Origin of the sequence: Nitrospira sp. (assembly GCA_016873435.1) — a bacterium.
Classification (GTDB): Bacteria; Nitrospirota; Nitrospiria; order Nitrospirales; family Nitrospiraceae; genus VGXF01.
The window spans coordinates 1-57,073 of sequence record VGXF01000004.1; the positions used below are offsets into that span (position 1 = coordinate 1).

At 60.5% G+C, this 57,073-nt stretch carries 54 protein-coding genes and 1 tRNA gene (1 of these 55 cut by a window edge); 20 read left to right on the forward strand and 35 right to left on the reverse strand.

Features of this window, described 5'->3' with window-relative positions:
* Positions 1–321: 321 nt before the first annotated feature.
* From FJ248_03730 to FJ248_03745, 4 genes are all read left to right on the forward strand, one after another.
* Positions 322–540: a DUF2892 domain-containing protein gene (locus FJ248_03730; protein ID MBM4119997.1), complete on the forward strand. Its 219-nt coding sequence runs from the start codon at positions 322–324 to the stop codon at positions 538–540.
* A gap of 22 nt (positions 541–562) precedes the next feature.
* Positions 563–1,096: a peptide-methionine (S)-S-oxide reductase MsrA gene (gene msrA, locus FJ248_03735; protein ID MBM4119998.1), complete on the forward strand. Its 534-nt coding sequence runs from the start codon at positions 563–565 to the stop codon at positions 1,094–1,096.
* A gap of 210 nt (positions 1,097–1,306) precedes the next feature.
* Positions 1,307–2,467, forward strand: coding sequence for a hypothetical protein (locus FJ248_03740; GenBank protein MBM4119999.1), 1,161 nt, complete (start codon positions 1,307–1,309; stop codon positions 2,465–2,467).
* Complete coding sequence (locus FJ248_03745) at positions 2,457–3,185, forward strand: hypothetical protein (protein ID MBM4120000.1); 729 nt, start codon at positions 2,457–2,459, stop codon at positions 3,183–3,185. The genes FJ248_03740 and FJ248_03745 overlap by 11 nt, the downstream gene beginning before the upstream one ends.
* Here FJ248_03745 and FJ248_03750 read toward each other — a convergent pair.
* Entirely contained in the window at positions 3,182–3,721 is a 540-nt protein-coding gene (locus FJ248_03750) for a gamma carbonic anhydrase family protein (protein MBM4120001.1), read from the reverse strand. The genes FJ248_03745 and FJ248_03750 overlap by 4 nt on opposite strands.
* 72 nt (positions 3,722–3,793) lie before the next feature.
* Here FJ248_03750 and rimO point away from each other — a divergent pair, with 72 nt between their 5' ends.
* Entirely contained in the window at positions 3,794–5,239 is a 1,446-nt protein-coding gene (gene rimO, locus FJ248_03755) for a 30S ribosomal protein S12 methylthiotransferase RimO (protein MBM4120002.1), read from the forward strand.
* A gap of 112 nt (positions 5,240–5,351) precedes the next feature.
* Here rimO and FJ248_03760 read toward each other — a convergent pair whose 3' ends face one another.
* The 5 genes from FJ248_03760 to FJ248_03780 form a co-directional block, all read right to left on the reverse strand.
* Positions 5,352–6,827, reverse strand: coding sequence for a DegQ family serine endoprotease (locus FJ248_03760; protein MBM4120003.1), 1,476 nt, complete (start codon positions 6,825–6,827; stop codon positions 5,352–5,354).
* A complete protein-coding gene (locus tag FJ248_03765) occupies positions 6,824–7,009 on the reverse strand; it encodes a hypothetical protein (GenBank protein ID MBM4120004.1) in 186 nt (61 codons plus the stop codon). Before FJ248_03765 ends, FJ248_03760 begins: the two co-directional genes overlap by 4 nt.
* A gap of 72 nt (positions 7,010–7,081) precedes the next feature.
* Positions 7,082–8,575 (reverse strand): heavy metal sensor histidine kinase, encoded by a 1,494-nt coding sequence (locus FJ248_03770; GenBank protein ID MBM4120005.1) that lies wholly within the window; start codon positions 8,573–8,575, stop codon positions 7,082–7,084.
* A 6-nt stretch (positions 8,576–8,581) separates the two neighbouring features.
* A complete protein-coding gene (locus FJ248_03775; GenBank protein ID MBM4120006.1) occupies positions 8,582–9,256 on the reverse strand; it encodes a response regulator transcription factor in 675 nt (224 codons plus the stop codon).
* Positions 9,257–9,258: 2 nt separating this feature from the next.
* The gene (locus tag FJ248_03780; GenBank protein ID MBM4120007.1) at positions 9,259–10,914 is read right to left on the reverse strand and encodes an FAD-binding protein; all 1,656 of its coding nucleotides are present in this window, start codon (positions 10,912–10,914) and stop codon (positions 9,259–9,261) included.
* A gap of 133 nt (positions 10,915–11,047) precedes the next feature.
* Between FJ248_03780 and gcvP the strand changes: the two genes are divergently transcribed.
* Positions 11,048–13,957: an aminomethyl-transferring glycine dehydrogenase gene (gene gcvP / locus FJ248_03785; protein MBM4120008.1), complete on the forward strand. Its 2,910-nt coding sequence runs from the start codon at positions 11,048–11,050 to the stop codon at positions 13,955–13,957.
* 385 nt (positions 13,958–14,342) lie between these two features.
* Here gcvP and FJ248_03790 read toward each other — a convergent pair whose 3' ends face one another.
* The 9 genes from FJ248_03790 to FJ248_03830 all read right to left on the reverse strand — a co-directional run bounded on the left by FJ248_03790 (position 14,343) and on the right by FJ248_03830 (position 22,495).
* Positions 14,343–14,861 carry an NUDIX hydrolase gene (locus tag FJ248_03790; protein MBM4120009.1) on the reverse strand — a complete coding sequence of 173 codons (519 nt, stop codon included), beginning with the start codon at positions 14,859–14,861 and terminating at the stop codon, positions 14,343–14,345.
* Between the two features lie 3 nt (positions 14,862–14,864).
* Entirely contained in the window at positions 14,865–15,947 is a 1,083-nt protein-coding gene (gcvT, locus tag FJ248_03795; protein MBM4120010.1) for a glycine cleavage system aminomethyltransferase GcvT, read from the reverse strand.
* A 135-nt stretch (positions 15,948–16,082) separates the two neighbouring features.
* Entirely contained in the window at positions 16,083–17,285 is a 1,203-nt protein-coding gene (locus tag FJ248_03800) for a hypothetical protein (protein ID MBM4120011.1), read from the reverse strand.
* Positions 17,286–17,314: 29 nt separating this feature from the next.
* Positions 17,315–17,542, reverse strand: coding sequence for a hypothetical protein (locus FJ248_03805; protein ID MBM4120012.1), 228 nt, complete (start codon positions 17,540–17,542; stop codon positions 17,315–17,317).
* 81 nt (positions 17,543–17,623) lie between these two features.
* On the reverse strand, positions 17,624–18,787 hold the full coding sequence (locus tag FJ248_03810) for a P1 family peptidase (protein ID MBM4120013.1): 1,164 nt from the start codon (positions 18,785–18,787) through the stop codon (positions 17,624–17,626).
* Positions 18,777–20,174 carry an MBL fold metallo-hydrolase gene (locus tag FJ248_03815; protein MBM4120014.1) on the reverse strand — a complete coding sequence of 466 codons (1,398 nt, stop codon included), beginning with the start codon at positions 20,172–20,174 and terminating at the stop codon, positions 18,777–18,779. Before FJ248_03815 ends, FJ248_03810 begins: the two co-directional genes overlap by 11 nt.
* Complete coding sequence (locus FJ248_03820; protein MBM4120015.1) at positions 20,171–21,028, reverse strand: TIGR00730 family Rossman fold protein; 858 nt, start codon at positions 21,026–21,028, stop codon at positions 20,171–20,173. Before FJ248_03820 ends, FJ248_03815 begins: the two co-directional genes overlap by 4 nt.
* 280 nt (positions 21,029–21,308) lie before the next feature.
* Positions 21,309–21,848, reverse strand: a complete 540-nt coding sequence (locus tag FJ248_03825) for a GNAT family N-acetyltransferase (protein MBM4120016.1) — start codon at positions 21,846–21,848, stop codon at positions 21,309–21,311.
* Positions 21,845–22,495: a DUF502 domain-containing protein gene (locus FJ248_03830; protein ID MBM4120017.1), complete on the reverse strand. Its 651-nt coding sequence runs from the start codon at positions 22,493–22,495 to the stop codon at positions 21,845–21,847. The genes FJ248_03825 and FJ248_03830 overlap by 4 nt, the downstream gene beginning before the upstream one ends.
* A 118-nt stretch (positions 22,496–22,613) precedes the next feature.
* Here FJ248_03830 and FJ248_03835 point away from each other — a divergent pair, with 118 nt between their 5' ends.
* Entirely contained in the window at positions 22,614–22,883 is a 270-nt protein-coding gene (locus FJ248_03835) for a hypothetical protein (protein MBM4120018.1), read from the forward strand.
* Between the two features lie 40 nt (positions 22,884–22,923).
* Here FJ248_03835 and FJ248_03840 read toward each other — a convergent pair whose 3' ends face one another.
* From FJ248_03840 to FJ248_03870, 7 genes are all read right to left on the reverse strand, one after another.
* On the reverse strand, positions 22,924–23,124 hold the full coding sequence (locus tag FJ248_03840) for a cytoplasmic protein (GenBank protein MBM4120019.1): 201 nt from the start codon (positions 23,122–23,124) through the stop codon (positions 22,924–22,926).
* 57 nt (positions 23,125–23,181) lie between these two features.
* Positions 23,182–23,460 carry a hypothetical protein gene (locus FJ248_03845; protein ID MBM4120020.1) on the reverse strand — a complete coding sequence of 93 codons (279 nt, stop codon included), beginning with the start codon at positions 23,458–23,460 and terminating at the stop codon, positions 23,182–23,184.
* 19 nt (positions 23,461–23,479) lie between these two features.
* Positions 23,480–23,866, reverse strand: a complete 387-nt coding sequence (locus FJ248_03850) for a hypothetical protein (protein ID MBM4120021.1) — start codon at positions 23,864–23,866, stop codon at positions 23,480–23,482.
* A 78-nt stretch (positions 23,867–23,944) separates the two neighbouring features.
* Positions 23,945–24,274 (reverse strand): hypothetical protein, encoded by a 330-nt coding sequence (locus tag FJ248_03855; protein ID MBM4120022.1) that lies wholly within the window; start codon positions 24,272–24,274, stop codon positions 23,945–23,947.
* A 131-nt stretch (positions 24,275–24,405) separates the two neighbouring features.
* Complete coding sequence (locus FJ248_03860; GenBank protein MBM4120023.1) at positions 24,406–26,274, reverse strand: RiPP maturation radical SAM protein 1; 1,869 nt, start codon at positions 26,272–26,274, stop codon at positions 24,406–24,408.
* 131 nt (positions 26,275–26,405) lie between these two features.
* A complete protein-coding gene (locus FJ248_03865) occupies positions 26,406–27,695 on the reverse strand; it encodes a nitrate oxidoreductase subunit beta (GenBank protein ID MBM4120024.1) in 1,290 nt (429 codons plus the stop codon).
* A gap of 70 nt (positions 27,696–27,765) precedes the next feature.
* On the reverse strand, positions 27,766–31,203 hold the full coding sequence (locus tag FJ248_03870; protein ID MBM4120025.1) for a twin-arginine translocation signal domain-containing protein: 3,438 nt from the start codon (positions 31,201–31,203) through the stop codon (positions 27,766–27,768).
* A 519-nt stretch (positions 31,204–31,722) separates the two neighbouring features.
* On the opposite strand from FJ248_03870, the gene FJ248_03875 reads away from it, so the two are divergent.
* A tRNA-Gly gene (locus FJ248_03875) sits at positions 31,723–31,797 on the forward strand.
* Between the two features lie 60 nt (positions 31,798–31,857).
* The gene (locus FJ248_03880) at positions 31,858–32,532 is read left to right on the forward strand and encodes a hypothetical protein (protein MBM4120026.1); all 675 of its coding nucleotides are present in this window, start codon (positions 31,858–31,860) and stop codon (positions 32,530–32,532) included.
* 234 nt (positions 32,533–32,766) lie between these two features.
* Here the strand turns inward: FJ248_03880 and FJ248_03885 are convergent, their stop codons facing one another.
* A complete protein-coding gene (locus FJ248_03885) occupies positions 32,767–33,717 on the reverse strand; it encodes a hypothetical protein (GenBank protein ID MBM4120027.1) in 951 nt (316 codons plus the stop codon).
* Positions 33,718–33,830: 113 nt separating this feature from the next.
* Between FJ248_03885 and FJ248_03890 the strand changes: the two genes are divergently transcribed.
* Positions 33,831–34,070, forward strand: coding sequence for a CDGSH iron-sulfur domain-containing protein (locus FJ248_03890; protein ID MBM4120028.1), 240 nt, complete (start codon positions 33,831–33,833; stop codon positions 34,068–34,070).
* An 80-nt stretch (positions 34,071–34,150) separates the two neighbouring features.
* On the opposite strand, the gene FJ248_03895 is transcribed toward FJ248_03890, so the two are convergent.
* Positions 34,151–34,894 (reverse strand): hypothetical protein, encoded by a 744-nt coding sequence (locus FJ248_03895; GenBank protein MBM4120029.1) that lies wholly within the window; start codon positions 34,892–34,894, stop codon positions 34,151–34,153.
* Between the two features lie 131 nt (positions 34,895–35,025).
* Between FJ248_03895 and FJ248_03900 the strand changes: the two genes are divergently transcribed.
* Positions 35,026–35,211 (forward strand): hypothetical protein, encoded by a 186-nt coding sequence (locus FJ248_03900; protein ID MBM4120030.1) that lies wholly within the window; start codon positions 35,026–35,028, stop codon positions 35,209–35,211.
* An 11-nt stretch (positions 35,212–35,222) separates the two neighbouring features.
* Here the strand turns inward: FJ248_03900 and FJ248_03905 are convergent, their stop codons facing one another.
* Positions 35,223–35,855 carry a DedA family protein gene (locus FJ248_03905; GenBank protein MBM4120031.1) on the reverse strand — a complete coding sequence of 211 codons (633 nt, stop codon included), beginning with the start codon at positions 35,853–35,855 and terminating at the stop codon, positions 35,223–35,225.
* Positions 35,856–36,286: 431 nt separating this feature from the next.
* The gene (locus FJ248_03910) at positions 36,287–36,886 is read right to left on the reverse strand and encodes an arylesterase (GenBank protein ID MBM4120032.1); all 600 of its coding nucleotides are present in this window, start codon (positions 36,884–36,886) and stop codon (positions 36,287–36,289) included.
* A 189-nt stretch (positions 36,887–37,075) separates the two neighbouring features.
* Here FJ248_03910 and FJ248_03915 point away from each other — a divergent pair, with 189 nt between their 5' ends.
* The 3 genes from FJ248_03915 to FJ248_03925 are packed head-to-tail and all read left to right on the forward strand — an operon-like array spanning position 37,076 to position 40,669.
* On the forward strand, positions 37,076–37,756 hold the full coding sequence (locus FJ248_03915; GenBank protein ID MBM4120033.1) for an ABC transporter ATP-binding protein: 681 nt from the start codon (positions 37,076–37,078) through the stop codon (positions 37,754–37,756).
* A gap of 13 nt (positions 37,757–37,769) precedes the next feature.
* Complete coding sequence (locus FJ248_03920; GenBank protein ID MBM4120034.1) at positions 37,770–38,015, forward strand: hypothetical protein; 246 nt, start codon at positions 37,770–37,772, stop codon at positions 38,013–38,015.
* Positions 38,012–40,669: an FtsX-like permease family protein gene (locus tag FJ248_03925; GenBank protein MBM4120035.1), complete on the forward strand. Its 2,658-nt coding sequence runs from the start codon at positions 38,012–38,014 to the stop codon at positions 40,667–40,669. The genes FJ248_03920 and FJ248_03925 overlap by 4 nt, the downstream gene beginning before the upstream one ends.
* A 299-nt stretch (positions 40,670–40,968) precedes the next feature.
* On the opposite strand, the gene FJ248_03930 is transcribed toward FJ248_03925, so the two are convergent.
* The 9 genes from FJ248_03930 to FJ248_03970 form a co-directional block, all read right to left on the reverse strand.
* Positions 40,969–43,518 (reverse strand): M1 family metallopeptidase, encoded by a 2,550-nt coding sequence (locus FJ248_03930; GenBank protein ID MBM4120036.1) that lies wholly within the window; start codon positions 43,516–43,518, stop codon positions 40,969–40,971.
* On the reverse strand, positions 43,511–44,161 hold the full coding sequence (rpiA, locus tag FJ248_03935) for a ribose-5-phosphate isomerase RpiA (protein MBM4120037.1): 651 nt from the start codon (positions 44,159–44,161) through the stop codon (positions 43,511–43,513). The genes FJ248_03930 and rpiA overlap by 8 nt, the downstream gene beginning before the upstream one ends.
* 47 nt (positions 44,162–44,208) lie before the next feature.
* Positions 44,209–45,246, reverse strand: coding sequence for a glucokinase (glk, locus tag FJ248_03940; GenBank protein ID MBM4120038.1), 1,038 nt, complete (start codon positions 45,244–45,246; stop codon positions 44,209–44,211).
* Positions 45,247–46,020: a 6-phosphogluconolactonase gene (pgl, locus tag FJ248_03945; protein MBM4120039.1), complete on the reverse strand. Its 774-nt coding sequence runs from the start codon at positions 46,018–46,020 to the stop codon at positions 45,247–45,249.
* Positions 46,021–47,733 carry a glucose-6-phosphate isomerase gene (locus tag FJ248_03950; protein MBM4120040.1) on the reverse strand — a complete coding sequence of 571 codons (1,713 nt, stop codon included), beginning with the start codon at positions 47,731–47,733 and terminating at the stop codon, positions 46,021–46,023.
* Positions 47,734–47,851: 118 nt separating this feature from the next.
* Entirely contained in the window at positions 47,852–48,481 is a 630-nt protein-coding gene (locus tag FJ248_03955; GenBank protein MBM4120041.1) for a hypothetical protein, read from the reverse strand.
* Positions 48,482–48,513: 32 nt separating this feature from the next.
* Entirely contained in the window at positions 48,514–49,146 is a 633-nt protein-coding gene (locus tag FJ248_03960; protein ID MBM4120042.1) for a L,D-transpeptidase, read from the reverse strand.
* A gap of 13 nt (positions 49,147–49,159) precedes the next feature.
* Positions 49,160–50,371 carry a murein L,D-transpeptidase gene (locus FJ248_03965; GenBank protein MBM4120043.1) on the reverse strand — a complete coding sequence of 404 codons (1,212 nt, stop codon included), beginning with the start codon at positions 50,369–50,371 and terminating at the stop codon, positions 49,160–49,162.
* Between the two features lie 5 nt (positions 50,372–50,376).
* A complete protein-coding gene (locus tag FJ248_03970) occupies positions 50,377–51,012 on the reverse strand; it encodes a hypothetical protein (protein MBM4120044.1) in 636 nt (211 codons plus the stop codon).
* Between the two features lie 625 nt (positions 51,013–51,637).
* On the opposite strand from FJ248_03970, the gene FJ248_03975 reads away from it, so the two are divergent.
* From FJ248_03975 to mnmG, 6 genes are all read left to right on the forward strand, one after another.
* Positions 51,638–51,775, forward strand: coding sequence for a 50S ribosomal protein L34 (locus FJ248_03975; protein MBM4120045.1), 138 nt, complete (start codon positions 51,638–51,640; stop codon positions 51,773–51,775).
* Positions 51,776–51,827: 52 nt separating this feature from the next.
* Positions 51,828–52,343, forward strand: coding sequence for a ribonuclease P protein component (rnpA, locus tag FJ248_03980; protein MBM4120046.1), 516 nt, complete (start codon positions 51,828–51,830; stop codon positions 52,341–52,343).
* Positions 52,340–52,552 (forward strand): membrane protein insertion efficiency factor YidD, encoded by a 213-nt coding sequence (yidD, locus tag FJ248_03985; GenBank protein ID MBM4120047.1) that lies wholly within the window; start codon positions 52,340–52,342, stop codon positions 52,550–52,552. The genes rnpA and yidD overlap by 4 nt, the downstream gene beginning before the upstream one ends.
* 9 nt (positions 52,553–52,561) lie before the next feature.
* Entirely contained in the window at positions 52,562–54,214 is a 1,653-nt protein-coding gene (yidC, locus tag FJ248_03990; GenBank protein ID MBM4120048.1) for a membrane protein insertase YidC, read from the forward strand.
* A gap of 110 nt (positions 54,215–54,324) precedes the next feature.
* Positions 54,325–55,731, forward strand: coding sequence for a tRNA uridine-5-carboxymethylaminomethyl(34) synthesis GTPase MnmE (gene mnmE / locus FJ248_03995; protein MBM4120049.1), 1,407 nt, complete (start codon positions 54,325–54,327; stop codon positions 55,729–55,731).
* Between the two features lie 63 nt (positions 55,732–55,794).
* On the forward strand, positions 55,795–57,073 hold the 5' portion of the coding sequence (mnmG, locus tag FJ248_04000; GenBank protein MBM4120050.1) for a tRNA uridine-5-carboxymethylaminomethyl(34) synthesis enzyme MnmG. 617 nt of this gene lie beyond the right edge of the window; only the first 1,279 of its 1,896 coding nucleotides appear in the window; the start codon lies at positions 55,795–55,797; its stop codon lies beyond the right edge, outside the window.

Consider the following 57,073-nt stretch of genomic DNA (forward strand, 5'->3'; position numbering starts at 1 on the left):
ATGACTAAGCTGGTCAGCAAGCACCTGAAGTAAGATTCCTTGCTATCCCGGCGCGCCGGACACGGCGCCCCGGGATAGTCCCCCTTTCCGCTCAATCCAGTCGTCCAACAGGCAGGACCGACGGTCCGTGACAATGTCTCCCCGCAGTAAGGTGGTGGTGCTGCCATGCTCCCTCCATCAGCCGACGGAGGATTCAGCAGAAATCGGGGGGCGGCAGTTCCGTCACGGAACTCGGTCAAGCGAAACACACGCTGATCCGTCCTCTGTTGTTTGGTATAGTAAGCATTATGGGGGGAGCGTCATTTATCAGGGAGGTCGCCCATGAACACACGACGCATTCACGACGGCATCGTCGGAGCCGTACTGACACTTGGCGTGGCGCTGAGCTACTACGCCAGTCCGACCTGGCTGCTTCTGCCGGGCATTCTGGGTGTGACCCTCTTGCAAAGCGCGATAACAGGCTTCTGCCCCGTGTATTTCATCCTAGACCGCGCGTGCGGGACTGACGGCTCCTGCGCGACTTCTACGCCAACACGCTGACGCCCAGCATTGCCCCCCACGCATGATCGAGATTGCCACACTGGCTGGCGGCTGCTTCTGGTGTTTAGAAGCCGTCTACGATCAAGTGCAGGGCGTGACCTCAGTTGAGTCCGGCTACATGGGCGGCAGGAATGCCTGCCCTACCTACGAGCAGGTCTGCTCGGGGCGCACCGGCCACGCGGAAGTGGTGCGGGTGACGTTTGATCCGACGACGATCACCTTCCGAGAATTGCTGGAAATATTCTTCGTGATTCACGATCCAACGACGCTGAACCGGCAAGGTAACGATGCGGGCACGCAATACCGTTCGGCAATCTTCTACCATTCCCCGGAACAACAGAGCGTGGCGGCTGATGTCATCGCGGCCTTTTCGCGCGATCAGATCTACGCTAATCCCATCGTCACGGAAGTTGTCCCGACCACGGATTTTTACATTGCGGAGGACTACCACCAAGACTATTTCGTCCGCAATCCGATGCAGGGCTACTGCAGCTATGTGGTCGGCCCAAAGGTCACCAAATTTCGCAAACAGTTCGCTGCCAAGCTCAAGACTTGATGCGCCTGGGTGCCATCCTCCTTATCGGGCTACTCGGGTGGCCCATCGCCGCGCAGGCCTTGAAGCTGTTGCGCGGCGAGCGGAAGAGCCTCTGGGCCGACACGGATCCAATCCCGCCCTGGAAATAGGCTAAGGGTGTCCGCCCGGTCATGCCTAACTGAACGCCGATCTAGAACTCCAACAGCAGGATTGTGGTAGAGTGACGGCTCGATGCGAATCTTCATTCTGGGAACCGGCGCCACCGGCTCGTTACTCGCCCAGGTGCTAACACGCCACGGGCATCACGTCTGGTGTGGCGACAAGGACCCCGCGCGGGCCCTTCGGTTTCTGGGTAAACACGCCACGGTTCCCGTCAAACCCGTCTCCGCCCGCAATGTCCTGAGTATTGCGAAGGCGGGCCGCGGGTGCCATCTGCTGGTCAATTGCGCGCCGGCTCAATTCAATCGCACCGCGTTGCGGGCAGCCCTGCGTCTCAACGCCCATTACCTCGATATGGCCTCGCATCTCAGCGGCAACCCCTTTCAGGTTGAACAGCTTCAATTCGACCGTCGGCTCAGAAATAAACATCGCACGGCTGTGATCAACGCGGGGGTGGCACCCGGCCTCACGAATTTGCTCGTGGCCCGCAGTGCGGACGTGCTGGATCGGATCGAATCCGTACAGATCCGGCTCTACGAGCAGACGGAAAGCGACGAAGCGGTCTCCCAGTGGTCGCCGGACTCGTCGTACGACGAAGCCGTCTCGCGGCCGCGGATCTACCGCAACGGGCGCTTCAAGCTGGCCCCTCGTTTCAGCGAGCGAGAGGTATTCCGCTTTTCCCCGCCCATCGGACCGGTGGGGGTCGTGCTGGCAGCGCAGGACGAGGTTTGCACGCTGCCGCGCATCATTCCCATGCGATCGCTGGATGTGAAAATCGGCGGCAACGACTTCGAGCGGCTACGCCGCTGGTATCGGCTAGGCAAATTGCGCAAATCGCGGCGTGTGCCCTCCAAGCATTTCCCCAAGACGGCAACGCCGCGCCAGATTGCTAAACTGATGCGCCACGGAGCGCTCTCGCACGCGCGGTTTTCCATGGCCGTGGTGATTGAGGGCGTCAAAGGCGAGCACCACGCGCGTCTCCGGTGGGACGTGCAGGTCCCCACTTTGCATCAGTTACGCCGGCGCGGCCGGTTCACTTCCCCGATTGCCTGGGCGACGGCACATCTCGCTGCGCTGTTCATTAAACATTTCCCGCGTGAACTGGGCGGCGTGCACCCCCCCGAAGGCCTGCCGCGCGAAGTCCAGCAGGCCGTGATCTCCGGTGCGCGGGCCTACGGTCTGCGCTTTGCCAAACGGTTCACGCTGCTCGAGCCAATCGAGCATGAAGACTAGCATCAAGCGGGCGGCCGCCCTGCACCCAAACACCCGGTCCGCGATCGCCGCCATCTTCAAACGGCTGGATTATCCCCTGCTCGGCCGTATCTATTGCGATGAGGGCGGCGACGCTTTCTGGAAAGCGAAGCAGGGCCTCTGTCAGCGACTCGGCATAAAATTTGCTGAAGTCCTGCGCACCCGGCTTGCGAAGGGTGGTCACAGCCTCTACGTCGGGGCCGGCGTGGCGGAGTTGCCGATGCTGGCCATGGAGACGATGGAGCTTGGCCGAACTGTGACGGCCTGCAATCTGCGCGAAGACGAGGTTCAGACGCTCAATCGTACTTGCGACAGCCTCCCCTTTCGTTTTCACTATCAGGATGCCGGCGCAATTGACGCAACCTTCGACCATGTCTGGATCGTCAGCGTGCTCAACGACCCGGAGCAGTTTCCCGCACTCTCGGCGCTCTCCTACGGCAGGGCAAACCCCGTACAGTTTGACACCGCCGCGTTTTCGACGGAACGCGCTGCAGTCGTGGCGCTCGCTGACCGCTGCCTGCGCAGGCTCCAATTGCCGAGCCTGGTCACCACCTCGACAGAGGAAATCAACTGGATTACCGACTGGTGTCGGAGGCGGAATATTGCCTGCGTGGTGGAACCGAAGTGCTACCCGACCGCCGTGGTGGAGGATCCGATCTGCCTGATCCGGGTGGGTGAATCGAGGACGTCCCGCGTTTAGATCCTAAATCCGGTCGTGGACTTGGCCGAATTGCTTACGTACTGGCCGGCGTACTTGATGTAATTCTGCGCCGACTCTCTGATCCAGCCCAGCTCTTTCGCGTTCACAGGCCGGATCACTTTTGCAGGTGAGCCGAGAAGTAGACTCCTGGGTGGAACGATCTTGTTTTCCGTCACCAGTGCACCCGCTCCGACGACGCTATCCTCCCCGATCTCCGCCCCGTCCATGATGATGGCACCCATGCCGATCAGCACCCGGTCCTTGATTGTGCAGCCATGCAGCACGACGCTGTGACCGATCGTCACGTCGCTGCCGATGACAAGCGGATGCGTCTCGTGCGTGACGTGGAGCATGCAAAGGTCCTGCACATTGGTCCGGTCCCCGATGCGGATATAGTGGACGTCACCGCGTATGACTGCATTGAACCAGACGCTGCACTGCTCACCCAGGATCACATCGCCGATAACGACGGCGGTATCCTCAACGTAGGCGGACTTGGGAATCACGGGCTGACTGCCCTGAAAGGCGCGAATCATGCGGCCATGCTAAAGGCATCGTGCGACCGAATCAAGTTGACCCGTTTGGAGACCGTCCCGTAGACTCACCGCATGGCACGCAAGACACTCCCCATGGCCCCGGCTAAACTGGCACGCCACGCCACGACAAAGCCGCATCGGCGCGCGGTAATTCAACCCACCCCAAGCCAGCCGGCAGCAAAGACGACACTCGGCTTCGTCAATCTGGGCTGCACGAAGAACCAGGTGGATGCGGAGATCATGCTGGGCTCGCTTGCTGCACATGGTTTTCAGCTGTCGTCCGACCCTGATCAGGCGGAAGTCATCATCATCAACACATGCGGCTTCATTGAAGAAGCGAAGCAGGAATCCATCAACGCCATCATCGAGCACGGCGAACTCAAACAGGCGGGCTCCTGCAAGGTGCTCATCGCGGCCGGCTGCCTCGCGCAACGTTACCAGGGCGAGTTGCTTCAAGAACTGCCCGAGCTAGACGGCGTGGTCGGCACGGGCGAGATCGGCCGGATCGCTGAAATTTGCAAAAAACTCCTCACGCCAAAACGGAATCAGTCGCGCGTTTTCATCAGCCAACCGCCGTATTTGTACGACGAGCTGGCGCCACGCGTGCGGCTGGGTTGGTCCCATTCCGCCTACGTGAAAATTGCCGAGGGCTGTAACCGCAACTGCGCTTTTTGCGCGATCCCACTTATGCGGGGTAAGCAGCGCAGCCGCCCGATCGAATCCATCGTCGCCGAAGCAACGCAACTCGCCGCTGAGGGCGTCAAGGAATTGAATTTGATCTCACAGGACACGGTGAATTATGGCGTCGATCTGGGGCTTCGTGATGGTCTGCCCGCATTGTTAAAGCAACTCGTCAAAGTTACGGGCCTGCGCTGGATTCGCCCTTTTTACCTCTACCCGCAGCAGGTCACGGACGAATTGATTGCTCTCTACGCTGGCGAGGAGACGCTGGCCAAGTACATCGACATGCCCTTCCAGCACATCAACGACGCCCTGCTCAAGCGCATGCACCGGCTGGGCGGGAAGGCCGATCTCACGGCACTGGTTGAACGATTCCGCACGCGCGTCCCTGGCCTGACCTTCCGTACGGCATTCATTGTGGGATTCCCGGGAGAAACCGATGCGGCGTTTGCTGAATTGAGGGACTTTGTCCGGGAGATGGACTTTGACCGCGTGTCGGCATTTCTCTATTCTCACGAGGACGGCGTACCCTCCGAGCTACTGGACGGCAAAGTGGACCGGGCGGTCATGAACGAGCGGCGCAACGAATTATTGGCTGTCCAGGAACCCATTGCGCTGGCCAAGAGCCGCGCCATGGTAGGCCGCACGGTGGAGGCGCTGGTGGACGGCGCCTCAGAGGAAACCGAGCATCTCCTGGAAGCCCGCCACGAAGGGCTCGCGCCCGAGATTGACGGCGTAATTTATATCAATGAGGGAATGGCCGTCCCAGGCGAGTTGGTGCGGGTCCGCATCACCGACGCCACCACCTACGACCTGGTCGGGCATATCGTGAATTGAACAGAAGTCGTCAATTTCAGTGAAAAACAATCGGCCCGCTTCTCTTCTCACGAGAAGCGGGCCGATCCTCTTCAGAACTACTTACTCCTCGCGGCGCACTGATTACTTGCTCCTATACCTTCACCGACAGAAACAGCGTTGCGCCGCGGCGGTTGATCAGCACGAGGACACGCTCGCCCTTCTTCGCCCCTGAGGCCAGTTTCTCGAAATCCTTGACGGAGGCGACCGGCTTTCGGTTGATCTCCCGAATCACGTCCCCCGGCTGCAGGCCCGCCTGCTCGGCCCCGCTGTCGGGCTCCACGCCGGTGACGACGACGCCCTGCGTCTTTGCCGTCAGACCCAGTTCCTTCGCTGTCTGACGATCTAGGTCCTGAACGGCCACCCCGGCCAATGCATGGTCACCTGATTCAGGGTCCCCCCTAGCCGTCCTGACTGGCTCCGACAATTCGCCAATCGTCACGTTCAGGGTTTTCTCATGCCCTTCGCGGATAACCGTTACGACAGCCCTTGTGCCGATCGGCGTCTTCGTCACCAGCCGCTGCAGCGCCACGCCATCAGCGACAGGCTGCCCCTGATAAGCGAGCACCACATCGCCGGCCTTGAGCCCCCCCTGCTCGGCGGGGCTGTCCTCCTTCACCTCGCTAATGAGCGCGCCCGTTGCCTCCTTCAATGCGAAGGATGCGGACAGCTCCGACGTCACATCCTGGATGTTCACGCCCATATAGCCGCGCGTGACGTGCCCGGTCTTCACGAGACTCTCGAACACCGGCTTGCCCATGCTCGTCGGCACGGCAAACCCGACCCCCTGATAGCCGCCGGTCCGCGAGAAGATAGCCGTGTTGATCCCGACCAGTTCGCCTGCCGTGCTTACCAACGCCCCGCCGGAATTCCCCGGATTGATTGCTGCGTCCGTCTGGATGAAGTCCTCGTACTGCGTAATGCCCATCTTGCCACGGCCCAGCGCGCTCACGATGCCCAGCGTCACCGTGGAATTGAGCCCAAAGGGATTGCCCACGGCTAGCACATAGTCGCCCGCACGCAACTTCGAGGAATCCCCCCAGGCCACGTATGGCAGATTCTTCCCGTCAATTTTCACGACGGCCAGATCGGTCTTGGGATCGGTTCCGACAATCTTCCCCTTGAACTCCCGCTTGTCTGGCAGCGTGACGGTCAGTCCCCTTGCCCCGTCTACCACGTGATTATTTGTCAACACGTAGCCATCCGGCGTGACGAGCACGCCCGAGCCCTGCCCGCTGCCACGATGCTCCGGCATGTCCGGTTCCCCGCGCGGGCTGCGCGGGGCGCGAAAATCCCTCGGCCCGTGCGGGCTAAAGGGAAAGGGGAAATTAAAGAACTCCTCCGGTTGCGCGTGCGAGTCTTTGCCCTGAGCGCGCGTCGTGACAATATTCACCACCGCCGGTGTGACTGCCTGTGCGATGTCGGCAAACCCCTGCGCTGGAAGCGCCTGAGTCGTGACCGCAGCCGTAGCAGCTGCCGGCGGTGGCGCCGGTCCAAGGGCCATGACCGTCAACCCGGCCAGCGCCAGGACGCCGCCCCCCCATACGGCTGCTTTGAGGATGGTATTCATGAGGCCCTCCCTTCGTACAACGCCGGCCACCGATCCTGCGGCAGCCGCGCACCAGATAAAAACCTTGACGGAACGAACACGTCTACACGCCAGCGGACACGCAGCAGCATCTGCTTCGCCCGCTTCACTTTCTTCTTTCCCCGAAGACGCGCCGTCTGGACCCGCTTGGTGAGCCAGCTCATGGTGCCCTCCCTGTATGACCGGGAAGGTACCAACCGAAGATGAAAGGAGGATTAACGGAAGATTAAAAGTCGTTAATTTTCGATGGCCAACGGCAGGGTAACTGTAACCTGTGCACCTTCTCCGGGCCTGCTTTGCACGTCGATGCGGCCCTTGTGCGACTCGACGATCCATTTACAGATTGCCAAGCCGAGTCCCGTCCCCTGCTTGGCATGGGTGCGGGCGCCGGCGGACCGATAGAACCGGTCGAAGAGGTGCGGCAGTGCGTCCGGTTCGATGCCGATGCCCTGATCGGACACGGTCAGCCTGACCTGACTGCCGTCTGTAACAAGGCCGACATCCACGCGGCCACCCGGCTTGGAATATTTCACGGCATTGTCCACCAGATTGAGCAACAGTTCGCGTAGACGCAACTCGTCGCCAAGAATCGTCACCGGCATCAGCCAGCCGAGCACGATCTGAATGCCCCGCTCCTGTCCTAGCACCGCCGCCTGCTGCTGCACATCGCGCACGAGGTCGTCGAATCGAACGGGCAGCGTGGCCATTTTGACCTCGCCCAGATCAGCGCGGGAAAGAAACAGCAATTCATCCACAATGCGGGTCAGGCGGTCAATCTCCTCCAGATTGCTTTCGAGAACCAGCTTGTAATCCTCCGCCGGCCGGGCTCGCCGCAGGGCCAGCTCCGTCTCACCTTTCATGACCGTGAGCGGTGTGCGCAATTCGTGCGAGGCGTCTGCGCTGAACCGCCGGATCTCTTGGAAGGAGGCGTCCAGTCGGGCGATCATCTCGTTGAATGTGGCCGCCAGCGTGCCCAGCTCGTCGCGAACCGGGGGCACAGCCAGCCGCTGACCAAGATCCCCCTCCGCGATACGCCGGGCAGCCTGCGTAATCCCCCCCACCGGCGCGAGGGCCCAACCGGCCAGAAACCAGCCGGCGGCCAGCGAGACGACCAGCGCAACCGGCAGGAGAATGAGCAGTAGGAGCAGGAGCCGCTGGAGCATCGTTTCGACCGGCTGGAGCGTAGTGCCGACCTGGACGATATGAACGAGGTGCTCCGCCTCGTCGAAGACCGGTACGGCGAACAGCCGCATGGGCGATTCGTCTGAGAAACGGACGGACTGGTAGATGGTCTGGCCGGCCAGCGCGGCGTCGAGCGCAGCACGGCTGAGCAGCTCGTTGTGCGGCTTAAGGTGCGGCGACTGGATCGTGACTCCGCCAGTAGGGCTGAAAATCTGGAAGAATTTGTCCATCACCGCCAACTCAGGGAACTGCGCGGCCAGATCCTCGAATTGCGAGGAGGGAGTGGCGCGCGTCTGCTCGATCGAGCGGATGGCCGTCTCCGCGGCGGTCGCGAGGGACTGATCCACCTGCTCACGCAGCTCCCTGGCCATGACGGAATAGAGCACGCCGGCAAAGGTGACCAGCACGAGCGCGAGCGCCATGCCGTACCAGAGCGTGAGGCGGACGCGAATCGATAGCCCGGAGCCTATAGCTGATGGCTGTTGGCTTCTAGCCATGGAAGACTTTCGCCCTTCTGAGTGCGGTTCACGGCTCTGGCTATATGCCATTCACCATTAGCTCTCGGCTTTCAGCACGTAGCCGCTGCCGCGCACCGTGTGGATCAGCTTGCGGGGCCGGCCCTTGTCAATCTTGGTGCGCAGATAGCTCATGTAGACATCGATGACGTTCGTGTAGGTGTCGAAGTCCTGGTTCCAGACCCGCTCGGCAATCAACGGACGGGTGAGCACGCGCCCGGCGTTGCGCATGAGATAGTCCAGCAGCGCATATTCTTTCGCCGTCAGCTCGATCCTCTGCCCCCCCCGTGTCACCTCGTGCGTAGCCGGATTGAGCATGAGGTCGTCAATCTGAAGCATGCCGGATGTTTCCCCACTGCTACGGCGCAGAAGCGCGCGCACGCGGGCGAGGAGTTCTTCAATGGCGAAGGGCTTGGTCAGATAGTCGTCAGCACCCGCGTCGAGCCCGGTGACTTTCTGCTCCGTACGCGCTTGCGCCGTGAGCAGCAACACCGGCGTGGTAATTTTCTGCTGACGCAACTCCTTGACCACCTCCACGCCGGAACGTGCCGGTAACATGACGTCGAGCAGGATCAGATCATAGCTGCCGCCGCGGCTGCGTTCGAGCCCTTCGGCACCGTCGGCGCAACTATCCACGGCATAGCCCTCCTCTTCCAGCGCCCGCTTCACAAAGGAGGCGACCTTGGCTTCATCTTCGACGACAAGAATGCGCATGACTAGTACGGACTGAAGTGCGTGATGGTCACCGGGACGTAGGCCAGGCGCGGGCCGTCCGGCGCGCGCACGGCCCGAGTGTGTGTCAGCCATTTTTGATCATCACGCTTGGGAAAGTCAGCGCGGTAGTGCGCCCCGCGGCTCTCCTCGCGCGCGAGCGCGCCGGCTACGATCGTTTCGGCAATCTCGACAAGACAGCTTACTTCCAAAGCCTGAATGAGATCAGAATTGAAAATCCGCCCCTTGTCCTGCACCCACATCCGATCCACCCGTTCGCATAGGCCCCGAACAACAGCCAGCGCTTCAGTCATCGATGCTTTCGTACGGAAGATGCCGAGATTCAGACTCATGGTCTGACCCAGCACGTCCCGGACCTGCCAGGCTCGTTCGCTGCCATGATTAGCCAGCAGCCGCTGCACACGTGCTTCCTCTTCCTTCAATGTCACATTTGCAAGTGCGCGTGGTCTGACGGTTGCAACATACTCGGAGGCCCTCAAGCCCGCCCGGCGCCCAAAGACAATCGTCTCCAGGAGCGAATTGCCTCCCAGTCGGTTGGCTCCGTGCACGCTCACACAGGCGCATTCTCCCGCCGCGTAGAGGCCGGGGACGCTCGTCTCACCCCAGATCGTCGTCTTCACACCGCCCATCTGATAGTGGGCACCGGGTCTGATCGGTATCGGCGATTCGACCGGGTCCATGCCGGCAAATTCGAGCGCGAGCTGCCGAATCTGTGGCAGCCGCTCGAGAATGCGCTGTCGCCCGAGATGCCGCAGATCCAACAATACGCACCCATCTATGCCGCGACCTTCTGAAATTTCCTGCCCGATCGCGAGGGACACGGTCGAGCGCGTGGCCAGCTCCATCTGCTCCGGCGCGTACTTGTTCATGAACCGCTCGCCCAGTGTGTTCAATAAATACCCGCCCTCGCCGCGTGCGCCTTCGGTGATCAGGATGCCCGTGTCCTTAAGCGTGGTGGGATGAAACTGCACGAACTCCATATCATCAAGCGGTGCGCCGGCCCGGTAGGCCAACGCCATGCCATCGCCGGTGTTGATGGCGGAGTTGGTGCTGGTCAGAAAGGTGCGGCCGCTGCCGCCCGTGGCCAGCACGACTGCCTTGGCGCCGATGGCGTGCAGCCCGCCCTTGAGAATGTCCCACGCGACAACGCCGCGGCAGACGCCCTCCTCCACGATTAGCGATGTCACGTACCATTCCTCGTAGACGCGGCAGCCGCGCCTCATAAGTTGTTCGTACATCGCGTGGAGGATCGCGTGGCCGGTGCGATCGGCCGCGTAACAGGTGCGAGGAAAGCCGGCCCCGCCGAAGGGCCGCTGGGCGATACGACCGTCTTGGTCCCGGCTGAAGATCACGCCCATGCGTTCGAGGTCTTGAATACTTTCCGGCGCCTCCCGGCACATGGCCTCGATCGCATCCTGGTCGCCGAGGAAATGACCACCCTTGGCCGTGTCGAGCGCATGGGCCTCCCAGGAATCGTCGCGGCCAAGCGCGGCGTTGATGCCGCCCTGCGCGGCGACCGAGTGGCTACGGACGGGGTGGACCTTGGAGACGAGGGCGACGTCAAGCTGCGGGGGCGCCGCGAGGGCCGCCCGCATGCCGGCCAGCCCGGCGCCGACGATGAGCAGATCGTGCACTTTCATGAGGCAAAAACAAACCCAGCAGCCATTATGGCTTTATCATGGCGTAAGAATCAAAACTGTTCAAGAGAGGTCTTGCTTCGGTCGTGTTCTCCCATGCAAAATAGGGGAGCGAATTACCCCCTTCTGGAGGACCATGAGCCCGCAATCCTTCCTAAATCCGATCGATACATTTGTGCACCGCCACATCGGACCCACTGATGCCGACATCCAGGAAATGTTGGCGACCCTGGGCTTGAAGTCCCTTGATACGCTCGTTGAGGGGGTCGTGCCGGAGGATATCCGGATGCGCCAGCCGCTCACGTTCGGTGCGATCCGCGGCGAGTTCGACGTGCTGGCCGAGCTGCGCGCCATGCACGACCGCAATCAAGTGTTCCGTTCGTTCATCGGCATGGGCTATCACGATTGCATCACGCCCCCGGTCATCCAGCGGAACATTCTCGAAAATCCCGGCTGGTACACACAGTACACGCCCTACCAGGCCGAGATCGCGCAGGGACGGCTGGAGGCGCTGCTCAATTTCCAGACAATGATCGCGGACCTGACCGGCCTGCCCTGCGCGAACGCCTCCCTGTTGGATGACGCGACAGCGGCCGCCGAGGCTATGACCATGTGCCACCGCCTAGCCCACCGCACTGTCGCGGGCGGAGCGGAAAAAACCGGCTTCTTCGTGGCGAAGGACTGCGACCCGCAGACCATCGCCGTCATCCAAACCCGCGCGGAACCGCTAGGCATCACGTTGCATATCGGCGGCGTGGAGGACGTCGATTTTGCCAAACAGGACCTCTTTGGCTTGTTGCTGCAATATCCGACAACGGACGGGACTCTCCGGGACGACCACGAACTAATTGAGACCGCGCACACGAACGGCGCGCTGGTCGTGGTGAGCACGGATTTACTGGCGCTGACGCTCCTGAAACCGCCGGGGGAATTCGGCGCAGATATTGCCGTAGGCTCTAGCCAACGCTTCGGCGTGCCAATGGGTTTCGGCGGGCCCCATGCAGCTTTTCTTTCCTGCAAGCAGGACTACGTGCGGCAGATGCCGGGACGGATCGTCGGTGTCTCGAGGGACAAGGCGGGGCGACCGGCCTATCGCCTGACGCTCCAGACTCGCGAGCAGCACATCCGCCGCGACAAGGCCAATAGCAATATCTGCACGGCGCAGGTACTGCTCGCGGTCATGGCCAGCATGTACGCTGTCTATCACGGGCCGGAGGGCTTGAAGCGCATCGCCGAGCGCGTGCACGGTCTCACGGTTGTGTTGGCAGAAGGCTTGCGCCGCCTCGGCTACGAAGTCGGACCGACGCCCAGCTTCGGTACGCTGAAAATCCGTCCGATGGGCCGCGCGCCGCATCAGTCGGTGCCGCGGATCGTCGCGCGCGCCATTGAACGCCGCATAAACTTCCGGCGCCATGAGGAGAGCTACATTACGATTTCGCTCGACGAGGTGACGACGCCGGCGGAAGTGCAGACGCTATTCGAAATCTTTGCGGGCGGCCAACCGGTGCCATTCACTGTGCAGGAATTATCGGGCACGGTCGCCCTCGGCTACCCGAAGCATCTCGCGCGCACGAGCAAGTATCTAACGCATGAGGTCTTCAACCGCTACCACTCGGAGCACGAGCTGACGCGCTACATCCAGCGGCTTCAGGATAAAGACCTCTCGCTCGTCTACTCGATGATTCCGCTCGGCTCCTGCACAATGAAACTTAACGGGTCCGTTGAAATGATTCCAATCACGTGGAAGGGCTTCGGTCGTCTCCACCCCTTTGCGCCGGTCGAGCAGACACTGGGCTATCAGGAAATGTTCCGGCAACTGGAGGACCGGCTGGCCGAGATCACCGGCTTTGCCGCCACATCGTTGCAGCCTAACGCCGGCTCGCAGGGTGAATATGCGGGCCTTATGGTCATCCGCGCTTACCACAAGCACCGTGGCGAGGGGCATCGCCACGTCTGCCTGATTCCTGTCTCGGCGCATGGGACGAACCCCGCCAGCGCCGTGATCGCGGGCATGACCGTCCTGCCAGTGGCCTGCGACAGCAAAGGCAACGTAGACCTTGGCGATCTCGAGGCCAAAGCCAAGGAGCACCGTGACAAACTCGCCGCGCTCATGGTGACCTATCCCTCCACGCACGGCGTTTTTGAGGAAGGCATCCGAAAAATCTGCCAGATCGTGCACGCGCACGGCGGACAGGTTTATCTGGATGGCGCTAACATGAACGCGCAGGTGGGGCTCTGCCGCCCTGGCGACTTCGGCGCGGACGTCTGCCACCTCAATTTGCATAAAACCTTCTGCATCCCGCATGGGGGGGGCGGGCCAGGGGTCGGCCCGATCTGCGTCGCCGCACATCTGGTGCCGTTCCTCCCTGGCCATCCGATCACGCGGATGGGCGGCAAGGAATCCATTGGGCCGGTCTCGGCTGCGCCCTACGGTAGCGCCAGCATTCTGCCGATCTCCTGGGTCTACATCGCGCTGATGGCGGCGGAGGGACTGACAAAGGCGACGAAAGTCGCGGTTCTGAACGCCAACTACATGGCCAAGCGGCTGGAGAAGCATTATCCCGTCCTCTACACGGGCAAGCAGGGCTGCGTGGCGCACGAATTTATCCTCGATGTGCGGCCATTCAAGCAAAGCGCCGGCGTGGAGGCGATGGACGTGGCTAAGCGGCTGATGGACTATGGTTTTCACGCCCCGACGGTCTCGTGGCCCGTGGTCGGCACCCTCATGATCGAGCCGACGGAGAGCGAGTCGAAGGCCGAATTAGACCGGTTCTGCGAGGCGATGATCAAGATTCGTGCAGAGATTCAGGAGATCGCGGACGGCCGCCTGCCGAAGGACGACAACCCACTCAAGAACGCGCCCCACACGATGCACGAGGTGACGACGACAAATTGGACACATCCGTACTCGCGCGAGCAGGCGGTGTTTCCGACGTCATGGACGCGCGAGCACAAGTTCTGGCCCTCTGTCGCACGGATTGACGACGCCTACGGGGATCGGAATCTCGTGTGTACGTGTCCGCCGATCGACAGCTATCAATCCTAGGTGCGGCAATCTGGTGCATCCCGTTGCTGGCCGAGGGCGCATGACCGGGATGTGCTTGCCATAGGATCAGCGCGTATCTCGGCGCGGGCAGGGCGGGGACGGACAAGACCGCCCGCGCCGTGAGGGATGCCCCCCGCCGGCGCGTCAGCTGGTGCAAAACAAAAAAGCGGGAACACGGACCGGCCGCCTTTAGACCGATCCGTGTTCCCGCGTCCGCTCCCCTAGTCCTTCCCCTAAGATCGTTCTACGCGGTCTGTCGCTTGGTCACCGTGTTCTTTGAGTCCGCCTCTCTTCGTCGTGACTCCGCGCACTCATCGCGCGATGCGGCTCCACACTTTTACGACAGGCTATTCCGGATATTGCGGGCTGCTGGAACAGATAAAACCTACTTAGCCAGACGCTGGCGGAGATAGACGGACTGGAGACCGACGATGGTTTTGGCGTCGCGAATGGTGCCATCTCTGATTTTTGCGATCGCCTCATCGAGCGACATCTCGACCACTTCTAGCACTTCATCATGATCGAGTTTTTGCTTTGTCTTGACGAGATTCGTGGCGAGGAACAGGTGCATGACCTCGTCGGTAAAACCGGGGGCTGTAAAAAATGTTTCGAGCGGTTTGATCGTCCCTCCTCGATAGCCAATCTCCTCTTCCAATTCGCGCTCGGCGCAGAGCTTCGGATCTTCACCGGGGTACAGTTTCCCAGCCGGAATTTCGTAGATAAATCCTCCCGCCGCGAGTCGGTATTGCCGGATCAGGACGACCGTCCGCGTATCCTTCATCGGCACGATGGCGGCCGCACCGGGGTGCCGGACGACCTCCAGCTCAACAGTCGCACCCGTGGGTAGCGTGACAGTCTCCAGATTGAGCGTGACGACCTTGCCTTTGAAAATGGTGTTGATCACGCGTTATTTCCGTTTGTAAAAAGGCGGCTTCACGATCGTGGCCTCCTGCATACGGCCCCGGATGTCAATCTGGATACGCGTGCCCGGCTCGGCGTACTTCGCCTGCACCGACGCGAGGCCAATCCCCTTCTGAAGCCGCGGAGACAAATTGCCACTGGTCACAACGCCGATGGGTGCCCCCTCCGCCCGGACATGCATGCCGTGCCGCGGGACGCCCTTTTCGATCAATTCGAATCCGACGAGTTGCTTTGAGGGGCCGCTTTCTTTTTGCTTAACCAGCGCGGACCGCCCGATGAACTCGCCTTTAGTGAAATCCACAGCAAAGGATGCGCCCGCTTCAAGCGGCGTGATCTGCTCGTCCATGTCATTGCCATAGAGCAGATAGCCGACCTCCAGACGCAGCAGATCGCGGGCGCCCAGGCCGCAGGGCTTGATGCCAACTGCCGCGCCGGCCTGCAATAGTGCGTCCCAGGTTTTCACTGCAGCGGAAGCAGGCAGGTAAAGTTCGAAGCCGACTTCACCCGTATAGCCGGTTCTGGACACGACACCCTGCGTGCCAAGAATGGACATTTCCATGCACTGGCGCGGCTTGAGTGTGGCGGCGGCCGGACAGATGGCCTGCAGGGTCGCCGGCGACTGTGGCCCCTGCACCGCGATCTGGGCAACAAATGAACTCTCGTCTTCGAGGCGTATGTCGCCCTGCGGGGCCTTAGCGCAGAACCAGGAAAAAATCTGTTCGCGATTCGAGGCATTGACACAGACAAGAAACCGTGTGGGCGCAAGTCGGTAGAGGAAAATGTCGTCCTTGACGCCGCCGGAGGGATTGCACACCATCGAATATTGCGCTGCGCCCACGGCCAGCGGTTCCGGATTCGTCGTCGTGACCAGCCTGAGAAACGCCACCGCGTCGCTGCCTTCCACGGTGAGCCGGCCCATATGACTGACGTCGAAAAGCCCGACGGCCGTACGGACGGTCTGGTATTCGTCCACCACACCGGAATACTGAATCGGCATCTCCCAGCCGGCGAAATTCACGAGCTTGGCATTGGCGGCTAGGTGGGCCTGGTACAACGGCGTACGTTTCATCGTTCAGCGCAGTTCCCGCAATTCCATCTCACCCCCTAGGGTGGCGGGGGGTGAAATCAAAATGCCCTCTTCCCGGTCCCCGTAGCCGAGATCCGGAGGCAGAATGAGCTGGCACCTGCCCCCTCGCATCCCTGTTCAGACGTCCGGCTCAGAAAACAGCACGACGCTGGCAGTATAGCCGTGCAGGAAGTTGCGCCCGCCCACGGGGCCGATCTCACCTTGGGCAAAAAAGCCCGCTATCGGAATCTCGCCGGCCCGCTCACGGACAATGGACACGTCGTGGTGCGGCAGTCCGAACAGCCCGCGCCCCCGGCCGCAACAACTGAAGAGGAGCGCACCCAGCGGCGGCTTGGGATGCCGCGCCCGCTCAGCGGCGAGCATGAGATGGAGATCCTCCGTGGCCGATTGTGCATCCCGCAAATGGAACTGGATGGTCTGGCCTTCCTTAACGATGTCCCCGATGGCCACGCTGCCGGTCTGCTGATCGGCGCCAATCAGATTCCGCACGAGAAAATCGCCTCGCTCAAATCGGTTGCGCGTTTCGTCCATCACCACACCAAGATGCAGCGCGCGCTGAGCCAACTGCTGTTCGTCGTTGCTCAGCGATGCAAAGAGCGCCTTAAGTCGCTCTAGCGTCGGCACGCCACCAAGCTCGTGAATGATGTTTTGTTCCGATCGGGTGACCATGTACCGCTCCCCGATCGGCCGGCAGCCCTGCGAGATGACGGTTCGGATCGATACCGGGCCTGAGACAGCCACGCCGACAAGGCCGCTGCTATAAATGTTCCCGTTGAGCACCAGCCGGTTACCGCCCTCGTCGCGGCCCCCACCGGCCAGCCCGCCGATTGCCGGGGCGCCGTAGCACCGTTCCGCAAGGCTCTCGAACACTTCCTCCATGGGAGCAGAAAAAGGATCGGCCAGCAGCAGCAATGACGGGGGCGACGCGCCGTCATGACGCCTTCCGGGCCACCCGTCCATGGAGGCGCCATGTTCGTCTCGCCCCGCCGGCAGATGGATCGGCGTCAGCGAGACGCCGGGCAGGCTGGCTGTCCAGAGCGTGACCGCCGGCGCACTTTCAATTTCCTCGCCTCCACCGATCACGCCCTCCCCGGAACAGCCGAGCAGCAAACCTGGATTCAGCTCACGCCGGACCGCCTCGACCAGTTCGTCTATTGAGTCGACATGATGCGGAGAAAAGAACAGGCAGGCCAAATCGGCCGATAGGCCGTCGAGGTCGCGCCGGGCAGCCTGACCGAGCGAACGGCCAGCCTGCGCCGCGTCACGCTCGCGCGAGACGGCGGCTGAAAACCTCATCGCGGTCTGGACCCGGCTCGGCATCGTGGCTCCTTGCGCCCGTGCGGCGCGCGTTATTCGGGGAGATTGGCTCGGTCGCCCCGCTCCGCCTGCAGTTTCTTGTGATAGCGCCACATGTAGGAATGGTAGTCGTCGAGCTGCGCGAGCAAATAGTGCAATTCCGTGGGGTCCTCCGCTTCCAACGCCCGGGTCATGAGGGTCTGCAAAAACTCCGCGAAGGTCTGGGTCTTCTCCAGCGCAGTCAGTAATTTCAATCCTCCACCTATTTGATACGTCGCCATGGTGCCGACCTCACTGATGAATGGTGAATTTGCACCTGCGAGCGCAAGCATAGACAGCCCCTGCCAGGAAATGCAAGGCGCTTATTGGGTGACTGACAGGATTGCGCGCACGCGGGGCAGGGAAATGGCCTCCACGCGGTGCCCGTCGCGCCCCACGGTGGTCGTCGCCATGGTCAGGGCGTTAAGAATCGCCTCTTCCGTGGCCTCCACGGTCGCCGTGAAGAGTGGATTGATGTGCGCGTCGGAGAGATGAGTCATGTCGAAGGTGCGCGCCTTCGGATAGTGCGGAATCGTGTTACCGGTCGAGAAGGCCAGGATGAAATCCCCGCTGCCGTGACGCACCGTCGAGCCGGTGCGCGCCAACCCTATCGCAGCGCGCTTCGCCAGCCGGCCAAGCTGACGACTGTCCAGCGGCGCGTCGGTGGCAATGATGATGATGATCGAGCCTTCGGCGCCAGACGCCAGGCGCTCGTCCGTGTAGAGCTTGCCAACTGGCACCCCCCCGATAACCAGCTCTTCGCGACGGCCGTGGTTGGCATTGACGAGCACGCCGACGGTGTAGCTGCCCTCGTCTTTTAACAGGCGGCGCGAGGCGGTGCCGATGCCCCCCTTAAATCCGTAGGACACCATGCCGGTGCCGGCCCCGACCGAGCCTTCCGCCACCGGGCCCCCAGTCGCCCCATCCAGCGCCCTGAGTACGTCCTGCTCGGAGACGTGCCGCCCCTGTATGTCGTTCAAGCGACTGTCGTCGCATTCGGCCACGACCGGCGTCAACGTATCGTCGGTAATGCCGATCCCCGGATAGCGATGGATCATCCAGCTCATCACGCCGTTAGCCACTCGTGGCACATTCATCGTGTTGGTGAGCGCAATGGGATATTCGAGAAATCCGGACTCTGCGACCCAAGCCAGTCCGGTCATCTCTCCAGTACCGTTCAGCACGAAGGAGCTGGCCGGGACTTTCTTGTGCCAGATATCGTCACGGGGGATCACGACGGTGACGCCGGTCCTGACGGGCCCTTCGCCCGGTTTGAGCGGCCCATCGCCTTTGCGCAGCGTGACCTGCCCGACCTTCACGCCGACCACATCGGTGATGGCATTGTGCGGCCCTGGGTCATACCGCCCGATGACGACACCCAGCTCGCGCACGCGCTGGCGGGGTTCGTCTGCGGCGCCGGCATGGACAGCGCCCGCGAGCAGGGCCAGTACCGCCAGGCTCGCTAGCAACAGCCGCTCAAATTTCATAGGTGCTCCCCTGGTACGGGACGATGACGCGGATGGACGGATGCTCGGCTTGAATGGCCGCTGCAAGCGACACCGCCTGTTTCTCTTCGCCGTGTACGACGAAAACCTTGCCCGGCTTGGGCGTGATCGCCCGCACATAGGCCAGCAGATCGTTCCGGTCGGCGTGGGCCGACAGACCGTTAAACCGCTCGACCGGCGCGCGGCGAGGTATGGGAATCCCAAAAATAGGTACCACATCCCAGTTCTCGACCAGCTTGCGCCCCAACGTATGCTCGGCCTGGAATCCGACGATGACGATCACGTTGCTCGGATCCTGGATCGCGTGTTTGAGGTGATGCAACACCCGCCCGCCTTCGCACATGCCGGAGGCGGCAATGATCATGCAGGGGCCTTTCATCTCGTTGAGTTTTTTGCTGTCGGCCACTGAGGACACATAGCGGATGTAGCGCGCGCCGAAGGGATCGCCCTCCGCTGTGAGCGTCCGGTACGTCTCCTCGTCGTAATATTCCGGGTGCTTGCGAAAAATTTCCGTGGCCCGGGTGGCGAGCGGTGAGTCGATGAAAATTGGAAAGGGCTCAATCCGACCTTCGCGCACCAGTTGCTTGATCCGCATGACGATGTCCTGCGTGCGCCCCACGGCAAAGGCTGGTACGATGATCTTGCTCTTGTGTGCCCGGGCATGAGCCACCAGCTCCACTATCTTGTCGGCCTGGACCCGACTTGCCTGCTCGTGCAGCCGATCGCCATAGGTGGATTCGATAATGAGCACGTCGCAGGGCGGGGGGCTGGCCGGATCACGGAGGATAGGCATGTCCGGGCGCCCCAGATCCCCTGTGAACAGAAACGTGCTCGTGCTGCCCTTCTCCGTCACTGCGACGCGGATGGCGGCGGAGCCGAGAATATGGCCCGCATCATGGAAGGAGGCTTTGATGCGTGGATGGACAGCGACCGCCTCGTTGTACCGGACGCTGGAAAACCGCCTGACAATGTCGTGCACGTCGTTCGTGTCGTAAAAAGGCGCGCGGCACTGCCGGCCGCGTCTCCGCTCCTCCTTGTTAATATAGCGACAATCTGTTTCATGGATGCGGGCGGAATCCTCAAGAAGAATTTTTGTCAGATCCGCTGTGCCACTCGTCAAATGCACCTTGCCCCGAAACCGGTGCTTGGTTAGCACCGGCAGGGCGCCGCTGTGATCGATGTGAGCGTGGGAGATCAACACAGCACTGACGGCGTCGGGGTCGAACCCGAGCTGGCGGTTGCGCCGCTCCGCCTCCTGGCGCTGTCCCTGAAACAGCCCGCAGTCCAGCAGCACCTGCGCACTGCTCGTCTGTAGCAGATGCCGGCTACCGGTAACTGAGCGGGCTGCACCGTGGAAGGTGAGTCTCATTTTTCCGGCGCGACTCCGTGGCGATTCGCGATGAGCGCCCAGGCCTCCCGGGCGGTTTCCGCATAATGAAAGAGGCGCAAATCCTTTTTATGAATTAGGCCCGCCTCGACCAGCGCGGACCAGTTGATCACCCGGTCCCAGAACGCTCGGCCCATCAGCACGACCGTCACCCCCTCGACCTTGCCGGTTTGGATCAGCGTCAGCGTTTCGAAGAGCTCGTCCATGGTGCCGAATCCGCCGGGGAAGGCCACCAACGCCTTCGCGCGTAGCAGAAAGTGCATCTTGCGCAGGGCAAAGTATTTGAACTGGAAACACAGGGCGGGCGTGATGTAGGGATTGGGCTTCTGCTCGTACGGCAGCGTGATGTTCAGCCCGACGGACTTGGCGCCAACATCGGCCGCGCCGCGATTGGCCGCCTCCATGATGCCCGGTCCACCACCCGTGACGATGACGTACTCGCACAGCCCGTTGAGCTGGCAGGTGGAGGATACCAGCCGGCTGAACTCGCGCGCTTCATCGTAAAACGGGGCCAGTTTGAGCTGTTTGCTCGCGATGGAGACGGCTTGCCTGAGCACCGCGCTATGCGGTTTTTTGGCCGCCGCCGCCCGCGCCCGCTTAAGCTTGGCCTGGGCGGTCTTTGGCTCGACCAGGCGGGCGCTGCCGAACACGACAATAGTGGATCGGATGCTTTCCTGCTGCTGAATCAACTCTGGCTTGAGTAGTTCGAGTTGGAGCCGAACTGGCCGCAATTCGTCCCGGTTTAGAAAGTCGATGTCTTGATCGGCCCGACGATAGGAGCGGGAACGGAGGAGCCTGTTCGCAAGATGCCGAGGGTCGCGGGGCGCTTTTCCCATGGACCCTGATTATAGCGATCTCGCAGAAGACCGGCAATACGCAGCGGTCCCTTCACGACCCCCCTGCTTCTTCTGCGCCTCTCGGAACGGCACGAGCCTGAACCGATCGGTCCTTTTTTTGAGGGCAACGCCTGCCAGACACTCGGCATCACGGAACAAGCGTATTCCTGCTGGAGAGAAGAGTCCTAGGGGGGCCGCGACGATCAAAGCCACTCGCGTGAAGAGTTAGGGGCAGGCGAACATGCGGCTGAAGCGGCTCGTGGCCCGGTTAACGCGGCGTTCACGTCCCGGATGTATTTCGTGCTCGGGGCGTGCGTCCCGCCTTGCGAAGCATAAAATCGCTTTCAAACACATGGTAGGACGAGGCGCTCAGCCCGACCTTCTTGTACACCGCCTTGGCGACAGCATTGTCACCTTCAACGTAGAGTCGGACGCCACAGATATCCCCGCCTTGCCGAGCCTCCTCGAGAATGATTTCGTGCATGGTCCGATATACCCCCTTGCGCCGCCAGGCCGGATCGACATAGACGCTTTGAATCCACCAGAAGGTGGCGTTCCGCCAATCACTCCATTCAAAAGTGACCAGAAGTTGTCCCACAACGGCACGGGATGTCCTGGTTGTCAGCTCGGCAACTTTGTAAAAACCGCGTGCCGGTGCGTTGAGTACGCCCTCGATGCCTTTTCGAAGCCGGTTCTGGTCGAGTCGGCGGCCTTCCGTTTCGAGCGCCATGGCGGCGCTGAACCGAACCAGGGTCTTCACGTCGGCCGCGGTGGCTGCCCGGATGATGATTGGAGGGCGGACTGCGGTTTGCTTCTTCATAACTTGCGTTGCGCTTCAGGTGCGTCCAGCCAGCCGGGTTTGGGCCGGTAGAGTCCGGCCGAGAACTCCATCTTCATGGCCTCCGCGGGGGGCAGTGCAATCGGGGTCAGCCGGTTCGGCGGAATGAACGCCAAGAAGCCGGTAAAAGGATGGATCGCCGTGGGCACAAACACCATCGAGAGGGGCGCCGAAGGGACTGCTTGGATTGCGGCCGGGGCAATCCCCATGACAAATCCAATGGCCCAGAGCCCCTCGCGGGGAAAGGGAAAGACGACGACGATGCTGCGATCAAACTGCGCATGAAACTGAAAGACATCGGTCATGCTCTTGAGGGTCAGGTACACGCTGCGGACGAGGGGAATGCGGTCTAGCCAGGCCTCCCCCGCTTCCAGTAAGCGCCGCCCCAGATGGAGATGGGTGACCAGCATGCCGGCGGACAGGAGCAGGGCCAGTAACGAGAGCAAGCCGATACCGGGGATGGTGCTCATGATCGATTCGCCCAGCAGATTGACCAGCAGCCGGTCGAGCGTGGAAAACAGCGCGCGGAGAATGAGGATGGTGACCCATCCCGGAACCAGCACAAGCACCCCGGTCACAAACTGACGCTGGATGTACTGCCACCACGATGGCATGGCTCCTCGCTGCATCCCAGTGTATCAAATACGGGCCCGCAGACCCAGCGCCACCTCCTCAGCGCGACGCTTGATCTTCGTGCATGATTCCACTATTCTGTTGCCCGTGAAGACGGACCCCCGCTAGGCCGTTATGCCCAAAGTTACCCTCGATCAGGAACTGCTGTCCATCCTGTGCTGCCCCGAGACTAAACAGGCGGTCGGACTGGCTAGCGATGCTGTGATCAACACATGTAATTTGCGCATTCAGCAGGGCACGTTAAAAAACAAGGCGGGGCAGCCGGTGACAGAGCCTTTGGACGGCGGACTGCTGCGGACCGACAAGAAAATTCTCTACCCGATTCGAGAAGATATTCCCGTCATGCTGATCGAGGAAGGCATTCCCGTTGACGAGATTGCCTGAGCGCGTCCCTGCCTTCGAACTGTTCCTTCAGATTGTTCCGCTACGCATTCTTGGTCTTGGACCCCGTCGAGGTGCCGCACCGGGCACAGCGGTATTCGTAGAGGTCTCCGCTGGGCAACACGAGCAACAGCCGCTCCCGAGTCGGAGTTGCCTGCTTACAGGTGGGACAGTAGAGTAACGAGGCTTGCAGGTCCTGATACTGGTCGGGAGGCCCCGGGCGAGTCGACGGACTCCGGCGCATGGTCGATCCGAACGGATTGAGCGGAAACCCTGGTTTGCGTGGAAGAGACATGCTCGATCAGGCCTCGATGGAATGGTCTTTGGCCCGTCCGCGGCACACCCACCAGCACAGACGCAGGACCTGTACGACAACATAGGCGGCCACACCGAGCAACAGGCCGTAGAGGCCGGCTTGGCTCCATGGCCAGCGTTCGGGCGCATGCAGGAGGGCCGCCAAGGCCAGATGCCCTCCTACGCCGAGGCAGAGGGCAAAGACGATCCATTCGCGGATCAGGCGGTTTCTGGATGAGGCACTCCCGCCATTCAGGCTCAGTGGATGGGTGTCGGCTGGCCGCATGGGAACGGGCGGGGGAGCCTCAGGCCGGCGTATTCGTACTCACCGCACTCTTGGTGGATTCAATTTCCGAGACGGCAATGAGGCTGGCTAGATAGTCGGAGACAAAATTTAGCGCCTCTTCCCGTCCATCCGCCCGGCGCCCCTTTTCACGACGCTGGACGGAGAGCTCGTGATCCAGGTCCGATTTCACGTCTCCCAAGACGCGCTGAAGCGATGACGGTGTGAGGTTGGAGTCCATGTCCTCCAGCGCCTGACAGCGATCGAGCACCCAATTGAGTCCTTCGATCCGACCCGCGTAATGTTCCTGTTCGGCTGCATCGAGGCGAGCCATAGAGGTGGCAAAGGCCTGCGCTTCGTAGACCAAATTATAGAAGCTGGTGACGGCCTTTTGTAACGTTGAATTCATGCGTGAATCTCCTTGTAATTCGGCACACCCATTCTATACGCCAGCGGGGGGTGGCGACAAGGCTTTTCCGACTTATTTTTACGTAAAAAGCAGGGAGTGAAACTCGTTCATGAACCCGTAATAGAGGGGGGCAAAATCCTTGAGGCTGTCGGGGCTGGTTTCCTTGAGCCGCTTGAAGAAAAACACCTGATAGCGGGGGTCCAACTGCTCCAAGAGATGGCTCAGCTGCGCCATGGTGTAGCTGCCTGCCGGCACGCTCAGGGCGTAGTGCACCAGACGTTCTACGAACTGCTCCCCAACATAATCGCTGGTTATGAGGCCTTCCGGAATCTTCCCGCTGGCTAGGTACTCATCAAAGGGAACCGCCTGGGCAGCAAAGGGAACCGGCGCACGTGGCGGTGTTGCCATGACTTGTCCTCAAGCCTAGGTCCTATTCACAACGAGGGGAATCACTCTACCCAAGCCCGTCCCCAAGCGTCAAGGCTTTCCCGGCACGATCTGGAAACTTCCTAAGAGGGGCTGAGAAATGCCGGCGTCTATCAATGATGCAGATTGGCCGGTAGTGCCAGCGTGAAATACTTGCCTTTTTCCTCATAGAGAATAGCATCAGCGGCAAGCCCCGCGAGCACCCCCTCTACAACTTCCTGGGAGCAGGCGGCAAATTCTTGGGTGTTGGTGAGTTCTTGGCGGATTAGTTCGACCGATCTCGGAGCATCGTTGCATAGCTCGATAATACGCGCGGCCAGTCCTTCGTACTGTGCTCTAACCGGCGCGCCTTCCCGCCGGCCGTCATAGACCGTGATAAAGCCCAGCCCCTTCACGTAATAGAGAAAGGGTTTGTCCGGAGCGGCATGGCGCCGCTTCCACTGATCTGTGAGATCTGTCAACTCTTGCACTACGGCAGGATCGACAGACTGCTCCGTTTCATATTCAAAGTCATAGGCCGTCTTGGTCAAATCAACCCTGGACGGGTCATAGACATATTCGTAGGCAATCCCGGGGCCCGTGATTTTCATGCCGTAGCGTCCCGGATTTGTATGGTAGGGGCTGAACCGCTCGAGCCACAGCTTCCCCACGCTTTCAGGAGGTGGAAGATGGAACAGCTTTGGGATCAGGTCGATTTGTCGGCGGTAGTCAGCTTCGTTTTCTTTGGGGAATCCCAGCAGGATGTTCCAGGAGATGTGGACATTGTAGTAGCTGCTCCATTTGAGACAGACGATATTCTGGAGGGGGCTGACGCCCTTGTCCATCTCCTTGAGTGTGGCTGCGCTGAGGCTTTCGATGCCCGGCTGCATCACCTTTGCCCCGCCTCTGGCGAGAGCTTGGATCTGTCGCTTGTTCAGATTACTCTTCGTTTCGATGAAGAACTCTAGATCCGCTCGCTCTTCTGCGAGCTTTCCAAACACCCCGTCAATATACGACATGTCAATGATGTTATCGACGAACCGAAACCGTGTAGCCCCGTAACGGGACGAGAGATGCCGGAGCTCCTCCAGAACTTGAGCGAACTTTTTAGCCCTGAATTTCATGCTTTGGGCATTTAATCCACAAAACGTGCAGTGGTGCTTTTCCCCCCACCAGCAGCCTCGGGCTGATTCGTAGAGCAGAATGCGACTGAAGTCTCCGCCTGCTCTGGGATTGACTGCGCGGAGCTGTTCGAAATAGTCGTCATAGTTCGGCGGCCCCATCTGTTCAAATTCCGTAAACAGCAAAGGATTGGGCGTGTACTGGATCTGGCCTCTCGATCGTCCGGCCACACCTGGTGGCAGCGTTCCGCCTTCGCCCCCGCGAATGTGCTCGAGGAGAGCGGGAAATGGTCCCTCCCCTTCTCCGATCACCACATAGTCGATCCATGGAAAGGCCCGGAAGTATTCTAAGCCCATGACATTGTCGTAGTTGGCCCCCCCAAATACGATTTTGATCTGAGGGTACAAGTCCTTGATCAGCTTGGCTAAAGTCAGACTAGCTACATTCTGATGGAACATGGACGTGAAGCCAACTACCGCGTACTGTCCCCAGTCGATGGCGGTTGAAGCCCAGGTTAGGAAGCGTGGGGCAATTCGTTCCTCGATCTCCTGCAGGTAGGAAACCGGGGTGCCTGTTGATTGGGCGATCCGATCGCAGAGGGGCTTGAACGTAGTGAGGTACTTTGCATGTTTGGGGTTGTCGTGGAAGAGGAGGCGCGAGAAGAGCCATTCTCCGATGAGTAGCTGTTGCTCGCAGAGAGTGTCATAGAGCGGAAATCCGACTTGTGATGCGAAGACAAGGTTCAAATAGTGGGCTCGTGAGGAAATTCCTTTCTGCTTCAGTGCCTCTGTGAGGGTCCCCAGTTGAATGGAGGGGTACTTAGCATGCCCGAATGGCATCGAGACAAGACCGACTTCAGCTTGCTGAGTCTTGCTGCTCATGCTCGTATCCTACCGTACTTTTCCGTGCACTGCATATAGAACGCGTTTGCGTGCAGGATTTATCAAAAGCAAAGGGCGGGGCACCCTTTCGGATACCCCGCCCTCATGCTTGCCTGACGACTAACTGTTACTTACAGCCAGTTCACGCGCTCGGCCGGCCGGATGTAGATCGGCTCTTCGACCTGGATGCGCGCAACTTCCTTGCCAGACTTGTTGAAGCCTAGCACAGTGTCGTTGTACATCTCGAACCGCTTGCCGTGGATCTGGGTCTCGAACACCTTCGGACCCGGGATCACGTCATAGCGGAAGATGATCTGCTGGCTGGCGCGCCAGAGCTGCAGAACCGCGAGCAGCTCACGGCTGGGCACCAGGTACTTCTCGATCGCGTTGTCCACACCCGGGCCGAACATCTGGCGGGCATAGCCACGCGGGCTGTGCCGCGGTGGGATGTAGTAGCCGTTGGGCTCCGTGCCCCACTGTGGATAGAGCGGCAGGGCCACCTGTTCCACGCGGATCGTGTAGTACATCGGATGCCAGCGATCCTCCGCCCAGAGGCCGTCCTCCCCGATGCGGACCAGCGACTGCATGCGGATCTTGCCCACGCAGGCCGCCATGCAGCGGGTTTCCATCGGCTCGCCACCCGTCAAGGGATCTTTACCCTCGATGCGGGGATAGCAGGCGATGCACTTCTCCGAGACCCTCGTGGTCCCCCGGTACATCGGCTTCTTGTAGGGGCACTGCTCTACGCACTTCTTGTACCCGCGGCAGCGGTTCTGGTCGATGAGCACGATGCCATCCTCCGGCCGCTTGTAGATGGCCTTGCGGGGGCAGGCAGCCAGACAGCCGGGGTAGGTGCAGTGGTTGCAGATGCGCTGCAGGTAGAAGAAGAAGGTTTCGTGCTCGGGGAGCGAGCTACCCTGCATCTTCCACGGTTCATCGCGCGAGAAACCGGTCTTGTCGATGCCTTCCACCAAGGCGCGCATCGAAGTGGCCGTATCCTCGTAGATGTTCACAAACCGCCATTCCTGGTCGGTTGGGATGTAGCCGATCGCCGCCTGGCCCACCTTGGCGCCGCCGTCGAAGATCGTCATCCCTTCGAACACCCCGTAGGGGGCGTGATGCTTGCGGCCCACGCGGACGTTCCACACCTGGCCGCCCGGATTGACCTGCTCGATGAGCTGGGTGATCTTCACGTCGTAGAACTGCGGATACCCGCCGTAGGGCTTGGTCTCCACATTGTTCCACCACATGTACTCTTGGCCCTTGGAGAACAGCCACGTGGACTTGTCTGCCATGGAGCACGTCTGGCAGGCCAGACACCGGTTGATGTTGAAGACGAAGGCAAACTGCCACTTCGGATGCCGTTCCTCGTAGGGATACAGCATCTTCCGTCCCAGTTGCCAGTTATATACTTCAGGCATTGTGATTCCTCCTCGGTAATCGTTATCCGTTATTCGTTAAGCGACCACGATTGGCGTTTAACGAGTACCCTTACACCTTGATCTTGATGTGCTCACCCTTCAGCCACTTGATCATGAACTCGTTCTCCTGGCCCGGGGTGAAGCCCGTCCGCACCGGCTCCCACGGTCCGCGGGCGCCAATACCACCGTCTTCAGCCTTGGTGATCCGGATCAAGCATTCCTTCGGGACCGTGTTGATCGCGTGGTGGTCGACCTGATAGCCCCACTTGAACTTCCAGGCTACTGCATGCTTGCCCGGCAGTGAGTCGGTCTGGTGCATCGGCATCAACCAGTTCCGGGTAAAGGACTGTTGGGCCCCGTACCGGAAGTTCGACTGATAGCCCGTGTCCACCGCGATGGCGCGCCCATCGGGCCGCGTCTCGTGGCCCTTCACCGACTTGGCCGTCGCGACATAGGGTGCGTGCTTGGCCATCGTCACGTGATACGGATAGGCCGGGTTGTACTTGGCCCGGATCATCAGCCGCGCGACCTTGTAGTAGGGGTCGCTGGGCTTCCATCCGCGGTAGGGCCGGTCCACCGGGTTGCCGTCGACGTAGACGTAGTCGCCGTCGTTGATGCCCCGGTCCTTGGCCGCCTGCGGGTTGATGTGCAACTGGTGCTCGCCGACCCCCGGGGTCCGCTTGTCCATCCGGTACGGATCGCCAAAGTTCGACTCGTAGATCTGCACCCAGTCGTTCACCGACCACTGGCTGTGCACCCGGTGCCGGGTCTTGGGGGTCACGCAGTAGAACTGGTAGCCCTTCTCCCACAACGGGTTGCTGTGCCGCTTGATTTCCGCCCACGGCAGCTTGATGTTCCGCACCGTCTTGTCGTCATGGTGCTGCGCCGTGATCGGGATGCCGTAGTCGTCCGGCCGGACGTACGGGTTGGTTGTCAGGATCGCATTCGGCAGGTACGGCGTGGCCTCCGGGCCTTCGCGATGCGCCACGAAGTTCTCGCCGTACTCGATGGCTTCCGGCTCGATCCGGTAGTTCTCGTACCGGCCCGACCGGGTCCACATCGGCTTGCTCTCGTTCGTCTCCTCCCAGAAGGGATGCCGCGGATAGGTCCGCACCATCACCATCCAACCCTTCTCGCTCTTCAACATCGTGTCCGCGTTATAGCCATACATGGTTGAGCTGGCATCCAGCATGCGCTGCACATAGACGTCCACACGGTTGATGTACACCATGTGAAAGTAGTCCTTCATGCGCTGATCACCAGTGATCTCAGCCAGCTTGGCGGCCACGCCCGCGCCGGTGTCTAGGTCGTTCCGGGTGTCGTAGAGGGGCCGGATGCCGCCCTTCCAGACCTGTACCCATGGATTCGACACTGTCACCGTCATTTCTGGATAGGTGAACTCCATCCAGGAGTTGCAGGCAAAGGCGACGTCGTTGTGGTTCACGTCCGACGTCATCTCAATGTCCTGCGTGACCAGCATCTCAATGTTTGGATCCACGTTGCGCACCATATCGTAGTGGTGCTTAGCATTATTGAGTACGTTCACGTTGGCCACCCAGCGCGTCTTGCTCGGGGTTGGCATGTGGGTTTTGCCGGTGAACACCTTACGTCCGTACTTCGGGGTGTTGACGATCAGCGCCGTGTCACCATGGTTCCAGTACCCGACTTCCTCACCATAATAGTAGGACTTGGTCTTAATTTCCTTGCCGTGCGCGTTTGGATCCTTGGTGATGTTGAACGGATCCTCACCGGTATGCACACCGAGACCACCGCCCGACCAGGGGGTCGCCGTCCAGACACCCGCTTTGTAGTTGCCGGCCCAGGTATGCTGGCCGGTGCCAAACTTGCCCACGTTGCCGGTGATGATCAATACCATCGCCGCCGCCCGGGCAAAAATCGTCTGATGGAAGTAGTGGCAGGTGCCTTCCCCGTTGTGAATGGCGGCCGGCTTGATCGTGCCGCTATCCCGCGCCCACCGGACGATGAGGTCCTTCGGGCAGCGGTTTACTTGATGCACCGTATCCAGATCGTAATCCTGGAAGTGCACGAGGTACATCTGCCAAACCGGCATGACGTCCACCTCGCGGCCGTTGAGTAGCTTGACGCGGTAGCTACCCGTGAGGGCTGCATCGATGCCGCTATTGGTATAGTGCCATCCTACTTGCTCGCGGTGCAGCGGCACCGCCTGATTCTTCGCCTGGTCCCAGACCATCATCCCACCCAAGCGCTCGATCTGTTCGGGCTTCAGCGTCTGCACCCGCCCCGAGTAGCTCTTGGAGAAATCCGGAAGTTGATAGCCCTGAATAACATCCCTTGGATCCAGGTATTGCAGTGTGTCCGTGCGCACCAGAATCGGGCTATCCGTGTAGCCCTTCAGGAAATCGGTATCGTGCATGTTCTCGTCGATGATGATCTTCATCGCCCCGCAGAACAGCGCGCCGTCGGATTCCGGCCGCACCGGCATCCAGTAGTCCGCGCGATAGGCCGTCGGGTTGTACTCCGGCGTGATGACGACCACGCGAGCACCGCGCTCGATGCACTCCAGTTTCCAGTGCGCTTCCGGCATCTTGTTCTCGACAAAGTTTTTGCCCCAGCTCGTGTTGAGCTTGGAGAAGCGCATGTCGGAGAGATCGATATCGGAGCCCTGGGCGCCCGACCACCATGGATGCGCCGGGTTCTGGTCGCCGTGCCAGGTGTAGTTCGACCAATACCGACCACCCTGCGCTTGATTTTGGTCTACTTTGCGGATCCACGTGTCCAGCAGCGCGCCAACACCACCGTTAAACCGGGTGATACCCATCTTTCCGATGATGCCGAGCACAGGCATGCCGGCACGGAATTTCATTGTCCGGGTCCCTGCACCTTTCATCATTTCAATCATCTCTGGCGCATAACCCTGCTCGCGCAGCCTCCGCGCACCCGCCTCACCGCTGTACCGCTGCCCGATGACTACAAACGCCTTGGCGATATAGGTGAAGGCCGTATCCCAGGACACGCGCATCATGTCGTCCAGGAAGCGCGCGTTGAACTTATACTTGTTCTTGACCTCCGGGGTCAGCTCCGGCGAGCCGGCATCCATCCACTCCTTCCAGCCTTTGCGCATCAACGGGCCCTTCAAGCGATAGGGGCCATACACGCGCCGGTGGAAGGTGAACCCCTTCAAGCACATGCGCGGGTTATGGGCAAACGTCCCGCGGTTGCCGTAGAGATCTTCATAGGTCTGGTGGTCGTAGTTCTGTTCAACCCGCATAACCACGCCGTTGCGGACAAATGCACGAATGCGACAGGCATGCGTGTCATTCGGCGAGCAGCACCACGTGAAGGATGAGTCATAGCGATACTGGTCATGATAGACCCGCTCCCATGACCGGTCTGGATAATCGCCGAGGGGGTTGCCCACCTCGATCACCGGCTGCAGTGCGGTCAGGGCCAGTGCCTTGTCGGCAATCGCGGCTGCGGCGACCGTTCCTGCGGAGACCTTCAAAAATTGACGCCGTGACAGAAACATTGTGCCTACCTCCTACGTTAAAAAACTACCTAACCGTGGCTCTTCGAATTGACTTGTTTGCATTACGCAATAACATAATGGCACACGGTAATAAGCAATATCTGAACCAAGGTTTCATTTGAATTTCAGCTTTCGAATATTCTCATTTAAGTCATTGAATATTAAAATAAATTAGATGATTTAGCATTCTTTTTTTGCTGCGCCTTGAGTTTGCCGTTTGATCCGATTTGGTGTCTTTATTTATACTGAGAATCGTCGTAGTATTTAAAATCATCAATAAATCAACTTTTTACACGCTTTATGACGATTGCTACGAAATAGTAACATACTTCCCATGTGTAACTTTGGATCACTGCGTATTTCGAGAATCTTGGCGTTCGGTACATATTTCATGTAATTGTTTTTGTGATTTTGGGTTTGCTTTGGCTCGTATGAGTACTGCGTTTGCACCAAGCGCCTTGTCTTGACAGTGGGATACTGTCCCAGTACAATCCGCCACCTTCAGGGTTTCTGAGAAGGGCGGGAATAGCTCAGTGGTAGAGCATCGCCTTGCCAAGGCGAGGGTCGCGGGTTCAAATCCCGTTTCCCGCTCCATTTTTAGGCCGTATGGCCCCTCCAAATCAACCGACAGTTGTGCATAAGTCTGCCTAGAGTATGAGCAGCGCTGAGCCCCTTGCAAAAACCATTATCTACTGGGAACGGGAGTATTCAACCGCCTTTCCGCCTGAACGCCTGAAGCTCGATTTCGCCCCTCATCGCCCGCTCATGTCTCAGATGAGCCTCGACGAACAACGTTCGTTGGCAGGCGGCGGCTACAAAGTCATCCCGGACGACTGCGGACCCGTTCGAACGGTGGGGCAATACGGATGGTTGATCCGCTCACCCGCTGATTGCAAAATTCGCCGGACCGCTGATGGGGTGAAGTGGCAGGCCCCGCCCATTCTACCTGAGGAGCGAATACTTGGTTTCAAATCCTTTTCTGGAACTTACATTGATTTAATTCTAAACAGCGGTTTTCCCAAGTTGTGTTGCGGCATCCGTTTTTATTACCCCAAACATGTTGGCATGATGATGAAAGACATACCCAACCATTTTTATCATCTGCCGGAGCGAACGTTTTTCGTCTGGGAGGGAGTCAAAACGCAGGAGTATAAAACTACGCCCAACCCCTACGACTTTCTGTCTGACTACGACGCCTTCACTACGAACTTTCTTCTGCAATTGACCAAACCTACTACGATCAAACGGGGCGACCCGATCGGCATCGTCGTGCCCATCATGCTGCCGAAACAGTTCGCGCTAGAAGAGCTCACGCATCCGTCACGCTGAATGGCAGGGCTGAAAATTGATCAGTATCGTTTGGGGACTGCACAAACCCGGGCCGGCCGATGTTGGGCGCAGGGAAGCGTTTCTGGAAGAGTGATTCTGCGGGACGGCCCTACTGCCCCTCATCCCTCAAAATGGAAACCCGGCCGCTGGCGAGGCCGGCAGGAAAGCGAAAAAAGTCTACCGGCTGCCCCCGGGACCGTCAATTTCACTTCGCCCTGCGCGAGGGTTGGCTGTCTACCCTTCGGGCACCAGAATCAAGCACCAGGGCGGCGTCTCCTCGACCATGTTCTTGAACCGGCGGGCGGTGGAACTGGCTGGCATCTCAGGAAAGACGGCGCCGCGGCGGATTTCCACGGAACGGAAGCGATAGGTTCCTGCTGGGCCCAGCACGCGGGGCAGAGCGGATCGCAAGGCCATGATGTTGGCCAACTGTACGGATTCGCCCTCAGGCAACGCCATCAGCTGGGAATGAATGGGGCCAAACGTTTTCGCGAGCACGGCTGGAGCAAAGACCGTGTCAGCCGGCCGCATGGCCGGGTTATCTACCAGTTGCGAGAGCACTTCCCAAAAGACTTCACTGTCCACAGCAGCTAGCACGCAGAGTTCGCCGCGCTGCGCCATGACTTCCAGCAAGGCCAGCGGGCCGCGAATCTCAAATTTCCACGGTGGAAACAACAGGGCCCGTCCGCGATGTAGCACTTCGAGTGCGTCTTCATTGCCTTCACGCACGAGCTTGAACCCCCCCTTGGTCTGTCGTAAGTAGCAATCGATCACCGGCTTAGACAATCGTGTCGGTTCCAGCGCAAACGTCGGCGTGGCTGGCGCATGACAGGTGACAACGGTGTAGCGGGGGAGCAATTCAGGCAATGGGGCAAGCATGTCCATGCCGCCCCAAAATTGAAATTCAAGCCCCTTGGCCTGTTGCCACCGTCCGAGTCGACCCGGGTCCGCGTGCAACGGCCCACCAAACATTGAACCGGGTTTGAGCCGGTCCACTCCATGCAAAATAAGGGAAGCGTTGCGCGCCTGTAGGCGCGGCAAATACTGCACGGCCAGCTCATCGAGAAACGACAGATCGCCCGCACCCAGATCTAGCAGCGACGGGGCAGCGTTCTGCAACAACAGGTCATACGGATTGCGGTGTTGCCGTAGAAATTCCTCAATGGCTTGCGGAGAGTGCGTCATCGCGGCGCAGCCTAACGTCCGCTTCGGCACGCGTCAAGCCATCCCAAGTTGCCTGTTTCCTTCCAGAGAATCGTCAGGTACAATGGGCAGCGTGTTTCATGCAGGAGGATCGCATGGCCGACGAACCCGTCATTGCGCAACGCACGCCGTATATCTTGGAGATCGGTCCTGGCAAGTTTTATTGGTGCCGTTGCGGCAAATCGAAGAACCAGCCCTTCTGCGACGGCTCGCACACCGGCACATCATTCTCACCCATGGAAGTGGAATTGACCGAAAAGAAGCGGGTCGCCTTCTGCGGGTGCAAGCACACGAAGAAGCCGCCATACTGCGACGGCTACCACTCCAGGCTGTAGTAGCCTGAAAGGGTTGTGTATAAAAGTTACGGCCGAGGCCCTTCTTCTGCCTGCTTTCCCTGAACTTCAGCCTAATTTTTTTAGTGCTCCGTCATGAACCACCCGGCGATGGAGAGTCGTCGGTTCTCACCGGCTAATTGATCCACCCGCGCCACGCGGTGAAACCGCGGCACCGTGAAGAATACGACGCTACCGGGCGTGGGCATGATGCAGTGCGACGCCGTGAGCACCGAACGGTTGCCAGTGCCTTGAGCTTGATTATAGACAATGAGTTCACCACCCCAATCAGGCTCCCACGTCGCGTGAAAATAGGCCACCATTGCGATGCGGCGCGTCGGCTTCACTGTGCCGGTCAGTGCATAGGCGTCATCCGTATCGTCGTGGGTAGGTAAACAGTCCCCGGCCGCGTAGGAATAGTAACTGAACGACAGCTGTCGCCCCTTAATGCTCGGAAACGACTCCATATACGAAGCCAGGCAGGGCAGGGAGAGGCGGTCCAAGAGTTTCGCGCCCTCCGGACCGGCGATCGGTGCCTTGGCCCAGTTACCCGCGTTGGGAAACGCCCGCGCCACAGCGGGCATCTCGCTGAGCGAAGTCCACGACTGGCGGTTCATCGCCGCCCGCCATTCAGTCAGCTCCGTCTGCGACCAGACGTCTTCCAGAATCAGCACCGGATCCTTGTGGAAGGAAAACGATTGCGGGTGGAAGTCGCGAAACCGTGCGCGCAAGTGCGATGGGGTCCAAATGACTCGAGTTGATTGAACAGTCTCGTAAATAATTGTATGGAGGCCCTGCTGGAAAGTCAACCGAGGTGCGGCTTCCATCAATTCCTTGTCTCCCTGACTCTGCGCAGCACTGGCGCGCTGTCCGTCATTTGAAAGCAGCCGACCCCGTCATGCGAAGAAGTCATTGAGACGCTGACGACTATCCGGGGCATCGGCCGCTGGACGGCGAAATGTTTTTGATGTTTTCGTTAAATCGACGGGATGTCCTGCCTGTGGAGGGTCTCGGTATCAACAAGGCGATCCAGAAGGCCTACGGATTCCGCGTGCTGCCGAAGCCGGCGACGATGAAACGCATTGGTCGCCCCTGGCATTCCCACGAAACGATCGCCTACGGGTATCTCTGGAGAAGTTTGTGATGACGGTGCGCTCAGGAGGGTTCCGGCTTTGCGGTAAGCTTCATCACCAATACATAGAGCGCACTGAGCATCAGTGCGAATCCGCCGATGAGCCAGGATCGTTGCCGCAGGATCTGCACTAATAAGGATGGGTCATTGATCAGCTCCGGCTGGTCGCCCAGAAGATTTCCGCCGAACCAGGCCAGGACCCAGCACCAGAGACTCGCTCCTATAATAGTCATGGCACTGTAGAGGCCGAAGGGCATGCGGACGAGGCCGGCCGGAATGCCGATCAGATGCCGCACGACCGGCATGAGTCGCGCAAAAAAGACGCTGCCGGCCTCGTAGCGCGCCAGCCAGCGTTCTGCGCGCAGCACCTTGTCTTCCGGACAGAAGACCAGATAGCCGTATGTCACGAGTAGGGGCCGGCCCAGCCACCGCGCCGCCCAGTAGGTGGCCGCCGCGCCGAGATAACTGCCCAGCGTGCCGGCTAGGACAACTCCCCAAAAATCATAGCGGCCCTGCGCTGCCCAATAGGCGGCGGGCGGGATCACAATTTCACTGGGAATTGGCACGATGGAGCTTTCCAGGGCCATCAAGATAATGATGCCTGGGTAGCCCCAGTCATGCACCCACTGAAACCAAATCCCGACCCACTGCGCCATGCCGTTTTTCCGTATCTCCAAGGAGGTGTGTGGATTGTACTCGCTGAATAACCCGCCCGCTACAAAAAGTTCTTGCTTGATCCGACGGGAGTTCAGTAGAATCCGACCCATCGGTATGGCTGGTTTCCCGAGCCAGAACTTTTAAGGGGAGGGGTGGTTCAATGAGCAGAATTCTCGCAGCGATGGCAGTGGTGCTGCTGAGCGTATCCCAGGCTCTGGCCAATGAGCCCAAGGGCGGCGCGCCGGACTACAGTGGCGTTACGGGTCTCTACTATACGATTATTGCGCTGATCCTCGGCTACGGCGTCTACGATACGTTCTTCAAGAAGAGCTGATCCTCTTGCTTCGCTAGCACCTTCACGTGTCTCCTGTCCGGATTCACCCCGGACAGGGGTTCGGACGTCGTCCCGCTTCGCTCATCAGCCCAGTTTCTACAGCAGGGGCTTCAGCGCGTCGAAGATGTGGTCCGCAATAATGCGGTACCCCGCGTTGGTTGGATGGATGCCGTCGGCCTGGTTCAGTGCTTCTTGGGCGGCAACCCCGTCCAGAAAAAACGGCATGAGTGGGATGCGATATTTCTTTGCCACAACGGGAAATACCGCAGCAAAACGCTCCGTATACTCCTTCCCAAAATTCGGCGGCAGTTTCATGCCCGCCAGCACGACCGTCACGCCGGCCGACTGCAACCGGTGCACAATAGTTTCAAGATTAGCTTGTGTCTGCGCTGGATCGATCCCCCGCAGACCGTCGTTGGCGCCCAGTTCCACAATCACAATGGCCGGCTTACTGTTCAACGCCCACTCGACCCGCCGGACGCCACCTGCCGTTGTATCCCCGCTGACGCCAGCATTGATCACGCGATAGCGATAGCCGGCTGCCTCCAGGCGCCGCTGAAGTTGCGCCGGATAGGTCTCCTCGGGCGACACCCCCAGACCGGCGGTAAGACTGTCCCCGAACGCGACAATCTTCGGACGATCTTCGCGCACGGCGGCGGTGCTGCGCCCCGGCTGGCTCGTCACGTCGGTGCCCATCCGCTGCCCAAACCCGTCGCGGGGCGGGCCAGACGACGAGGATGCCGACTCGGACGCCGGCTCACATCCGAGGAGCCCCGCCAGCAGAATCAGCCTGGCGACAAAGCCAGAATATGAAAGAAAGGGAACGGCACCGATCATGCTAATATAATACTGGTCTGCCTCCATGACGTCCAATGTGAGCGTACGATGATCGCGGTTCGCAACCTGACCATGCGCCTACGCGGCGGGGGCCGGGCCGTCACGATTTTGGATAACCTCTCACTGGACATTCCAGCCAAGCAGATGGTCGCCATCGTTGGCCCGTCTGGGAGCGGCAAGTCTACGCTGCTGGGCTTGATCGCCGGCCTTGATAAACCGACCTCCGGCTCGATCATGCTGGACGGTGTGGACCTCACCGGCCTGTCCGAACGCGCTCTGGCCCGTGTCCGCCGGCAGACAATCGGCTACATTTTCCAGTCGTTTCATCTGATTCCTACGCTGACCGCCGCGGAGAACGTCGCCGTCCCACTGGAATTGAACGGTGATCCCACTGCAGAGGAGCGCGCCCATGAACTGCTGGCCGCGGTGGGGCTCCGCGACCGATGCCACCACTATCCGGTGCAACTCTCCGGCGGGGAGCAACAACGCGTGGCCGTGGCGCGCGCCTTCGCCTGCCGGCCGCCCATCTTATTGGCCGATGAGCCGACCGGCAATCTGGATTCCGCCACCGGCCGCCAGGTCATCGACCTGCTGCTCGGGCTCAATCGAGACTACGGCAGTACCCTGCTCCTCGTCACACACGATAGGGCATTGGCTGCCCACGCCGAACGGATTGTGTCACTCCGCGATGGTCACATCGAGTCGGACCGGCCTTCGACGCGGACGTAACCGCCGTATGTCCATGACACGTACCACGCGTATCGTCCTGCTGCTCTCCGCCGCTGACCTTCTGTCGGTTTTGCCGACACAGGCCGCGATGACACCGGGCAGGGATTTCTGCGCCAATCCGCTACTGGCCGAACCGCGGGCAAAACTGCCCACCTGCAAGCATTACCAGAAGTGGCGCCCGATCGCGCGCGGCGATCTACCGACACTGCCTCAGCGGATCTGGCGACGACGCCTCGTCCTTGCCGAAGGGCCGCGATGACCGGCTTTCCCTTAAAGATGGCTTGGAGGGAATCGCGGTCCTCCTGGCGGCACTTTCTTCATTTCTTCGTCTGTATCGCACTAGGTGTCGGTGCGCTGGTCGGCGTGGCCCTGTTCTCGGCCAACGTCGAACGGGCGGTGACGCGCGAGGCGCGCGGCCTCATGGGCGGCGATCTGGAAATTCGTTTGTCGCGCCCTCTGAGCGAGAACGGGGAGGCGGTGCTGCGATCGCTCGCTGACCGCGGCACGGCCGTCGTGCACGTGAGCGAACTGGCTGGCATGGCCGCCGTGCCCGGCAGCAGCACATCGCGGCGGTCGCAACTGGTCGAGTTGAAGGCGGTCGAGACCGGCTATCCACTCTACGGACATCTTGTCGTTGAACCCGCTCATCCGCTCAGCGAATTACTCGTGCGCTCTGACTGCCCTTCACTTCACGTTTCTCGTTTCACATCACGCGGCCTTTGCTACGGCGCTGTCGTGCAGGAATCGCTGCTCATCCAATTGGGTCTACATCTCGGCGACCGTTTCACGGTCGGCGACGCCTCGTTCGTCATCACTGGTGTTCTGCGCAAGGAACCGGATCGTCTGGCCGGTCCCTTCAGCCTGGGCCCGCGCGTCATGATCTCGCACGAAGGGCTGGCAGCGGCCGAGCTCATCAAACCCGGCAGCCGCGTGCGCGAACGCCATCTCCTTAAGCTGCCACCTGAGCGGCCGCTGCCGCCGCTTGTCGGCGAATTGCGCGGGCGGCTGTCGAAAGACTCCGTCCGCGTAGCGTCCTATCGGGATGCCCAGCCGCAACTCAAGCAGTTCCTCGACCAGCTCACACGGTACCTCGGCCTGATCGGTCTGACCGCACTCTTCATCGGCGGCATCGGCGTGGCCACCACGATCCGGGCGTTTCTGCGCGAGAAACTCCAGGTCATTGCCATCTTGAAAACCGTCGGTGCCGATTCGAACACGATCATCGGTACCTATTTGGTACAAGCGGGCATGCTTGGATTCCTTGGCAGTCTGGCCGGCGTGGCGCTGGGGGCCGGCGTGCAGGAGGTGCTGCCGCTGCTGATCGGCGGCTTGTTCGGGGCCGACCTCATGGCGCAACTGGATTTTTCGACGTCATTGTCGTGGTCCTCAATATGGCCCATGCTGAAGGGGCTTTTGATGGGCCTGCTGACGACTTCGCTGTTCACGTTCTGGCCCCTGCTGGGAATCCGCGATGTCCGGCCTGCGCGCATCTTCCGTGCAGACGTTCTTGCCTTCGAGCTTGAACGGACCTGGCATGAGCGGCTCGCGTCCGCTGACCGCGTACGCCTCCTGACCGCACTCGGGCTGGCCACCGGGCTGGCGGCAGTGGCCATCTGGCAGGCTGGCAATTGGCGGATCGGTCTACTCTTCATCGGTGCACTGATGGTCGCGGTGACTTTGTTGGCACTGACTGCCTGCGCGCTGGTCCGACTAATGGTGACGCTACCGCGAACTCGTTCACTCGCTGTCCGGCACGCCCTTGGCAATCTGCATCGGCCCGGCAGCCAGGCCATCGGCGTGATGGTGTCCATCGGTATCGGCGTCATGGTCATCGTCGCGGTCTCCCTGCTGGAGGGTGCGCTTGTGGTGCAGGTCGGGGAGAGCCGCCCCGTGAAATCCCCGTCCTTCTTTTTCATCGACATCCAGCCAGATCAACGCGACGGCCTCGTGAAACTGCTGCGCGACCGTACGCACGAGTCGTCGCTCACCACAACGCCGCTCTGCCGCTCGCGCCTGCATGCGATCAACGGTCAGCCGGTTGCTGCCCCTGAGGAAAGTGAGCACCGAGGGGACAAAGAGGACCGCCGCAAACACTGGTATCTGACCCGCGAATACGTCCTGACATTTCTCTCTGAGCTGCCGACGGACAATGTCGTCGTCAAAGGCGAGTGGTGGAAGCCCGACCAGCGGTTTTTGAAACCGCTAGTGTCGATTGAAGAAGATGCGGCGAAGAATCTTGGTCTCGATATCGGTTCGACTGTGTCGTTTGAAATTCAGGGTACGATGGTTGAAGCTGAGGTTAGTAGTATCCGCAAAGTGGCATGGGGAAACTTTACGACGAATTTCTACATGATCTTCTCACCTGGTGCATTGGACGGCGCGCCCTTGACCTACGTGGCCACGGTCAAGGTACCGCCGGAGCAGGAGGTGCCGCTGCAGCAGGCCGTCGTGGCAGCATTTCCGAACGTGACGGCGATCAATATCGGCGACGTGCTGGAGAACTTTGCAAAGATTCTGGATCGGCTGGCACTGGCGATCCGTGCGATTGCAGTCTTCTGCGTCCTGGCCGGCGCCATCGTCATGGCCGCCGCGCTCGCCGCCACGCGCTACCAACGGCTCTACGAATCTCTCGTGTTGAAGGCGTTGGGTGCGACACGCGGCCTCATCGCGCAGTCGTTCGCCATTGAATTCGTGTTGTTGGGCGCGGCAGCGGGATTGATCGGTACGGCGCTGGCAAGTTTGCTCTCGTGGACAGTGCTGAAATTTATTCTGGAAGATGCCTCGTGGACGCTTCAGCCGGGCGTGCTGGTTGGTGGCTTTCTTTTGACCGTGCTGCTCGCACTCGGCGTCGGCTTTCTCAGCACCTTCCGCTTTCTTGGCCAGAAACCACTGGCTGTGCTACGGCACGAATAGGCGATAACACCGGGCACATGGCGAGATTGAAACACGGACCCATGCCGGCGACATCCGTGACCGTAGGCACGACGATGCTGGCCGTTGGCGCTGGAACACCGTCCATCTTCTTGAGCGTGATCGGCGCCAGCGCTAAAGATACCGCGGATGATGCAACTACCGATCCTGGCCAGCGGCACCACCAGAGCCAGCAGTCAGCCCGGCGAGCTTAACTTTCTCGCGGGCTGGTTTTGAGGGGGAGGTGGGCGCTCCGTGCATCAACCTCCCTGTGAACAGTGGATTACGTTAGAGGCGTGGCATCAAACCTCTAGGGATTTTGTTAATTGTGTCCGCAGAGCAACTGCGATGCGCAATTCCTCTAAATATTGCTCCAAAATCCTGCCGCCCAGATCGACCTTACGTTTGCGGAAGAAGGCTCGGACATCACGCTCCAGCTCGGGCGTTGCCAGTCCGATAATCCCCTCACACATCCGCCGAAGTCCCTGTTTGGGATAGCGTCGGTCCATCGCGTCCCAGTTGTCTTGCACAAACGCCCAGGCCGTTTCGCGCCCGGCCGTGTTCATCAGCACCATCCGAACCATGAAGGGGGCGTCCTGCGTCCGGAATTCCCCGTTGATCGTTTTGTCCAGCGTGCGTCGGAGCAGTTCCGGCTGTTGGAAGGCTGCCAGCGCGTGGAGGTACCGGCGCTCCTCCTGCGGCGTGGCCGCCGAGCGGAACTGTCCGAAAAATTCGTCATAGCGCGCGGCGTCGCCTGTGTGTGCAAGAATCTCAACGAGCGCCGGCAGGACATTGGGGTCCACGGCGGCGGGCCGCTTTGTGTAGGCGGCATAGAGTTTCGCCGCTTGCGTCTGTATCCCATGATCGTTACCCGTCGTGCCAAGGGCGCGCAGCAGCTCGCTGCGTAACTGTTTGACGAGATCGTCTTCGCCCGCGCGCGGCGCCCAGCCCAGTTCGGCCACGGCCGGGCCGATCCGAGTACGCACAAAGGTTTCGAACCGGGCGTGCCTGGCCAGATCGAGCAGTCGCCGAATAGTCGAGAAGGACTCGATCAACACGGCCCAGACGTTCTTGTCCCGGTCGCGCGTGAAGGCGCCTGTCATGTTCAAGTAGTTCGACGGCAACATGAGCCCCGCCATAACCGCCGCCCAGGCATCATTAACCAGATTAAACCGCTCGATCGGGGCCAGTCTGTCTGGTACGAGCTGCAGCAGTCGTTCGAGTAACTGCGGCTCGTAGCGGACCCGGTAGAACCCGTGCCCCCCTTCATTGACCACGACGGAGGTGACATCTCTGGGCAGCGTGATCTGTGCAGAAGCCCTGGTCATCAGCAGCCGTTTTGTCTCGATCGTCGTTGGCGTGACCACTCGCAGTTGGACGGGGATTTGCCAGCGCTGGCCCCCATAGGCCCCAGCTCGTGCGAATTTTCGGAGATACGTGAACCGCTGCTGCTTGAGTTGCAACCTTCCGTGTTTACTGAGGGAGACCGTCACAAGTGGATAGCCCGGTTTAAAAATCCACCCGTTCATGACGGGCAGGATCGGCTGCTTTGCTGCACGACCCAATGCCACCCACAGGTCTTTTGTGTCAGCATTTCCGTAGGCGTGGCGCTTCAGATAGAGTCGAATGCCGTTGCGGAAGACGGTGTGACCGAGATACTGCTCGAGCATGCGAAGGACGGAGGCGCCCTTCTCGTAGGTGAGCGTGTCGAACATCGCATCGGCGTCCTTCGGTGCGCGGACCGGATATTCGATGGGCCGCGAGCTGTGCAGACCGTCCACGACCATGGCCACTGCACGCGAGACGCCAAACGTATTCCACCGCTGCCAGTCGGGCCTCCACGCATCCACCGCCAGCATCTCCGCGAAGGTGGCGAAGGCCTCGTTGAGCCAGAGTCCGTTCCACCAGGACATGGTGACAAGGTCGCCGAACCACATGTGCGCATTTTCGTGTGCGACCACATCGGCAATCCGCTCCAGTTCGGCGTGAGTGGCGGATTTCTCATCGACGAGCAGGGCCGTCTCGCGAAAGGTGATCGCGCCCAGATTTTCCATCGCCCCAGAGGCGAAGTCGGGAATCGCCAGCAGATCGAGCTTGTCGCCTGGATAGGGCAGGCCGTAGTAGCGCTTGAAAAAGTTGAGCGAGAAGGTGGCGATGGCTTGCCCGAACGAGGCGAGTCGCTTCTTGCCCGGCACGCACCAGAGTCGCACCGGAGCTTTCCCCACCATCGTCGGAGCTGTGGATTCCAATTCGCCAACGATGAACGCCACCAGATAGGTGGACATTTTGATCGTGTCGGCGAACCGCAGCGCTTTTTTGCTGCCTTCCTGTTTTTCTGAAACGATGCGCGTATTGGAGACAGCCGTCAACGCCGGATCGATGATTAGCGTGGTAGCGAAGACCGCTTTGAAGTCCGGCTCATCCCAGCAGGGGAACGCGCGGCGCGCGTCAGTGGCCTCGAATTGTGTCGCCGCCATGACGTGTGTGATGCCGGCGGCATTTTTAAAGGTACTGCGATAGAACCCCCGCAGTTTGTCGTTGAGATTGCCCTGAAAGGCGAGCGTGAGCTTCCAGGCGCCGGGTGAAAGCATAGCCGGGAAGGTCAATCGACAGCGCTCGCCTGGCTCGTCCAATACGATGGCCGCGCGCTGAGATTGCCCCCTGGCGTTTTCAATGGTGGCTGAATGGATGTTGAGCTCGGCGGCGTTTAATAAAATTTCTTTGACGGATCGGGTTACGGAGAGTGTGATCCTTTCCGTTCCGGTGAAGGTCGCGGCTCGGAGATCTGGCTCGAGCCGGAGTTCGTATCGAGTGGGGAGGACGGTGCGCGGGAGGCGGTAGGGATCACCCACGGCGCGGCTCCGCGCGCGTGATCTCGACCCCTGCGGGTGTACTGACGATCAGCACGTCCGTCCGACCCACGAAGAGCCCCGTTTCGACCACGCCGGGCAGGGCATTGAGTTGCAGTTCCAGCTCCTCGGGCCGGTCGATACGCGGGATTTGCATATCGAGAATGTAGTGGCCCGCCTCGGTCCGAAAGATCTCGCCGTTCCGTTCCCTCAGGACGGCCTTGAATCCTAGTGCCTCGATCTGCCGGGCCGTGTTGCCCCAGCCGAAGGGGACGACCTCGACGGGTAGCGGAAAGCTGCCCCCGAGAACCGGTACGCACTTGGTATGGTCCACGATGATGACGAGCTGGCGCGCGGCCGTGGCAACGATTTTTTCCTTCAACAGCGCCCCGCCGCCGCCCTTGATCAGGTTTAGTTGGGGGTCGGCCTGATCAGCTCCGTCGATCGTGACATCGATAACCCATCGGTCTTCCGTTTCGATCAGCTCAATACTGTGTGCGCGCGCCAGTTCGGCCGTTTCCCTTGATGTGGGGACACCTTTGATTGTTAGCCCTTGCTTGATGCGCTCACCCAGCGCAATGATCATGTGCGTGGCCGTCGACCCGGTGCCCAGGCCAACAACCATCCCGTCGCGGACAAACTCCATGGATTTGATGGCCGCCTGCCGCTTGAGCTCGTCGAGCTTGGTCCCGCTCACGCGCCCTCCCTCTGCAACTGCGCCGCCACCGACGCCGCGCCCAGCAGCGCCGCCTTCGGGTTCAGGATCACGCGCACGGGAATTGCGCCCAGGAGTTTTTTGAACGGTCCCTTGTCCGCGAAGGCCTTCATGAACACGCCCTCTTTTAATTTTGCCAGAATTTTTGGAGCAATCCCGCCACCGATATAGAGGCCATCCAGCGCCAGCACCTTAAGCGCCAGATTACCAGCTTCCGCGCCGTAGATTGTCGTAAACAGGTCGAGCGCCTGCACGGCAATTTCAGCCTGTTTCTTGAGTCCCGCCTCCGCGATAATCGCCGGCGGATCGCCGACGTTGATTTTTTCCGCCAGCCAGGTTGGCTCGTTTCGCTTCGTGTCGCGCAGAAATTCGTAGATGGCGTGCAGCCCCCTGCCAGAGAGGACGTGCTGGTAGCTCACATGCATGTACTGCGCGCGCAGATAGCGTAGCAACTCCATCTCCTCGCTGCTGGTAGGCGCGAAGCTGCAATGGCCGCCTTCTGAGGGCATGGGCTTGTAGGTTGTGTCATCCCAAAACAGAATCGCCTCGCCGAGCCCGGTGCCGGCGGCGATCAGGGCCAGTGCGCCTTTGGTTTTCGGTGGGGTGCCGGCGTTGAGCGATTCGGTTTCGTCTGACCGGAGCACAAGCATCCCATAGGCCGTCGCTTCGAGATCGTTCAAAAGACGGACGCGCGAAATCGAAAACTTTTCGCCCAAGCCGGGACCATCCACTACCCAGGGCAGATTCGTCAACCTGGAGCGGTTCTCGATGACCGGCCCAGCCACGCCGAAGCAGGCGGCCTCAATTTTCGGTGGCCTCTCCGGCTCGGGCGCTTTTTCTCCAGCCTCGTGTTTTGGTGGGGGCGGTGGCGCCAGAAACTCCTCAACAATCTCGTCCAGCGACTTGTAGTCAGCGCTGACGAAGGTCTGTTCGCGTGTTGGCTCCACCCGCTCCGTCAGCCAATCATAGAGCGCAAGAGTGGTTTTCGTCCCTCCAATGTCGCCGGCCAGAATCATTTATTCCTCATTTGAGACGACCCGCTGTTGTTCCATCGTTAGTCCCGCCGCCGCCGCCCGGTCCATGAACCAGACTAGCCGGCCCGAAGCCGGCGTGATCAGTTTCGCGGGAATTGTTTTCGGGTTGGCAGCGCGATCTTCCAGCACGGTTCGGACCGCCGACGCCTTATCTGCCCCGCTGACCAGAAACGCAACCGTGTGTGCCTGGTTGATCAACGGCGCCGTGAACGTGAGCCGCTGCTTCGGCCCCTGTGGTGCCTGGGTGGGAACTACGAGACGCTGCTGTTGATGCAACGCCGGCGTGCCGGCAAACAAGGATGCCGTGTGGCCATCGTCGCCAAGGCCCAGGAGTATCAGATCAAACCGTGGCCATGCCGGTGCGGCGGTTGCGAATTCCGCTCTGATTGTCTCTTCGTACTGGCGGGCGGCCTGGGCCGGATCCTCTTCGCCGTGCAGGCGGAAGATCTTCGATGTGGCGATCTTCAACGGTACGAGGAGTGTTTCGTTGGCCATGCGAAAATTGCTGTCGGTATGATCCGGTGCCACGCACCGCTCGTCGCTAAAGAAGAAGCATACCTGCGACCAATCCAGCCGCGTTGCATGGTTCGCGGCCAGTTGCGCATGCAGTGCCTTAGGCGTGGATCCGCCGGACAGCGCAATCCTGAATGCGCCGCGACTTGTGATCGCCTGTTCGCCGATCCACGCGACGAACTCCGCCGCCTCGCGCGCCAGTTCCTCGCCATGCTCCAAAATGCGGAGTTCCGCTGCCGCCATCTACCGCCGTTTCTTGCCCTTCTTGCCACCGTGCCTCTTCGCCTGGCGCGAAGCCGATGCCATCCGCGTACGGGAGAGTGTCAGCACCCCCTTAATAGACTGCGTGACCCGACGACCCAACTTCACGCGGGCCACGACCCGGTGTCGGGCCTGCAGCGACTGATAATCGCCCACCGCCTGTGCCTGCGCGAGCGTGCCGAGCGTATAGGGCTGTCCCGGGATCGGCACGTCCGGCTTCATGTCTTCGATCAATTGCAGGAACAGACCGGAGTTCGGCCCGCCCTTGTGTAACTGGCCGGTCGAGTGCAGATAGCGCGGTCCGTAACCGGCCGTCGTCGCCAGATGGTATTTCACGAGCAGGGCTTTCCGAAGCGTCTTGATCGTCGCATCGACCTGTGTCGACGGCGTGACATAAGCGAGGATCGCCAGATAGCGCCCGGGCCCCGCCTGGGCCAGCAGTGTGCTGACGCTGTCAGCCAGCGTTTGGGCCGGTAGCTGTCCGGTCGTTTTCACATACTCCAACACGCGGCGCGTATTTTCCTTACTCTCCTGCACGTTTGGCTGGTCGAAAGGATGAATGTTCAGATAATGGCCTGCGATCGCCGTGGCGAATTCCCAGCAGAAAAACTCCCCCGCCAGATCGTAGGCATCCCGCAGCGTACGACGGATCACTGGCTGGCCCGCCGCCTCCAGTGCCTTCACGTGCGTATCGGTGGCGGCGTTTGCATCGCCTTCAAGTCGCAGATAGACAAACACCCGGTCGTTGCCGTAGGCCTCCGGCGAAGCCACCGGCTCTTGCACGACGGGAATCAGTCCCTTGCCTTCCTTGCCCGTGCTCTCCGCTAGCAACTGCTCAGCCCACAGGCCGAACGAACTGGTTTTGGGCGAGGCAATGAGCGTGACCTTGTCGCGGCCCGACCGGCCGAGCAGGCCCATCACTGTCCCGAGGTAGGCGCCGGGGTTCTGGTCGGGGGGGATGCCGGGCCGGCAGGCCTGGGCCATTTCGATGCCGCGATCTACCAGCGTCTGCACATTGATTCCCATGAGTGCCGCCGGCACGAGGCCAAAGTAGGACAGCACCGAATAGCGTCCCCCGATGTCGGGCGGATTCGTGAATGTGGTGCGAAAACCCTTGTCGTGCGCCAGCGCGCCCAAGCCAGTACCCGGATCGGTAATCGCGATGAACTGCGCCCCGCCAGGCGTTGCCGCAGGCGCACCGCCCGTGCTTTTTTTCGCCTTGGCGACAAGGCCGGCGAAATGCGCGTAGAGGGACATGACCTCGATCGTGCCACCGGATTTACTGGCCAGGATAAAGAGGGTCTTCGCGGGATTAATGGCTTTTGTCACCTGGCGGACGAAGCCGGGCATGGTCGAATCCAGCACCCATAGGCGCGGAAACCCGCGCGCGGAACCAAATGTACGGCGGAATACTTCCGGTCCGAGGCTGCTGCCGCCCATACCGATCAGGACGACGTCACGGAAACCGGCGGCGCGGATGCCCTGCGCGAAGGACTGCAGTGGGCCGACCTTCTCGCGCAGCTGCTCAGCCACGGTCAACCAGCCTAGTCGGTTGGCGATCTCAGTCGGATCCTGCTTCCAGAGCGTGTGGTCTTTGGCCCAGAGACGGGCGACGATCCGCGTCAGCGCCATTTCGTGCAGCGCCGCCTCCACGGTGCCGTGCAGCGCTCCCAGATGGACCTGCATGCGTGTCATCGGTTCCCTGGACATCGTCGGTCTCCGCCGATGTGCGGCGCGAATGCGGGGCGTATCTTAGGCTGGCAGGAGGCAAAAGGCAAACGAGGTCCGGAGGGAAAACCCCGGGTGATTCCACCTAGGGAGGGGTACTCTGGCCGATGAGAATTGTCATGTTATCGGTCACGGACCAGGCCAGGGACCGGGCTTGGTCGACCGACAGCGACAGCCGGAGCCAGCGAGGCGACGATTTAGATTCAACCCCGGTGGATCCGGTCACGCGGACCCACCACTCCCGCAACAAACTCCGCACGCGAAGCCACGGATGTTCTTGAATCGGAGGCGCGACAAAGAGGGTTGCAGCCGGTGTCAGAGACAAGGCGTACTCTGCCGGCATGTCGCTTAATTCAATGGGATGTTCGGTGGCATCTTCGCCGGGTTTTGTTTTGGGACGGTCCACCGGCGGACGAGCCGTGAGCTTGAAGAGGCCGACGAGTGGTCGATCATCGGAGGCTTGCCACGACAGAATCGTCAGCCGGTGCACTTCGACGCCGCGCGCCTTCAATACGGTCATGCCCTGCGCAACATCAATGAGAAGGTAGATCTGTGGTTTGGCGGCAAGTTTGATTTCCTCCTGCAGCGTCCGGTTGACGTCCTGCAGGACCTGTCGCTCGACGGTTGGATCGGGGGACTGCGCCCCTCCGTCGGCCGGATAGCCGACCACGAAGGAAAACATGACGAGCAGTGCGGAGAGGCATCCGGATGGCATCGGTCGTCCGGCGCACTCCATTAGGACAGGGCTTAGAAGATGAGAAGTGGCGTGCCGATGTCGGCGAGCTGGTTCACTGTGCGCAGGTCCTCGTCGTTGAGACGGATGCAGCCATGCGTCACGTTTTTGCCCAGCAGACGCGTGTAGAGCGTGCCGTGGATGAAGTAGCCGTTGCCGAATCCGAGCGCGTGCTCGCCGAGGATGCCGGACTCTGCCCGCTCCGCGGCCGTCGCCGGAATAGCGGTACCTTCTTCAAGAAACGCCCAGTCTGGCTTCACCCACACGGGATTGTCGATCTTCGATTGCACGGCAAACGCGCCGCGCGGTGTCTCGAACACCCAGCGGCGGTCGCGTTGCCCTGGGTCATCCAGCATCGTCCCGCTGCCGGTCGAGGCGACGGCATCGAGCAGCACCGTGTCCCGGCGCTTGATGAAGAGCCGGTTGCGGGCTGTGTCCACGACGATGTAGGGACGGGCGGGGGCGTACTCAGCTAGTTGCCGCTTGAGCGCCGTATGCTGGGCACGCAGGCGGGCAAGGCTGGGCACTTCGCGTGAGTCGGATGGCGCAACCGGACTCTGCGCCGTACGGGTTTCGCTGAACTGGCAGGAGAGCGTACCCGCCACCAGCACGACGAGGCTTCCGCATACGAGGCTCCAGCGTAGCATCCTCATGCGCGGCTCAGCTCTGCTTGGCCATCTCATTGTCCGCCACAGCCTGGGTCTCGTCGAGATTGCGGGCTTCGTCCTCTGCATCGTCGTCGGCCTTGTCTAACTGGGCTAATACTACGGCAACGGCGTTGCGCAAATCTACAGCCCCCACAATCGTGACCGGCGTGCCGGCCTCGACATCGCGGAACAGCGCATCCATGTCGCGGTTGCCGAGCATGACGCAGCCGAGCGTCTCTTGCAGACGGCGGGTGGCCTCGCCGTGGATTTCGATGTTCCCACCGATCCGTGCCTTGGCCGGAATGGCACCTGCACGGCGCGCCTGGTGAAACCGGCGCTGATCCTCGGCGTTCGGATAGTCGAGCAGGAAGGCCCGGTAAAAATCCGTTTGCCCGCGGTCCCGCTTCCGCGTGACGACGTAGACGCCTTCCGGCGTGGCGCCGTCGTCCTGATAGCGCTTTTCCTGCATGCCGTTGTAGCCCAGCCGGACCGGGTAGGAGGCGGCCGCCCGGCCATTTTTATAGAGGATCAGCTGGCGGTCCGCCTTTACCACCGCGATGGCCGCCGCGCGATGCTGTTTTGACCACTCCACTGTCCGCTGCACCTGGGTGCGCCAGCGCGATACTTGCTGTGCATCCGCATAGCGGCTCAGTTCGACGTTGAGCTTCGCCATCTGGCTGGTCATCCGCTCGTCGGCCTGTTGCGAGGTCCGCACAGCCTGCGCGACATGTCCCTGGTCCAGAAAGGACCGGGCCTGCTTAAGCAACAGGTCCGTTTCGACGCTCCGCTCGCCGAGCGTGAGGCGGCTGCTGAGCTCGTCTACGCGGTTGGTAAACCGGTGCAGCTTCCGCTCCAACCGTGCGATCCGGGTCGTCGCATCCCGACGCGTGTCATCCTGCCGCTTGGTCGCCAGGGCCAGCACACGCATCCCTTCTTCGTGCAAGGCCTGCAAGTCTGTCTGGAAGGGATTGTCCTCCCAGGGCCAGCCGACCACATCGTCATCGGCGCGCAGGCGCTCGCGCAGTGCCACCCACTGCCGCACGAACCGCGTGTATTCCTCCGGCGCGTATTCCGCGCTACGGGCGGCGATCAGCTGCCGGTCTACGTCCTCCACCAACTGAACGAGGTCCGGCGGCGCCTGCTGCAGGCAGGCAGCACCAAGCATCATCGTAAGACCCCCGATGAATATGGTGGCTGCCCGCATGATCCCCCTGTTGATCGCCACAAACGTTACTTTTTCTTTGTCGCTTTTACTGATTTGGTCGCGGCAGGCGCCGTGGCGCGGCCGATCTTTGCCAGTGCGCTCTTGACCTCGGTCGAGAGCGAGTTGCTTTTGTCCAGCACTGCCTTGGCCTTGGCTTGCGCTGTGAGATAATCCTCTGCGTCCAAGGCTGCCTGCACGTCGCTGAGCGATCCTGTGAGCGCCTTAGCGTCGCTCTTGATCGCTTCCACGGCTACCCGGTCCTTGCCGACCGGCGCCTTGGCCACGAGCCCCTGCGTTTCTTTGACCGCGTCCTTAGCCGCATTGAAGACCATGATGGCCGCTTCCTTGGCTTCGGCTTTCTTTTTGGCTGTCGTCTCGATCAGCGCAGGCGTTTCTGCCTTGACCGACGCCAGTGCCTGCTCCGCCTGGCCGTAATTGCGGAAGAGGGCAAACTTGGCGTTCTGCTCGTCCACTTCCTTCTTCGCGTTATTGATCAGGCCTTCCAGCTTGGCAAAATCTTCCGGCGCATAGGCTTGGGCACCGGCGAGCTTGGCGTCCGCCACGATCTTCTCTGCCTCACTCATCTTGTCGGTCGGCGCCTGGCTGCACCCAACGGCAAGCAGCATCAGCGGCGCCATCAGCAATGTCCAACGACGTGCCATGGTCTCATTCCTCCTGTTTAAAGATTTTTACCCGGTCCAACCGTCATTTATTTTGGCTATAGGCTCTACGTGCGCAGCATCACCGTAAACGCACTGCCGATCCCCCTTCGGGGCCCTTGCGAGCCCAAAGGGGGATCGGTGACACTCGAAAGAGAAGCTTACTTCTTCTTCTCCTCCTTCTTGTCGGCCTTCTTCTCCGCCTTCGTCTCCGCCTTCTTTTCAGCAGCAGGAGCGTGCTTGTCGTCGGCTTGCACGAAGGTTGTGGCACCGAACGTCAGTCCAAGGACCAACGCCAGCATCGCAAACATGGTCTTCATCATTGTGAGTCACCCCCCTTCCATAGTCAATTCACCGAAATCCGGCAAATATGTTATGTCTTTGTACTTAAGCAAGCTCTGTGCCATGCGTGGAACTTGCGGGCCTTAAATAGCCCCTTTTCTTTCAATAGGTTGTCGATATGTTGGTCTCTGGCCTCAGAAAAGCCCTGGGGCAGATTCGTCATCGCATGCAAAACCGCCCCAGTGTTTCGCGGGGCACGCCGTCAGTTACCATTCGCGTTGACACTCCGAACAGGCGCTTCTTATAATGCGCCTCCCGTTATGTCTGTTTGAGAAGGAGCACGCGCATGTCATTCACGTACCAGCAGCCCTCGAAGTTGAAACGGAAACGCGATCATGGTTTCCGGAAACGGATGAAGACGAAAGACGGGCGCAAAGTCCTAGCCCGCCGCCGCAAGAAGGGGCGCAAACGCCTAACGGTCTAGTCCGCCTTATTCATGACCACTTCTGCTGCAACCGCGGAGTCGCTGCTGCGAAATGCCTGTGTACAGGCTGCGGAGCACGCGGGCGGGCGGGGGGGCCACTCAGCCCCTGGCCGTGCTGTTTCAAGTCCGCCCCGGATCTTCTCGGCTCCTCGCGCCCGGCTCGCGACGAACCGCCAAGACTAGGGCGGACGAGGAGCGGAGCGTGGCACGTGCGTCAAAGGACCTCTTGTTTTTTCTCAAGAACAGCGGCGACATCGAGCGCGTCAAAAAGGCCGGCTGCCGTCTCCAAACCTCCCTTTTCAATCTGGTCTCCTGTCGCTCTGAAAAGCCCTATGCTCGAGTGGGTGTCATTGTCGGCAAGCGCCTGGGCGGGGCCGTCATCCGTAATAGGGCAAAACGTATTTTTCGCGAACTGGCGAGGCAGTCGCGCAGCCAGCTGGTGCCGGGCCGTGATATGCTCGTCTTTCCAAAACACAGCGTCCTGGCAACAGCGCATCGGGTTCTGCGTGACATGTGGTTGACGGCACTGCGCCAACAGGCACTCATACGCACTGGGGACAAGCCATGATACAGACAGGGGGACTAGCAGTGATTGCGTTCTATCAGCGGTGGATCTCGCCGCTGCTCGGCCCCGCCTGCCGGTTCGATCCCACCTGCTCGCAGTATGCTGCGGATGCGATCCGGAGGTACGGCTTTATCAAAGGAAGCGCGCTAGCTTGCTGGCGACTGCTGAAATGCCATCCCTTCCATCCAGGCGGACACGATCCCGTTCGGTAGCCGCGCGCCATGGAAAAACGCGTCATCATTTTCCTTATTCTCTCCCTGGGCATTCTGCTCGGGTACGAATATCTCCTGAAGGAGATGGGGTTGGCTCCGCACCCGTCCCAGGAGATGGATCAGCGGGCGCAGCCTGCCTCTGAATCGCACACCCCGGTGCCGGTCGCGGAGACAACACAGGATACGCCGAAAGCCCCGGGGGGACAGGCGACCGGCTCGCAGGCGCCAGCGCCGGAACACGAGCAAACGGTCGAAATCGTGTCCGACTTGTACCGGGTGAAACTTTCCAATCACGGGGGAGTCGTCACAAGCTGGGAACTGCTGAAGTACCGCCTGGCGCCGGACGCCAGTTCGCCGCCCGTGCAATTGATTTACAAGGAGGGCCAATTCGCCAAGCCGCTGGCGCTGCACCTGGAGGATGCGGCGCTCGCGAAGCAGATGAATGGCGGGTTCTACGACATCGCGCGCGACTTCGATCGGCTGGATGCCGCCCACCCGACCGGCCGCGTGACCCTGACATACCGGACGCCGGATTCGCCGGTGCGCGTGCAGAAACAACTGATCTTTCATCACAACAGTTATCTGGTGGAGGTGACAGTGGCAGCCGAGGGGGTCACCATTCCGGTCGGTCTTGCCCTCGGGACCAATTTCGGCATCGTGGAGTGGACTGAGGGGCTGATCGGTTTGGTCGGTCCCGCCACGCGCATCGCCGACAAGGTCGAGAAGGATCTCCCGGACGCTGAGCAGGACTCAAAAGGCGATATTAAATGGGTCGCGCTTCAGGACAAGTACTTCCTGAGCGTGATGATCCCGACCGGCGCCACCTCCGCCTGGATCAAAAAGGAGGCAGATCGGGTGGCCACGGCCCAGGTGCGATTCCCCGCGCCGGGCAACCCGCTGTCCGTAAAGCTCTATGCGGGGCCGAAAGAATACGAGACGCTCAAATCGTTCGGGGCCGGCCTGGAGGAGACGATCGATTTCGGCTGGTTTATCTTCGGCAGCTGGGATATCGTCAAGGCGGTCGCGAAGCCACTCTTCGTTGTGCTGCGCTTTCTGCACGAGTATACGCAAAACTACGGAGTGGCGATCGTCCTGCTGACCATTGGTATCAAGCTGCTCTTCGCACCGCTGCAATTCAAGAGCTACAAGTCCATGAAGGAGATGCAGGTCCTCCAGCCGAAAGTGCTGGGCCTGCAGACCAAGTTCAAGGACGACCGGGACCGGCTCAATCGTGAGCTCATCAAGCTCTACCGTGACCACAAGGTCAATCCGGTCGGCGGCTGCCTTCCGATGCTCCTGCAAATGCCGGTGTTCGTCGCGCTCTTCAACGTCCTCTATATGACAATCGAGTTGCGGCAGGCGCCGCTGGGACTCTGGATTCACGATCTTTCGTCCCCCGATCCCTATTACGTGCTGCCGATTCTCATGGGCGTAACGATGGTCATCCAGCAGAAGATCACGCCAACGACGATGGATCCGACTCAGGCCAAGATGATGCTGATTCTCCCGGCCTTCATGACCCTACTATTTTTAAATTTTGCTTCCGGCCTTGTGCTCTATTGGTTCACCAACAATCTGCTGACTATCGGGCAGCAAGTCGTCACGGACCGCTACATCTATAAGCAGCCGACCTTCGCCACCTCCGCGCAATCGGAGTCCTGACGTGGGCTCACCGCTGAACGATACGCTTTGCGCTCTCGCCGATCCGACTGGCAGTGTGCAAATGGCCTTCGCTGCGTAATTCGATTTCAGATAGAATCCCGCGGTGACGCATGAGCTCCCCGTTGAACGACACAATTTGTGCAGTGGCCACCCCGCCCGGCGAGGGAGGGGTCGGAATCATCCGCATCAGTGGCGAGAAGGCCGTGGATGTTGCCGCCAGCCTTGTGGCATTGAAGTCCGGAGTCTTTCTCGCATCCGCTGCCAGCCATACGCTCCACCAGGCTGATCTCTTTGACCGTACTGATGCGCGGTCGCGGACACCGGTCGACGAGGCGCTCGTCGTCGTGATGCGCGGCCCGAGATCTTACACCGGCGAGGATGTCGTCGAGCTCCAGTGCCACGGCAGTTCGCTGATTCTTCAGACCGTCTGTGCGGCACTCATCCGGGCCGGGGCCCGCCTAGCCGATCCGGGTGAATTTACCAAACGCGCTTTTCTCAACGGCCGGCTCGATCTGGCCCAGGCCGAGGCGGTCCTTGATACGATCCGGGCCAAAACGGCCGGCAGTCTTCGCATCGCGCAGGAGCAGTTGCGCGGCGCCCTTTCGAAGGACATCGCATCGGTCCGCGAGCCACTCATCCGCTTGCTCGCTCATGTGGAAGCCGGGATTGATTTCGTTGAGGAAGATATTTCGTTCATTCCGATTACTGAGCTGGCCGCTGGCCTCCACCAGGCACATGATATGGTGTTGCGTTTGTTGGCGCACAGCCGCGAAGGCCGCATCCTGCGCGAAGGCGTGACCGCCGCCATCGTCGGACGACCGAACGTTGGCAAGTCTAGCCTGCTCAATGCGTTGCTGCGAATGGACCGGGCAATTGTCACGCCGATCCCCGGCACAACTCGTGACGTTCTCGAAGAAGTGCTCAACGTCCGCGGTGTGCCTGTCCGGCTGCGGGACACCGCTGGCCTGCGGGACTCCATCGATCCTGTGGAGCAAGAGGGCGTGCGTCGGAGTCAGGCGGCGATCGAGCAGGCCGATCTGCTTCTGATCGTCGTCGATGCGTCGGCCCCTTTGTGCTCTGACGACCGTCGCCTGCTCGACGAATTTCTGGGCAAGACGGACAAGAAGCGGCTGGTGATTCTGAACAAGACGGATCTGCCCTGCCGGCTGGACGATCCGATCGCCGCTCCGGATGAACGCTCAGCAGTGGTACGCCTCTCCGCCAAAACCGGCGAGGGGCTCGATGAACTGCGGGACCAGATCCGAGCTCTTTTTATTCATCCGGATTTCGAAGTGCGGGAAACCGCGCTCATCACGCATTTGCGGCATCAGGCAGCCTTACAGCGGACGCTGGATGCGCTGACCGCGGGGCTCGCCTCGGTCGCAGTCTCGGCAGCTGGTGAGTTGATCGCGATGGATCTCCGTATGGCGATCGATGGGCTGGGTGAAATCACGGGCGTCATTAGCACGGACGATATTCTGGACCGTATCTTCAAGGACTTTTGTATTGGGAAGTAACTTTCAGCGCGCAGCGTATCTCGCAAGCAACTAGCGACGAGATACACCGGACGTGGGTGAGCAATGGCAAGCGACTTTGACATCGTCGTCGTCGGGGGCGGTCATGCCGGCTGCGAAGCCGCGCTGGCGGCCGCTCGTATGGGCGCCCGGACACTCCTGTTGACAATGGAGATCGATAAGATTGCGCAGATGTCCTGCAATCCCGCCATCGGCGGCATCGCAAAGGGTCACCTTGTGAAAGAAATCGACGCGCTTGGTGGAGAGATGGGCCGCAACACCGATCGCGCTGGCATCCAATTCCGCATGCTCAACACAAGCAAGGGGCCGGCGGTGCGAGCGCTGCGCGTGCAATGCGACAAGAAACTCTACCGGCAGACGATGCAGCAGACCCTGCGCGAGCAGCCCGGATTGACTGTGACGTCGGGCACCGTGGATCGCCTCTTCACGGCTGGCGGACGGGTGACGGGCCTCGTAACGGGCAACGGCATCCGGATCGACGCGCGGGCTGTGATCCTCACCTCGGGCACCTTTCTCAAGGGGCTGATCCACATCGGGCTGAATCATTTTCCGGCTGGGCGCGGCGGGGAGGCTTCGGCGGAACATCTCTCCGATTGCATGCGGGATCTGGGATTCGAAGCGGGTCGCCTCAAGACCGGCACGCCGCCGCGCGTACACAAAGACACGATCGATTTCGCCGCGATGGTGCTGCAGCCGGGCGATACCCCTCCACAGTTCTTCTCCTCGCGCACGGAGCGGATCACGACGCCGCAACTGCCTTGTCATCTCACCTACACGAGCCGGGAGACGCACGACATCATCCGCGCAAACCTCGACCGCTCGCCGATGTACTCGGGTGTAATCGAGTCAGTTGGCCCGCGCTACTGTCCTTCGATCGAAGACAAGGTCGTGCGTTTCGCTGACAAGGACCGGCACCAGATTTTCGTCGAGCCCGAGGGCGTGGACGTCCCGGAGTTTTATCCGAACGGTATTTCGACGAGCCTGCCCGTGGACGTGCAGGCAGCCGTGCTCAAAACGATCCCGGGGCTCGCGCGGGCCACGATGCTCCGGCCCGGCTACGCGATCGAGTACGATTATTTCCCGCCGCGACAGCTGCACCCAACGCTGGAAACGAAACTCGTGGCCGGTCTTTTCCACGCGGGACAGATTAATGGCACCTCTGGCTATGAAGAAGCTGGCGCGCAGGGCCTCATCGCGGGCATCAATGCGACCCTTGCCGTGCAGAACGAACCACTCCTTGTCCTGGACCGCTCGCAAGCCTACATCGGCGTGTTGATCGACGATCTCATCACGAAGGACGCGCGCGAGCCCTACCGCATGTTCA

Excerpts from the sequence above, each read along its gene's own strand:
- rnpA (MBM4120046.1), top strand. The coding sequence starts at position 51,828 with ATGCCTGTGTACAGGCTGCGGAGCACGCGGGCGGGCGGGGGGGCCACT.
- FJ248_03760 (MBM4120003.1), bottom strand. The coding sequence starts at position 6,827 with ATGAATACCATCCTCAAAGCAGCCGTATGGGGGGGCGGCGTCCTGGCG.
- FJ248_03730 (MBM4119997.1), top strand. The coding sequence starts at position 322 with ATGAACACACGACGCATTCACGACGGCATCGTCGGAGCCGTACTGACA.
- glk (MBM4120038.1), bottom strand. The coding sequence starts at position 45,246 with ATGATTCTGGCCGGCGACATTGGAGGGACGAAAACCACTCTTGCGCTC.
- FJ248_03825 (MBM4120016.1), bottom strand. The coding sequence starts at position 21,848 with ATGAAGAAGCAAACCGCAGTCCGCCCTCCAATCATCATCCGGGCAGCC.
- FJ248_03745 (MBM4120000.1), top strand. The coding sequence starts at position 2,457 with ATGAAGACTAGCATCAAGCGGGCGGCCGCCCTGCACCCAAACACCCGG.
- FJ248_03775 (MBM4120006.1), bottom strand. The coding sequence starts at position 9,256 with ATGCGCATTCTTGTCGTCGAAGATGAAGCCAAGGTCGCCTCCTTTGTG.
- FJ248_03815 (MBM4120014.1), bottom strand. The coding sequence starts at position 20,174 with ATGAGACTCACCTTCCACGGTGCAGCCCGCTCAGTTACCGGTAGCCGG.
- yidD (MBM4120047.1), top strand. The coding sequence starts at position 52,340 with ATGATACAGACAGGGGGACTAGCAGTGATTGCGTTCTATCAGCGGTGG.
- FJ248_03850 (MBM4120021.1), bottom strand. The coding sequence starts at position 23,866 with ATGAATTCAACGTTACAAAAGGCCGTCACCAGCTTCTATAATTTGGTC.
- FJ248_03855 (MBM4120022.1), bottom strand. The coding sequence starts at position 24,274 with ATGGCAACACCGCCACGTGCGCCGGTTCCCTTTGCTGCCCAGGCGGTT.
- FJ248_03780 (MBM4120007.1), bottom strand. The coding sequence starts at position 10,914 with ATGAAAGTGCACGATCTGCTCATCGTCGGCGCCGGGCTGGCCGGCATG.
- FJ248_03970 (MBM4120044.1), bottom strand. The coding sequence starts at position 51,012 with ATGGCACGTCGTTGGACATTGCTGATGGCGCCGCTGATGCTGCTTGCC.
- FJ248_03915 (MBM4120033.1), top strand. The coding sequence starts at position 37,076 with ATGATCGCGGTTCGCAACCTGACCATGCGCCTACGCGGCGGGGGCCGG.
- FJ248_03810 (MBM4120013.1), bottom strand. The coding sequence starts at position 18,787 with ATGAAATTTGAGCGGCTGTTGCTAGCGAGCCTGGCGGTACTGGCCCTG.
- FJ248_03765 (MBM4120004.1), bottom strand. The coding sequence starts at position 7,009 with ATGAGCTGGCTCACCAAGCGGGTCCAGACGGCGCGTCTTCGGGGAAAG.
- FJ248_03955 (MBM4120041.1), bottom strand. The coding sequence starts at position 48,481 with ATGCCATCCGGATGCCTCTCCGCACTGCTCGTCATGTTTTCCTTCGTG.
- FJ248_03860 (MBM4120023.1), bottom strand. The coding sequence starts at position 26,274 with ATGAGCAGCAAGACTCAGCAAGCTGAAGTCGGTCTTGTCTCGATGCCA.
- FJ248_03805 (MBM4120012.1), bottom strand. The coding sequence starts at position 17,542 with ATGGCGACGTATCAAATAGGTGGAGGATTGAAATTACTGACTGCGCTG.
- FJ248_03895 (MBM4120029.1), bottom strand. The coding sequence starts at position 34,894 with ATGGAAGCCGCACCTCGGTTGACTTTCCAGCAGGGCCTCCATACAATT.
- FJ248_03900 (MBM4120030.1), top strand. The coding sequence starts at position 35,026 with ATGTTTTTGATGTTTTCGTTAAATCGACGGGATGTCCTGCCTGTGGAG.
- FJ248_03885 (MBM4120027.1), bottom strand. The coding sequence starts at position 33,717 with ATGACGCACTCTCCGCAAGCCATTGAGGAATTTCTACGGCAACACCGC.
- FJ248_03950 (MBM4120040.1), bottom strand. The coding sequence starts at position 47,733 with ATGACACGCATGCAGGTCCATCTGGGAGCGCTGCACGGCACCGTGGAG.
- FJ248_03925 (MBM4120035.1), top strand. The coding sequence starts at position 38,012 with ATGACCGGCTTTCCCTTAAAGATGGCTTGGAGGGAATCGCGGTCCTCC.
- FJ248_03835 (MBM4120018.1), top strand. The coding sequence starts at position 22,614 with ATGCCCAAAGTTACCCTCGATCAGGAACTGCTGTCCATCCTGTGCTGC.
- mnmE (MBM4120049.1), top strand. The coding sequence starts at position 54,325 with ATGAGCTCCCCGTTGAACGACACAATTTGTGCAGTGGCCACCCCGCCC.
- FJ248_03890 (MBM4120028.1), top strand. The coding sequence starts at position 33,831 with ATGGCCGACGAACCCGTCATTGCGCAACGCACGCCGTATATCTTGGAG.
- yidC (MBM4120048.1), top strand. The coding sequence starts at position 52,562 with ATGGAAAAACGCGTCATCATTTTCCTTATTCTCTCCCTGGGCATTCTG.
- FJ248_03800 (MBM4120011.1), bottom strand. The coding sequence starts at position 17,285 with ATGCCGAGCCGGGTCCAGACCGCGATGAGGTTTTCAGCCGCCGTCTCG.
- gcvP (MBM4120008.1), top strand. The coding sequence starts at position 11,048 with ATGAGCCCGCAATCCTTCCTAAATCCGATCGATACATTTGTGCACCGC.
- FJ248_03830 (MBM4120017.1), bottom strand. The coding sequence starts at position 22,495 with ATGCAGCGAGGAGCCATGCCATCGTGGTGGCAGTACATCCAGCGTCAG.
- FJ248_03910 (MBM4120032.1), bottom strand. The coding sequence starts at position 36,886 with ATGGGCACCGACGTGACGAGCCAGCCGGGGCGCAGCACCGCCGCCGTG.
- FJ248_03865 (MBM4120024.1), bottom strand. The coding sequence starts at position 27,695 with ATGCCTGAAGTATATAACTGGCAACTGGGACGGAAGATGCTGTATCCC.
- FJ248_03770 (MBM4120005.1), bottom strand. The coding sequence starts at position 8,575 with ATGGCATATAGCCAGAGCCGTGAACCGCACTCAGAAGGGCGAAAGTCT.
- FJ248_03740 (MBM4119999.1), top strand. The coding sequence starts at position 1,307 with ATGCGAATCTTCATTCTGGGAACCGGCGCCACCGGCTCGTTACTCGCC.
- FJ248_03920 (MBM4120034.1), top strand. The coding sequence starts at position 37,770 with ATGACACGTACCACGCGTATCGTCCTGCTGCTCTCCGCCGCTGACCTT.
- FJ248_03975 (MBM4120045.1), top strand. The coding sequence starts at position 51,638 with ATGTCATTCACGTACCAGCAGCCCTCGAAGTTGAAACGGAAACGCGAT.
- rimO (MBM4120002.1), top strand. The coding sequence starts at position 3,794 with ATGGCACGCAAGACACTCCCCATGGCCCCGGCTAAACTGGCACGCCAC.
- FJ248_03845 (MBM4120020.1), bottom strand. The coding sequence starts at position 23,460 with ATGCGGCCAGCCGACACCCATCCACTGAGCCTGAATGGCGGGAGTGCC.
- FJ248_03750 (MBM4120001.1), bottom strand. The coding sequence starts at position 3,721 with ATGATTCGCGCCTTTCAGGGCAGTCAGCCCGTGATTCCCAAGTCCGCC.
- FJ248_03840 (MBM4120019.1), bottom strand. The coding sequence starts at position 23,124 with ATGCGCCGGAGTCCGTCGACTCGCCCGGGGCCTCCCGACCAGTATCAG.
- gcvT (MBM4120010.1), bottom strand. The coding sequence starts at position 15,947 with ATGAAACGTACGCCGTTGTACCAGGCCCACCTAGCCGCCAATGCCAAG.
- FJ248_03880 (MBM4120026.1), top strand. The coding sequence starts at position 31,858 with ATGAGCAGCGCTGAGCCCCTTGCAAAAACCATTATCTACTGGGAACGG.
- rpiA (MBM4120037.1), bottom strand. The coding sequence starts at position 44,161 with ATGGAGTTTGTCCGCGACGGGATGGTTGTTGGCCTGGGCACCGGGTCG.
- FJ248_03905 (MBM4120031.1), bottom strand. The coding sequence starts at position 35,855 with ATGGCGCAGTGGGTCGGGATTTGGTTTCAGTGGGTGCATGACTGGGGC.
- FJ248_03960 (MBM4120042.1), bottom strand. The coding sequence starts at position 49,146 with ATGCTACGCTGGAGCCTCGTATGCGGAAGCCTCGTCGTGCTGGTGGCG.
- msrA (MBM4119998.1), top strand. The coding sequence starts at position 563 with ATGATCGAGATTGCCACACTGGCTGGCGGCTGCTTCTGGTGTTTAGAA.
- FJ248_03820 (MBM4120015.1), bottom strand. The coding sequence starts at position 21,028 with ATGGGAAAAGCGCCCCGCGACCCTCGGCATCTTGCGAACAGGCTCCTC.
- FJ248_03870 (MBM4120025.1), bottom strand. The coding sequence starts at position 31,203 with ATGTTTCTGTCACGGCGTCAATTTTTGAAGGTCTCCGCAGGAACGGTC.
- pgl (MBM4120039.1), bottom strand. The coding sequence starts at position 46,020 with ATGGCGGCAGCGGAACTCCGCATTTTGGAGCATGGCGAGGAACTGGCG.